The following is a 56747-nucleotide window of genomic DNA, read 5'->3' on the forward strand; positions in this document are numbered from 1 at the left end:
GGCGGCGCGCGGAGTCGCCGCGGCGCTGCTGCGCCAGGGCGACCTGCCCGACGAACTGCGCGAGGCGGCGCTGGCGCTCGGCCGCACCGATCCCGATCTGGCGACCCGCCTCTCCGCGACGCTGGCGGACGAGCTGCCGCTGCTGAAGCGAGACGGCCGTTTCGTACGTGAGGGCTTCGATCCGGCGCTCGACGAGCTCCGGCTCCTCCAGGTCGATTCCCGCAAGGTGATCGCGCAATTGCAGGCGCGCTATGCCGCCGAGACCGATTGCCGGACCCTGCGCATCAAGCACAATTCCATGCTCGGCTATTTCGTCGAGGTGCCGCAGGCGGTCGGCGAGACCTTCCTCCGGGAGCCCTGGCGCGCCGTCTTCGTGCATCGCCAGACCATGTCGGACGCGATGCGCTTCTCCTCGGTCGAGCTCGGCGAGCTCGAAGCCAAGATCGCCTCGGCCGCCGACCGGGCACTGAAGCTCGAACTTTCGATCTTCGCCGCCCTGACCGAAGCCGTCCTTGCGCAGGCCGAGCCGATCAAGGCGGCGGCGCAGGCGCTGGCGGTGATCGACGTTGCCGCGGCACTGGCCGAGCTTGCCATCGATGGCGGCTGGACCAGGCCCCAGGTCGATGACGGAGCCGCCTTCACCATCAAGGCCGGCCGCCATCCCGTGGTCGAGGCGGCGCTGAAGCGGCAGGGCCAGCCCTTCGTCGCCAATGACAGCGAGCTGTCCGCGTCAGGCAAAGACCGCGATGGCCGCATCTGCCTGATCACCGGCCCGAACATGGCGGGCAAGTCGACCTTCCTGCGCCAGAACGCGCTCATCGCAGTGCTCGCCCAGATGGGCTCTTTCGTGCCGGCGCAAAGTGCCCATATCGGTATTGTCGACCGGCTGTTCTCGCGCGTCGGCGCCGCTGACGATCTGGCGCGGGGCCGCTCGACCTTCATGGTCGAGATGGTCGAGACCGCGGCAATCCTCAACCAGGCCGGGCCGCGGGCGCTGGTGATCCTCGACGAGATCGGCCGAGGCACCGCGACCTTCGACGGTCTCTCGATCGCCTGGGCCGCGATCGAGCATCTGCACGAGGCCAATCGCTGCCGGGCGTTGTTCGCGACGCATTACCACGAGCTGACCGCGCTGGCCGAGCGGCTCGACCGGGTCGCCAACGCCACCGTGCGTGTCACCGAATGGAATGGCGAAGTCGTCTTCCTGCACGAGGTCGTGCCGGGCGCCGCCGATCGCTCATACGGCATTCAGGTCGCCAAGCTCGCCGGCCTGCCGCCGGCCGTGGTCGAGCGCGCCCGCGCCATCCTCTCCGAGCTGGAGAAGAGCGAGCGCGAAAAGCCGGTCGCGGCTTTGGTCGACGATCTCCCGCTCTTCGCGGTGCAGATGCGCAAACCCGCGCCGGCAGCTGTCCCGGTCGCCGGCCCCGACGAACTGCGCGAGGCGCTCGCCGGGCTCGACCCCGACGAGATGACGCCGCGCGAGGCGCTGGAGGCGCTCTACAGGCTCAAGCGGCTGAATTGAGCCTGCGCCCGATCCCTTCGGCCGCTGCGACGCCCGTGGCGAAGCAGGCCTGCAGCAGATAGCCGCCGGTCGGCGCCTCCCAGTCGAGCATCTCCCCGGCGACGAAAATCCCAGGCAGGCGCTTCAGCATGAAATATTGGTCGATCTCTTCGGCCCGGATGCCGCCGGCGGTCGAGATGGCGCGGGCGAGCGAGGCCATGCCGGTGAGGCGCAAGGGCGCAGCCTTGATAAGCCCCGCGAGCGCGTCGGGCTCGGCCGTCAGCGGTCCGCTCGTAGCCTCCCGCAGCACGGCCGCCGCAACCGGCGAAAGCCCCGCCGCCTTGCGGAGATGGTTGCTCAGCGTCTCGCCCGCACGGCGCTTCGCCAGCCGGTTGGCCAGCTCCAGCTCGGTCAGGTCCGGTCGCAGGTCGATCGTCAGGGCCGCTTCGCCATCGCGGGCGATGGTCTCCCGCAGCGGGCCCGACAGCGCATAGATCGCTCCGCCCTCGATACCTCCTGCGTCGATCATCGCCTCGCCCATCACGCGCTGTCCGGCGAAGCTCAGCGCGATCCGCTTCAGCGGCTGACCGGCGAAGCGCTCGCGCATCAAGGGCGACCAGTCGACCGAGAAACCGGCATTGGCGGGGCGCAGTGGCGCGATCACAGCGCCCTTGCCAGCAAGCAATTCGACCCAGGAGCCGTCCGCGCCGAGCCGCGGCCAGCTCGCGCCGCCGAGCGCCAGCAGGGTCGCGCGGGGTTTCACGATCTCCTCGCCGCCATCGCGAACCGCAAAGCGCAGCGCGCCGCTCTCATCCCATCCCGACCAGTGCCGCCCCGAATGCAGCGCGACGCCGAGCCCGTCGAGCCGGGCCAGCCAGGCCCGCAGCAGCGGCGAGGCCTTCATCGCCCTGGGGAAGACGCGCCCGCTCGACCCGGTGAAGCTCTCCGCCCCGAGCCCATCGGCCCAGTCGCGCAGCGCCTGCGGCGGGAAGGCGCGGATCACCGGCTCCAGCCAGGCGCGCGCGGTGCCATAGCGCTCAAGAAGAGCGTCGAGCGGCTCGGAATGCGTCAGGTTGAGCCCGCCGCGCCCGGCGAGCAGGAATTTGCGCGCCGGCGAGGCCATCCGCTCGTAGAGCGCGACCTTGTGGCCGGCCTGCGCCAGCCGCTCGGCCGCGATCAGCCCGGCCGGGCCGGCGCCGACGACGGCGACGTCGATGTCTCTAGTATGAACCATCCGGCCTTTTCTCGCGGGTCATCCCGGACGCAGCGAACCGGAGATCTGGGATCCATTCCGGAGCCTTTCCGAAGGAGGTTCCGGAATGGGTCCCTGGTCTCCCTCCGGTCGCCCGGGACGACAGCGTTCTTTTTTGCTCGGGACTATGCTGCCGGCAGTCTCAATTGCCGAACACGGTGTTGAGCTGGCTGCCGACCATGATGAAGGTGGTACGCTTCGGCATCTCCTTGAGCCGGACGGCGCCGATGTAGGTCATCGCCGAGCGCACCCCGCCCATGATCTCCTGCATCGTGCCCTCGACCGGGCCACGATAGGGCACCTCGACGGTCTTGCCCTCGGAGGCCCGGTATTTGGCGACGCCGCCGGAATATTTCTTCATCGCCGTGTCCGAGGACATACCGTAGAATACCATCGCGACCGGCACTTTCTCGCCGTCGTGGGTCTCGTAGCGGATCTCGCCCTCGCATTCGTCATGGCCGGCGAGCATGCCGCCCATCATCACGAAGTCGGAGCCGCCGCCATAAGCCTTGGCGACGTCGCCCGGCACGGTCAGCCCGCCATCGCCGCAGACCAGCCCTTTCAGGCCATGGGCCGCGTCGGCGCATTCGATGATCGCGGAGAGCTGCGGATAGCCGACGCCGGTCATCTTGCGGGTGGTGCAGACCGAGCCCGGGCCGATGCCGACCTTGACGATATCCGCGCCGGCCAGGATCAGCGCCTCGGTCATGTCGCCTGTGACGACGTTGCCGGCCATGATCGCCGCGTTCGGGAAGGCGTCGCGGGTCGCCTTGACGGTGTCGACGAATTTTTCGGTGTAGCCATTGGCGACGTCGAGGCAGATCTTGTCGATCGGCGCCTTGGCATGCACCGCCTTGAGCTTGTCATGGTCGGAATCGGTGGTGCCCAGCGAATAGAAGGCATTGGCCGATCCCTCCTCCTTGAAGAAGGCGATCAGCTCGTCGGCGTCATAGTGCTTGTGCAGGGCGACCATGGCGCCGTGCTTCAAGAGCGCGCGTGCCATCGCCATGGTGCCGACCACGTCCATGTTCGCGGCGATCAGCGGGAAGCCGCTCCATTCGCGGCCGGTATGCGCGAAGCGGAAGCTCCGGTTGACGTCGACCTCGGCGCGGCTGCCGAGCGTCGAGCGCTTCGGCCTGATCAGCACGTCGCGGAAGTCGAGTTTCGGATCGTTCTCGATGCGCATGATCAAAGCTCCGGCGACTGGCGCAGGTCAAAAAAAGGCGCACGCGGCGTGAGGGAGCGTGCCGGGATTCATAGCCGCTCGAACCTTACGGAGCAATGCGCCGGGAGTGGGTGGGGTTCCAGCGGAAGGAAACTTTAGTGATCTCTAAAGTTTCTCTGGACAGGCTGCTAGCAGCACGATACTTAAGCATATGCTTCACCAACCTGACCAACTCGATCTCATGTTCCAGGCGCTGGCGGACCCGAACCGCCGGCAGATGGTGCAGCGGCTCTGCGAGGGGCCGGCGAGCGTCAGCGAGCTCGCGGCTCCGCTGGAGATGACGCTGTCGGCGGTGGTGCAGCATCTTTCGGTTCTCGAGGGAGCTGGGCTGGTGCGGACGCAGAAGATCGGGCGGGTCCGCACCTGCCAGCTCGACACGCAGGCCCTGCGCGCGGCGGAGCGCTGGATCAGCGAGCGCCGCGCCCTCTGGGAGCGACGCTTCGACCGGCTCGGCGCCTTCCTTGCCGAGCAGGACCAGGACGCGAATCAAGGAGACGAGCCATGAGCGAACGGACCGTCGTCCACGCCGATTTCACCATCGAGCGCCATTACGATGCGAGCCCTGCCCGCGTCTTCGCCGCCTTTGCCGATCCCGCCGCCAAAAGGCGCTGGTCGGCCTGCCATGACGAGGGCGGACTCGGCGAGCATGTGCTGGATTTCCGTGAAGGCGGCCGCGAGACCATGCGTGGCGCCCCGGCCGAAGGCGGCGTCTACGCGATGAACGCGACCTTCCACGAGATCGTGCCGGAGCAGCGCATTATCTATAGCTACGAATTGCTGCGCGACGATATCCGACTGTCGATCTCGCTGGCGACGATCGAGTTCCATCGCGACGGCGCCGGCACCAGGCTTCGCTTCACCGAGCAGGCCGCCTTCCTCGACGGGCACGACCGGCCTGACTGGCGCGAGCAGGGCTCGCGCATCGGCTTCGACCGGCTGGCGGACTATCTCGCGCAGGAGCAGGCACCAGCCTGAACCACAGCCATCGTCGACCAATCCCGTTTCAGCCCGCTCCTTTCCAGAAGCAGGAATGCACACTCATGTCCCTGACGCTCTATTTCCATCCGCTTTCGGGCTTCTGCCAGAAGGTGCTGGTTGCGCTCTACGAGAACGAGACACGGTTCACGCCGCATCTCGTCAATTTCGGCGATGCCACCGAGCGCGCCGATTTCCTGAAGCTCTGGCCGATCGGCAAGTTCCCGCTGCTGCGCGACGAGAGCAATGGCAGGCTGGTGCCGGAGACCAGCCTGATCATCGAGTATCTCGCCCTGCACTATCCCGGCCCGATGGCGCTGCTGCCGGAGAACCCGGTCGCGGCGCTCGAAGTCCGGCGGCTCGACCGGATTTTCGATCTCTATGTCGCCATCCCCATGCAAAAGGTGGTGCTCGACCGGCTGCGCCCGGAGGGAAGCAATGACCCGGTCGGTGTCGCCGAGGCCAAGGCGACCCTCGCTTGCGCCTATGACGTGCTCGAAGCGGAGATCGGCGAGCGGCAATGGGCGCTCGGCGACGCGTTCAGCCTGGCGGACTGCTCGGCCGCACCGGCGCTGTTCTATGCCGAGCGGGCGCTGTCCTTCCGCGACAACCATCCGCGGCTCTGGGCCTATTTCGAGCGTCTGCGCACGCGGCCGTCCTATGCCCGCGCTCTGGCCGAGGCCGAGCCCTATTTCGAGTACTTCCCACGCAATCCAGGCGATGCCGGGCTCTCCCGCTAGCACGGCTTCGCGAACCCACACCGCCACTATCGAAAGGACAAGACCATGACCGCCAATCCCGTCGTCCATGCCAGCTTCACCATCGAGCGCAGCTATGCCGCCTCGCCCGCCCGCGTCTTCGCAGCCTTCGCCGATCCCGCGCAGAAGCGCCGCTGGTTTGCCGAGGGCGAGGGCTGGGAGGTCGAGCAGTTCGATGTCGATTTCCGCGTCGGCGGCCATGAGCGGAGCCGCTTTCGCTTCCAGGGCGGCCCGCCGATCACCAATGACACCGTCTACCAGGTGATCCAGCCGAACGAGCGCATCATCCTCGCCTATGCCATGGCGATCGATGGCGCGCCGCTGTCGGGCTCGCTGCTGACCATGGAGTTCGTGCCCGAGGGAACCGGCACCAGGTTCGTCTTCACCGAGCAGGGTGCCTATCTCGACGGCAAGGACGGCCCGATCCATCGCGAGGAAGGCTCGCGTGAATTGCTGGAGGCGCTTGCCAGGATACTCGGCGAGCCCGCCAACCCGGCCGCCTGACGCCTCGATCAGGCTGAATGGAGCCTAACTCCATTCAGCCGCAGTTCATCCCCGGCCGGCTAACCGGCATGTTGGCGGCATCCGAACCGGGAAGACCCGGCGGGCGCCGCCTCCGATTTTGCGATCCGGGGGGATCACTCGACTGTGCTGAAGGCCGTCGATCCGAACACCGTGCCGGCCGGCCCGCCATCCGACTGGCAGGTCACCAAGAGCTTCGCCCGTCTCACCAGCGGCTTCTGGCGCGGCGGCACCGCCGGCCGGGCCTGGCTCTGGTCGCTGACGCTGGCGAGCGCGATCATCCTCTCCGTCTTTGCCAACGTCACCGTCAACCGCTGGAACGGCTGGTTCTTCGATGCGCTCGAGAAGAAGGATGGCGAGAGCGCGCTGATTGCCATGGCCGTCTTCCCGGTGCTGGTGCTGATCGCGGCAGGCCTCGGCGTCATCATCCTGATCTCGCGCGAGACCTTCCAGGTCCATTGGCGCGCCTGGGTCACCGCCAAGCTCGCCGATGGCTGGATCGGCGAGCGAAGGTTCTACCGGCTCGGCCTCTCCGGCTACGAGCCGGCCAATCCCGAATACCGCATCGCCGACGATGTCCGCTGGGCCACGGAGCCGGTGGTCGATTTCGCCATCGGCCTGCTCTCGGCCGTCATCACCGCGATCACCTTCATCGGCATCCTCTGGTCGATCGGCGGCTCGCTCAGCGTCGAGGCGCACGGCGTCCCCTTCGAGATCCCTGCCTATATGGTCCTGGCGGCGATCATCTACGCCGTGCTGGTCTCCGGCCTCATCACCTGGGTCGGCCGGCCGCTGCCCCGCCTGATCGCCGCCCGCAATGAGGGCGAGGCGCGCCTGCGCTTCTCGCTGATGCGCATCCGCGACCATGGCGAGACGATCGCGCTCTCTCGCGCCGAGACCGGTGAGCGCCGCGCGGTCGCCGCGACCTATGACACGCTGGTGGCGCGCTGGCTCGCGATGATCCGCCAGCGTGGCCGCCTGACCTGGATCACCAATGGCAGCGGCGCGCTGGTGCCGGTGGTGCCGCTGCTGCTGGCGGCGCCGAAATACCTGTCCGGCGAGATGTCGCTCGGCGATGTCGTCCAGGTCGCCGCCGCCTTCGTCGCCGTGCAGAACGCCTTCAACTGGGTGCTCGACAACTTCATGCGTATCGCCGAATGGCTGGCTTCGGCGCGGCGGGTCAACGAGCTTGCCGTCGCGCTCGGCGCGATCGAAGCCGGTGTGGCCGAGAGCGACATCGCCGTCCTCGCCAGCGAAGACGCGGGCCTGCGGCTGGACGAGCTGACGCTGACCGATCGCGACGGCCGCACCTTCCTCGCGGATGTCTCGACGGCTCTGCCCGCCGGCGCGACATTGCACGTCGCCGGCGAGCTCGGCCATGGCAAGGCCGCGCTGATCCAGGCGGTGGCGGGCCTCTGGCCGTGGGGGCGCGGCGCGGTGGCCCTGCCGGACGGGGCGCGCATCGCCGTGCTGCCGCAGCATCTGCATCTCTCGGAAGGCAGCCTGCGCGCCGCGCTCGACCCGATCGGCGGCCACAGCGACGCAGAGGCCGCCGCCGCATTGCGGCATTACGGCCTCTCAAGCCTGGTGTCGCAGATCGATCTCGCGCACGACTGGGACAAGGCGCTGACCACCGGCGATCGCCAGCGCCTCGCTTTGGCACGCGCCGAATTGGCGAAGCCGGATATCCTCGTGCTCGACGAGGCGACGAGCGGGCTCGAGACCGAGGCGGCGCTCGAACTGCTCTCGCGGCTCAGGGCGGCGCGGCCGGATGCGGTGATGCTGCTGATCGGCCAAAGTCCCGGTTTCGCCGAGGCTGCCGATCATCACCTCACCATGCGGCGCGCCGGCGGCGTCGCCCGCATCGCCTCGTTCGACATGCCGCGCCCGGCCACACGGGTCGAAGCCGGCAGCGGCTGAGTTTGCAAGCAACTTACCTATCCAGCGCCGGTTGACCGGCCTCTTTCCGAAACGGAGTCAAACGCATGTTGAACATCTGGGACGTCTATTGGGGCCTGCGGGTCGAGCAGTGCCCCTGCGACGTGCATTTCGTCGAATGGCTGGAAGAGCAGGGCCTGACCGGCAAGCGCATCTACCATTTCGGCACCGGCGGCCACCATTATGTCGGCATCCGCTGCGCCGAGCCGGAGTTCGACAACACCGTGCTCGGGATCACCGCCTCGCCCAAGGAATACGAGGCCTTCGTCAAGCTCGCGATCGACAATCCGACGATCACCAAGACCTATTCCGCCTATTTCGGCGACATCTACACCAGCAATAGCCGGCTGCTGCCGCGCTTCGACATCGTCACGCTGTTCCACTCCTGCGAGTTCCGCAGCGAGAAGAACGACTCCTATGGCGCGCTGACCGATCTTCAGGTGATGCAGCTCTTCACCGACCAGACCGATGCCGGCGGCCATATCCTGTTCTACACCGGCTCCTTTGCCTATGAGGCGGCTAAGCCGATCATCGCGGAGTGGGCGAAGTCGCGCCAGGTCGAGGAGATCGGCGAGTTCAAGACGCTCCGCGTCTTCCGCAAGACCGCCTGAGCCGGTTGCGCCGGGGCGTGAACGGCGTTAATTCCGTCCCGTCGATCCACTCGAAACCGGGGAGGGCTGCGTGATCACGTTCTTTCGTCACCATCGTCAGCGCGGCCCCGTTCAGGCCCTGCAAGCCGGCTTGCAGGGCTGACCGCACAGGCGATCGTTTCAGGTCTCTTCTAGGTCTGCCCTTCGTGAGGGCGTAGCGTCTTCGAGCCCAAAGCTCGGCCAGCTGCGTCCATCCCTCATCGAGCCAGGCGTTCCGCATTCGTGATGCTCGGGGCAAGGACCCCGGCCGAATGACGGCGCGCGGCTCGGGCAGTTCCGAGACCGACCATGACCTTGATTACCCTTCGCAATCTCGGCGTCACGCTGGGCGCGCCCCTGTTTTCCGACCTCTCGTTCTCCATCGTGGCGGGCGACCGCCTCGGCCTCGTCGCCGCCAATGGCCGCGGCAAGTCGACCCTGCTCCGCTGCCTCACTGGTTCGCTCGAACCATCCGCCGGCGAGATCACCCGCTCGCGCGGCCTGCGCATCGGCCATGTCGAGCAGGACGCCCCGCCGCAATTGCTGGAGCAGTCTGTCGACCGGTTGCTGCTCGACATGCTGCCGGCCGACCAGCGCGAGAGCGAGCATTGGCGCGTCGAGGTCGCACTCGATACGCTGTCCGTCCCGGCGGAGTTGCGCCGGCGCCCGCTCGGGCAATTGAGCGGCGGCTGGCAAAGGCTCGTCCTTATCGCACGCGCCGGCATCGTCGAGCCGGATCTGCTGCTGCTCGACGAACCCACCAACCATCTCGATCTCGCGCGCATCGGCGTGCTGGAGAGCTGGCTCGCCGCCCTGCCGCGCGACGTCGCGGTGATCCTGTCGAGCCATGACCGCGCCTTCCTCGACGCGACGACCAATCGGACGCTGTTCCTGCGCCAGGAGGGCTCGCAACTGTTCGCGCTGCCTTATTCGCGCGCGCGTGCAGCGCTTGACCAGACCGATGCGGCGCAGGCGCGCCGGCACGAGCGCGACCTCAAGTCCGTCCAGCAGATGCGGCGGCAGGCGGCGAAGCTGAACAATATCGGCATCAACTCCGGCAGCGATCTCCTGCTCAGCAAGACCAGGCAGCTCAAGCGTCGCGCCGACGAGCTCGAAGCGACGGTCCGCCCGGCCCATCGCGAGTGCTCTGCCGGGGCGATCAGGCTTGCCAGCAGCGCGACGCATGTGCGGGCGCTGGTCGAGCTCGACGACGTCGCGGTCGCGGCCCCGGACGGTCGGCTGCTGTTCAGGGCTGGCAGACGCTGGATCAGTCCGGGCGATCGTGTCGTACTGCTCGGCCTCAACGGCGCCGGCAAGTCGCTGTTCGTCGCCATGCTCCACGCTGCCATTCGTGGTGAGGAGCAGGCAGGTATCAGGGCGACCCCCTCGTTGGCACTCGGTTACGCCAGCCAGAGCCTCGCCGAATTGCCTGATGGTGATACCCCGCACGGGCTGATCAGCCGGCGCTTCGATGTCGGCGACCAGCCGGCCCGTGGCCTGCTCGCCGGCGCCGGTATCGCCATCGATCGCCAGACCGGGCCGATCGGCGCGCTCTCCGGTGGGCAGCGGGCGCGGCTCGCCATGCTGGTGCTGCGCCTCGCCAGGCCGAATTTGTACCTGCTGGACGAGCCCACCAACCATCTCGACATCGAGGGGCAGGAGGCGCTGGAGGTCGAGCTCACCGCGGGCGCGACCAGCTGCCTGCTGGTCTCGCATGACCGCAGCTTCGTCCGCGCCGTCGGCAACCGCTTCTGGCGGATCGACAAGCGGCGGCTGGTCGAGGTTGATGATCCCGAAGCCTTCTTCGAGGAGGCGATGGAAGCGGAGGGTTGACCGCCGCGGCCATCGCTACCGCCATGAGGCTGGCGCGTCCTGCGTAGGCCTCATGGCGCGCATTCGTCGCGCTGTCCTGTCTTGTGCATCGCGGCGAAGGCGCTATCTCTCGGGTCCGGCCGCCAGGCCAGCCGCCAGCAACCCGCCTTGCTCGCCGCGTTCTGCGTGCGTGCGCAACCCGACAAGAGCACTGATGTCGTTCGGCCCGCACGAGCCCGGAATGCCGTTGCGCAAGCGCAGCCGCTGGTGGTGGCTCGGCCCGCTCGCCTCGTCGGTGATCTTCGCGGCATCGCTGGTGGTGCTCTATTACATCGTCCGCGAGATCGAGCCCGGCGAGCTTGCCCGCGCCTTCGCCAACGCCAGCCAGCGCCAGCTCCTGCTGGCGCTCGGCTTCACCGCGCTGAGCTATCTGCTGCTGACCGGCTACGACGCGGTCGCGTTGCGCCGGCTCGGCCTGTCGATCCCCTATCGAACCACGGCGCTCGCCTCCTTCACCAGCTATTCCGTCGCCTTTACCCTGGGCTTCCCGATCGTGACCGGCGGGACCGTGCGCTACTGGGTCTATTCGGCCAAGGGCGTGCGCGCCTCTGAGGTTGCGAGCCTCACCGTGATCGCCGGCCTGACCTTCTGGCTCGGACTCGGCATGATCCTCTGCGCCAGCCTGTTCTATGCGACGGAATCGGTCGCCGTGCTGGCGCGGACCTCGCCGCTGGTGATCCAGGTTGTCGGCGCCGCCGTAGCGCTCGGCACGGCAGGCTACCTCTTCTGGGTCGCGACCGGCGAGCGCACCTTGCGGGTCAGCGGCTGGAACCTGCCGCTGCCTGGGCTGGGCATTACCCTCGCGCAGATGCTGCTGGGCGCAGCCGAGGTCTGCGCCGCCGCCGCCGTGCTCTATGTGCTGCTGCCGGGCGGGCACAACCTGCCCTATGAAAGCTTCCTGGCCGCCTACATCTTCGCATGCCTGGTCGGCATCGCCAGCCATGCGCCGGGTGGGCTCGGCGTCTTCGAGGCGACCATGCTGGTCGCGCTCAGCCGCCTGCCTTTCGAGCAGGTGCTGGGCGCGCTGCTGCTCTTCCGCATCATCTACTACATCCTCCCCTTCATCCTGGCGCTGGTGCTGCTGGCGCTGAACGAGATGATCCGGCGCATCCGGCGGCACGAGATCTGACGCCGCCGCGTCTGATCGGGCAAGCATCCTTGACGGATCGGCACGGCGACGCCACCTCGATTCTGCCGGGCCTGTCGCAAGGAAGCAGCCGGCCCGGGGAGAGCAGTGGACGCGGCGCACCTCATCGACGAGATCTACGAGGCCGCCGTCGTGCCGGAGCGATGGGTTGATGTGCTCGACCGGCTGGCGGCCAGGGCTGGCGCCGTCGGCACCATCCTGTTCGCGGCATCGCCGAGCCGGTTCCAGTGGACCTCCTCGCAGGCCATCCAAGGCGTCGCGGCCGAATGGGTCGCTTCGCCCTTCGTCGCGGACAATCTGCGGGGCAAGCGCCTGGTCCCGCTCTACGAACCGCGTTTCCTGACGGATCTCGATGCGATCGCGCCGCAGGAGCTTGAGCAGGACCCGTTCTATCGCGATTTCCTCAGGCCGCGTGGCTTGGGCTGGTGCGTCGGCACCTCGATCCGTGCGACCAGTGGCGACAGCATCGTCTTCTCGATCGAGCGCCTCTACGCCGACGGCCCGGTTCCGCGCGAGACGGCCGCCGCGCTCGACCAGTTCCGGCCGCATCTGGCGCGGGCCTCGATCATCGCGGCGCGTCTCGGCCTCGAGCGGGCGCGTGCCAGCGTCGCGGCGCTGGAGTTGATCGGCCTGCCGGCTACGATCATCACTGGCCGCCATAGCGTGCTTGCGGCCAATGAGCTGATCATCGCGTGCGGGGCGTTCGAGATCGGCGCCTTCGACCGCGTGCGTCTCTCCGATCCGGCCGCGAATGAGCGCCTGCAGCTGCATCTCGACGTGGCGGGGGACGCCGGGCTGTCGTTCCCGATCCGCGCCACCGGCGACCGGCCCGCCTTCGTCGCGCATCTGGTTCCGCTCAGGCGCGCCGGGCTCGACGTCTTCTCCGGCGCGGCCCAGCTGTTCTACCTCACCGAGGTCGGCCGTGGTGCGGCGCCGTCCGCGGCCATCCTCGAAGCGCTGTTCGATCTCAGCCCGGCGGAGGCGAAGGTGACCCGGCTTCTCCTGTCGGGCGGCACGGTTTCCGGTATCGCGAACAACCATGGCATCCGGCCTGAAACCGTGCGGGGCCAGCTCAAATCCGTCTTCGCCAAGACGGGCGTGCGCCGCCAGGCCGAGCTGATCCAGCTGCTGGGCGGCATTCAGTCTCCGGGTGCCCCGGACCTGCTGTCGCGGCCGATCGCAAGCGAATAGCGCCCGGTCTCGCGCGGGGGAATTGCGCTGCACCACCGCTCCGGCCTATGACGCCTCGCCGCAGGCCACGCATCGGAAGGCAGGAACCGCATGCACGCTTTGGTCGACCCGAAGGCGCCTGTCACGGCGGCGCTGATCGAGGCCATCGGCGTTCCCGCCGTATTGCTCGACCCGCAGGGTGTGATCCAGGCGCTGAGCCCGACGGCTCCAGCGCTGGTCACGGCGCTCGCCAAGGGCAAGCCGCTCGCCCTCGTGATGCGCGATCCCGATCTGATCGACGCGATCGAGCAGGTCTCACGCCATGGCGGCCGCCGCGCCATCGAGCTGATCGAGCGCGTGCCGGTCGAGCGCACCTTCCGCATCCATATCGCCGCGCTCGCCGGCAGCGGCTGGCGCCGCGCCGTGCTCCTCACCTTCGAGGATCTCAGCGAGCAGCGCATGACCGAGCGCATGCGCGTCGATTTCGTCGCGAATGCCAGCCACGAGCTGCGCACGCCGCTCGCGTCCGTGCTCGGCTTCGTCGAGACCTTGCAGGGCCCGGCCCGCAACGATGCCGCCGCCCGCGACCGCTTCCTGGCGATCATGCGCGAGCAGGGCCTGCGCATGGCGCGTCTCGTCGACGACCTGCTCTCGCTGTCGCGTATCGAACTGCGCGCCCATCTCGCGCCGGAGACGCCGGTCGATCTCGCCAGCATCGCCCGCGAAATTCTCGACTCCCTTGTCCTTATGGCGCGCGAGCGCGATGTGACGCTGAAGCTCGACGTGCCGCCGCAGCCCGTCACCGTCGCCGGCGACCGCGACGAATTGCTGCGGCTGATGGAGAACCTGGTTGAGAACGCGATCAAATACGGCCAGCGCGGCGGCGAGGTCGGCATCACCGTCGCGATATCCGGCGAGGAGGCCAGCCTCAGCGTGCGCGATGACGGTCCCGGCATCGCCCCGGAGCACCTGCCGCGCCTGACCGAGCGCTTCTACCGGGTCGACACCGCCGCGAGCCGCGAGGCCGGGGGCACCGGCCTCGGCCTCGCCATCGTCAAGCACATCGTCCTGCGCCATCGCGGCCGCCTGACGATCGAGAGCGTGGTCGGCCAGGGCGCGACCTTCCGGGCGATCCTGCCGCGCCTGCTGGAGCCGACCCGTTAACGATTTGTGACGGCGGCAAGCGCGCGTTCATGACTGTGTGTCATGTGGCTGTCATATAGCCGGTGTTCTAGCAGGGCCGCTGCACTTGCGATCCAGAGAGGACATCTGATGCGCAAACTTCTCATTCTCACAGCCGCCGCCATCGGCCTGACGGGCGCTGCCCAGGCTGCCGACATCACCGGCGCCGGCGCGACCTTCCCCTTCCCGATCTACGCCAAATGGGCCGAAGCTTATAAGAAGGATACCGGCATCGGTCTGAATTACCAGTCGATCGGCTCGGGCGGCGGCATCCGCCAGATCAAGTCGAAGACCGTCGATTTCGGCGCCTCCGACATGCCGCTGAAGGGCGAGGACCTGGACAAGGACGGCCTGCTGCAGTTCCCGGCCGTGATGGGTGCGCTCGTCCCGGCGATCAACATCGCCGGCGTCGAGGCTCGCCAGATCAAGTTCTCGGGTCCGATCCTGTCGGACATCTACCAGGGCAACATCAAGAAGTGGAACGACCCCAAGCTCACCGCCCTGAACCCGGATGTGAAGCTGCCCGACGCCAACATCACGGTGGTCTATCGTTCCGACGGTTCGGGCACGACCTTCGTCTGGACCGATTATCTCTCGCGCGTCTCGCCCGAGTGGAAGTCGAAGATTGGCGCCAACACCTCGGTGCAGTTCCCGGTCGGCATCGGCGGCAAGGGCAATGAGGGCGTCTCGGCCTCGGTCAAGCAGATCGCCAACTCGATCGGCTATGTCGAATACGCCTACGCCAAGCAGAACAAGCTCGCCTACGGCCTCGTCCAGAACCGTGACGGCAAGTTCCCGGTGCCGGAGACCGAGTCCTTCCAGGCCGCGGCGGCCAACGCCAACTGGAATGAAGCGCCCGGTTTCGGCATCATCATCAACAACCAGCCCGGCGAGAAGGCGTGGCCGATCACCTCGGCGACCTTCATCCTGATGCACAAGAAAGCCGAGAAGCCCGAGCAGTCCAAGGCTGCGCTGGCCTTCTTCGACTGGGCCTACAAGAACGGCGACAAGCTCGCGGTCGATCTCGAATACGTGCCGATGCCCGCGAACGTGAAGGACCAGATCCGCGCCAGCTGGAAGGGTATCACCGACGCCTCCAGCAAGCCGGTCTTCTGAGCGATTACAACGACATGGCGGAGCGGGGAGCATCCCCCGCTTCGCCTCTCACTCGACCTTCATCCCGAGCAGCGGTGCTCATTGTCCGCTGCTCGGGATGAAGGTTCGATCCAGAGAAACGATCGTTCTTAATCTTGTTGCCTGCGATTGCTGGCTTAGACCGGAGTTCCACGGATGACAGCCGTGACAGACCCTATGAGCCTTCCGGCCGCTGGCGCTCAGCGCAAGACTCCGAAGGGCACCTTCGATATCGTCTTCCGCAACGCCAGCCTACTGTCGGCCTTGTTCGTGCTTGTGCTGCTCGCCGGCATCATGCTTTCGATGATCATCGGCGGCTGGCCGGCCTTTCGCGAGATGGGCCTGGGCTTCATCACCTCCAGCGTCTGGGACACGCAGAACGATCAGTACGGCGCCTGGCCAGCCATTGTCGGTACGCTCTCGACAGCATTTCTCGCATTGCTGATCGGCGTCCCCTTGTCGCTTGGCATCGCAGTCTTCCTGACGCAGCTCGCTCCGCCCTGGTTCAAGCGGCCGGTCTCGACCGCGATCGAGCTGCTCGCCGCCGTGCCATCGATCATCTATGGCATGTGGGGCTTGTTTGTCTTCGTGCCGCTGTTCGCGGCCTATGTGCAGCAGCCGGTCTCACGCATCGTCGAGGGCATGCCGATCGTCGGCACGATCCTCTACGCCGCGTCGCCCTCGGGCCTCGGTATCCTGTCGGCGGGCATCATTCTGGCGTTCATGATCATCCCCTTCATCGCCTCGATCGTGCGCGACATGCTCGACCAGATCCCTTCGGTGCTGCGCGAGAGCGCCTATGGCATCGGGGCCACCACCTGGGAGGTGGTGCGGCATGTTCTCGTCCCGCAGGCCGGCGTCTCGATCATCGGCGCGATCATGCTTGGCCTCGGCCGCGCGCTCGGCGAGACCATGGCGGTGACCTTTGTCGTCGGCAACGCCAACCGGCTCTCGGCCTCGATCATGGATCCCGGCTCGACCATCGCCTCGCGTATCGCCAACGAGTTCAACGAGGCGATTGGCCTGCAGCTCAATGCGCTGATCGCGCTCGGCTGCATCCTGTTCTTCGTTACCTTCGTCGTCCTGGTGATCGCGCGCATCCTGGTCGCGCGGGTCAAATCCTTCTGAGCGAACGGAAAGACCATGAGCCTCGCCACGCCCTCAACCGCTCGCGCGCTGCCCCCTGCAACCTGGGGCCGGGTACGCCAGTCGCGCCGGGTCGCCGACCGCGCGATGAAGATCATCGCGACAGGCTTCACATTGCTTGCGATCTCGGTGCTGTTCTGGATCCTCGGCATGCTGGTCGTGAAGGGCCTTGGCGGGCTCTCCGCCGCGACCTTCACCGAGACCATGCCAGGCCCGGGTTCAGAGGGCGGCGGCCTCGCCAACGCCATCGTCGGCTCGCTGGTGCTGACCTTCCTCGGCATCGCAGTGGCGACGCCGATCGGCGTGCTCGCCGGCACCTATCTGGCCGAATACGGCAAAGGCTCGAAGCTCGCCGACCTGATCCGCTTCATCAACGACATCCTGCTCTCGGCGCCGTCGATCCTGATCGGCCTGTTCGTCTACGTCATCCTGGTCGAGCCGCTCGGGGGCTATTCCGGCTGGGCCGGCGGCGTCGCGCTCGGCATCATCGCGATCCCGGTGATCGTGCGCACCACCGAGGACATGCTGCGCCTGGTGCCCGGCCCGTTGCGCGAGGCCGGCTCGGCGCTTGGCGCGCCGCCCTCGGTCGTGATCACCTCGATCACTTGGCGTGCCGCCAAGTCCGGCATGGTCACCGGCATCCTCCTGGCCCTCGCCCGTATCGCCGGCGAGACCGCGCCGCTGATCTTCACCGCGCTCAACAACAGCTTCTGGTTCTCGCCGACGCTGCTCGGCGGCGTCTCCAACCTGCCGGTGACGATCTACCAGTTCGCGTCGGCCCCTTACGAGAACTGGCAGCAGCTCGCCTGGGCGGGATCGCTGATCATCACCGTCTCAATCCTCGTGCTTTCCCTCATCGCCCGGCGCATCGTGCGCGGCGGCAAGTGAATAGCGTCCGATCGGAAGGACCATGCAGATGCTTTCGACCCTCGAACTGAGCCCGCAGACGCTGGATGCCGAAGCGCCCGTCCGCATCGCCGTCAAGAACCTCGATTTCTACTACGGCGAGCACAAGGCGCTGAAGAACATCAACCTCGACTTCCGCGACCGGCACGTCACGGCGCTGATCGGCCCGTCGGGCTGCGGCAAGTCGACCCTGCTCCGCATCTTCAACCGGATCTACTCGCTCTATCCCGAGCAGAAGGCGACCGGCGAGATCCTGCTCGACGGCCGCAACATCATCTCGAACGACATCGACGTGAACGAATTGCGCTCGCGCATCGGCATGGTCTTCCAGAAGCCGACGCCGTTCCCGATGTCGATCTACGACAATGTCGCCTTTGGCATCCGTCTCTACGAGAAGCCGCCGAAGTCGGAGCTCGATGACCGTGTCGAGGGCGCCTTGCGCCGCGCCGCGCTTTGGGACGAGGTCAAGGACAAGCTGAAGAGCTCCGGCATGGGCCTTTCGGGCGGCCAGCAGCAGCGCCTGTGCATCGCCCGCACCATCGCCCAGAAGCCCGAGGTCATCCTGTTCGACGAGCCGACCTCGGCGCTCGACCCGATCTCGACCGGCAAGATCGAGGACCTGCTCGAGCAGCTCAAGACCGACTTCACCATCGTCATCGTCACCCACAACATGCAGCAGGCGGCGCGCATCTCGCAGTACACCGCCTTCATGTATCTGGGCGAGGTGATCGAGTTCGACGCGACCAACACGATCTTCATGAACCCGCACAAGAAGCAGACGCAGGACTACGTCACCGGCCGCTTCGGCTGACGTTCTGAAAGCGCCGGCCAGACTCGAAGGATACGCCCGATGTCGGATCAACATATCGTCCGCTCCTACGATGCCGATCTCGAGGGCCTGCGCCGCAGCCTCGCCGAGATGGGCGGCATGTCCGAGCGCATGCTCGGCGACTCCACCGTGGCTCTGGTGCGCCGCGACACCGCGCTCGCCCAGAAAATCATCAGCGCCGACCAGCGCCTCGACAATCTCCAGCGCGAGGTCGAGGAAAAGGCGGTGCTGACCATCGCTCGCCGCCAGCCGCTGGCGAACGACCTGCGCGAGCTGATCTCGGCAATCCGCATCGCCGCCGACATCGAGCGCGTCGGCGACCTCGCCAAGAACATCGCCAAGCGCGCCGTCGCGATCTCCGGCCAGTTCTCGCCGCCGCATCGCGCCGTCGTCGGCCTCGAGCATATGAGCCGCCTGGTCCAGGCCCAGCTCAAGGACGTGCTCGACGCCTATGCCGCCAGCAACGAGCAGAAGGCGATGGATGTCTGGCGCCGCGACGACGAGATCGACGCGCTCTACACCTCGCTGTTCCGCGAGCTCCTGACCTATATGATGGAGGACCCGCGCAACATCACCTTCTGCACGCATCTGCTGTTCTGCGCCAAGAACGTCGAGCGCATCGGCGACCACACCACCAACATCGCCGAGACCATCCACTATCTCGTCACCGGCCAGTCGATCGACGAGACCCGGCCGAAGCTCGACACCACCAACATCCTCGTCGACCTGCCGGCGGCCAATGGCTGAACCGGCGGGCGCTTGAACGGACGCTGACATGCCCGCACGCATCCTGATCGTCGAGGACGAGGAGCCGCTCACCTTGCTGCTGCGCTACAATCTCGAGGCCGAGGGCTTCGAGGTCGACAGCGTGGCGCGCGGCGACGACGCCGAACTGCACCTGCGCGACCATACGCCCGACCTCGTCCTGCTCGACTGGATGCTGCCCGGCCTCTCCGGCATCGAGCTCTGCCGGCGCCTGCGCACGCGGCGCGACACCGAGCGCGTGCCGATCATCATGCTGACAGCCCGCGGCGAGGAGACAGAGCGCGTCCGCGGCCTTGCCACCGGTGCCGACGACTATGTCGTCAAGCCGTTCTCGCTGCCCGAATTGATCGCCCGCATCCAGGCGCTGCTGCGCCGCGCCAAGCCCGGCCATGTCGCCGGTCTGCTCGCTGCCGGCGATCTCGAGCTCGACCGCACCACCCGGCGCGTCCGCCGCGCCGGCGCCGAATTGCATCTCGGCCCGACCGAGTTCCGCCTGCTCGAATTCCTGATGCAGGCCCCGGGCCGGGTCTATTCCCGGGCGCAACTGCTCGACGCCGTCTGGGGCCGCGACGTCTATATCGACGAACGCACCGTCGACGTTCATGTCGGGCGCCTGCGCAAGGCGATCACGCCGGCCAATGCCAAGGACCCGCTGCGCACGGTGCGCGGCGCCGGCTACGCCTTCGACGAGACGTTTGCCCGCAGCTGAGCGCTTCTGTCAGCGCGGCGCGGCGATGATCACCGCTGCGCCGGCAAGGCAGAGCGCGGCGCCTGCCAGGTCGTAGCGATCTGGTAGCACCTTCTCGACCAGCGCCATCCAGGCCAGCGACGCCACGATATAGACGCCGCCATAGGCGGCGAAGGTGCGCCCGGCGGCTGGACTGTCGAGCAGGGCCAGCAACCAGGCGAAAGCCGCAAGCGATACCAGGCCCGGCAGCAGCCACCAGGCCGACTTCCCGAGCTTGAGCCAGGCCCAGAAGGCGAAGCAGCCGGCGATCTCCGCCAGCGCCGCGGCGGCATAGGTCGCAAAGGTCGCCATGGCGCTCTCCCGTGGTCCTGCCCATAAAAAAGCCGGCCACGAGGGCCGGCTTTTCCGATTTTGGATGGTTACGCCGCCTCAGGCGCGGACGGGCTTGCGCTCGCGGCGCCGGTCGGCCGCCGGCTGGTAGGCGATCCGGGCGTGATAGGCGCAATAGGGCATGCCGGTCGCGCTGCGGCCGCCGCAGAAGCGGAACTCCGGCGTAGTCGGGTCGCCCATCGGCCACCGGCACATATATTCGCGCAGATCCATGATCGTGACCCGCTCGGAGAACGGCACGACCACGTCCTCGGCCGGCGCCGGAGCGCGCTCGACCTGTGCTTCGGTCGCGATTTCGGGTGCGAACTGCGGTGCCAGCGCGGTGTTGCCGCGAGTCAGCCCGGCGCCACCGTTCTGATGGCCGGCGGGATGGCTCGGCGGGCGGGCCGCCGGCTTGCGCGGGCGCGGCGTGGCCGAACCGGGGCTCTTGGCCCGGCCGGACAGGCCGAGACGGTGAACCTTCCCGATGACGGCGTTGCGCGTGACGCTGCCGAGCTCGGCGGCGATCTGGCTCGCGCTCAGGCCGTCATTCCAGAGCTTCTTGAGCAGTTCGACGCGTTCGTCGGTCCAGGCTCCGGCTTCGGTCATGGGGTTGCACCTGTCTTCGTAATGCTTCGCCAGCGGGCCGGCGAGGCATAGGGAGAGATCATGGCGGAATCCGATACCGGCAGCGTCCGTCACAAAACGGAAGCCGTTACGCCCGGAACTGACGATACAGGAGACGCCGCACGAGATGTCGTATCTGACGAAGAGGACCATACAAGATGGCCTGACTCGGCCACAAGAGTCGCCGAATCGTAATTCGGCTTTTCCCCAGCCAATCGCCGCAGACGGCCGGACAGTGAGTCTATTCGGCAACGCTGCCGCGAGGTCGGGGCAATTGCAGATGAAGCTCCAGCCCTCATCCTGAGGAGCGATCGCAGATCGCGTCTCGAAGGATGCTCCAGTTGGTTCCGGAGCCTCCTGGAGCATCCTTCGAGACGCCGCTCACGCGGCTCCTCAGGATGAGGGCTGATTTCGGCGGCGGCCGTCCTGCCGCGAGGTCAGCCGGAATTGACAGGGCCGGGCCGGTTTTGCATAGTCGTGCGACGCAGCCGCCCCCAAGGGCGGCGCTTATGTTTTTGAGCGATCGGGATTTTCCTTTGATGCGGCTTGACGCGCGACGAGACGGCGGGAGCGGCCAGCGACGATAATGTCGCCGGCGGGTCGCATCGTGCCGGCATCATGCCGCCTTGCGTCCCATCCTGCCGTTCCCGGCCCGAGATTCCGCGCTATTTTCCCGTCTCGCCGCAAGGATTTTGCTCCATGAGCACCGCTTCCGCTTCTTCCGTTCTCCTGCCGACCTATGCCCGGGCCCCGATCGCGCTCGAGCGTGGCGAGGGCGCCTGGGCGATCACCGCCGACGGCACCCGCTATCTCGATTTCGGCGCCGGCATCGCCGTCAATTCGCTGGGTCACGCCCATCCGCATCTGGTCGAGGCGCTGACCGCCCAGGCGCAGCGGATCTGGCACACCTCCAATCTCTACACGATGCCCGAGGGCGAGAAGCTCGCCCGCCGGCTCTGCGAGGCGACCTTCGCCGAACGCGTCTTCTTCACCAATTCGGGCGCCGAGGCGAACGAGTGCGCCATCAAGATGGCGCGCAAGTACCACGCCGCGAAAGGCCATCCGGAGCGCTTCCGGGTCGTCACCTTCGAGGGCGCCTTCCATGGCCGCACGCTCGCGACCATTGCCGCCGGCGGCCAGCAGAAATACATCGACGGCTTCGGCCCGAAGGTCGATGGCTTCGATCAGGTGCCGTTCGACGACGAGGCGGCGCTGAAGGCCGCGATCGGCCCGGAGACCGCCGCGCTCATGATCGAGCCGATCCAGGGCGAAGGTGGCCTGCGCTCGGTGCCGATGCGTGTCCTCAAGCAGCTGCGCGAGCTCTGTGACGAGCACGGGCTGATGCTGATCTTCGACGAGATCCAGACGGGCGTCGGCCGCACCGGCAAGTTCTTCGCCTATGAGCATTCCGGTGTCGCTCCAGACATCATGTCGATCGCCAAGGGCATCGGCGGTGGCTTCCCGATGGGTGCCTGCCTCGCCACCGAAGAGGCCGCCTCCGGCATGACGCTCGGCACCCACGGCACGACCTTCGGGGGCAATCCGCTGGCCATGGCGGTGGGCAACGCCGTGCTCGACGTCATCCTGGCGACGGGCTTCCTCGACCATGTCCAGAAGACGGCCTTGCGTCTGCGCCAGTCGCTGGCCCAGCTCAAGGATCAGCATCCCCAGGTGATCGAGGAGATCCGCGGCGAGGGGCTGATGCTCGGCCTCAAGCTCAAGACCCCGAACACCGATTTCGTCGCGCAGGCGCGGGCCGCCGGCCTGCTCGTGGTGGCGGCCGGCGACAATGTCGTGCGCCTGCTGCCGCCGCTGATCATCGGCGAGAGCGAGGTGGCCGAGGCGGTGGCGCGGCTGGACAAGGCGGCTGGCGCGGTCGAGGCGGAGCTCGCCCGGCCGGCAGCGGAGTGAGCATAATGTCTGCGACGCGTCACTTTCTCGATCTCTCGGATTTCTCGGCCGGAGAGCTCCGCGCCATCCTCAAGGCCGGCGAGGACATCAAGGCCCGCCGGCGCACGCCCGCGGCCGCGGCCGACCGCCTGCTCGAAGGCAAGGTCATCGCCATGATCTTCGAGCAGCCATCGCTGCGGACCCGCGTCTCCTTCGACGTCGGCATCCGCGAGCTCGGGGGCTCGCCGATGATGGTGACCGGCCAGGAGATCGAGCTCGGCGAGCGCGAGACCATCGCCGACACCGCCCGCGTGCTCTCGCGCTATGTCGATGCGATCATGATCCGCATGCTCGACCACGACGCCGTGGTCGAGATGGCGCAATACGCCACCGTGCCGGTGATCAACGGCCTGACCAAGCGCCAGCATCCCTGCCAGGTCATGGCCGATGTCATGACCTTCGAGGAGCGCAAAGGCTCGATCAAGGGCAAGCGCATCGCCTGGACCGGTGACACCAACAACGTCCTGACCTCCTGGGTCCATGCCGCCGGCCGGCTCGATTTCGAGCTCGCCATCGCGACGCCCGAAGAGCTCGCGCCTCCGCCGGCGCTGCTCGACTGGGCCCGCGACCAGGGCGCCAGGCTGCAGTTGACCCATCGTCCCGAGGCGGCGGTCGAGGGCGCCGACTGCGTCATCACCGATTGCTGGGTCTCGATGGGCGACCAGGAAGGCACGCGCCACAACCTGCTGCGGCCCTACCAGGTCGATGAGCGCCTGCTCGGCCGCGCCGAGAAGGATGCGATCTTCATGCATTGCCTGCCGGCCTCGCGCGGCGAGGAAGTGACCGACCAGGTCATGGACGGCCCGCAATCGGCTGTCTTCGACGAGGCCGAGAACCGGCTGCATGCCCAGAAGGGCATCCTGGCCTGGTGCTTCGGCGGAGTGGCGGCCTGATGGCGGAAGGCTCGCCCGCGGGCGCACCCGACGATCGGGTGCTGCCCTTCGCCGTGCCCGATCTCGACGTGCGCGGCCGGGTCGTCAGGCTCGGCCCTTCGCTCGACCAAATCCTAGCGCGGCATCATTACCCCGAACCCGTTGCGCGCGTCCTCGCCGAGGCCGCGGCGCTCGCCGTCATGCTCGGTACCACGCTCAAGGGCGAAGGCCGCTTCCAGCTGCAGACCAAGAGCGATGGGCCGGTCTCGATGCTGGTCGTCGACTTCAACGCGCCCGACTGCTACCGCGCCATGGCTCGCTACGATGCCGATCAGCTGGCGGCCGCGATCGATGCAAACGCGATCTCGACGGGCGATCTGCTTGGCAAGGGCCATCTGGCCATGACCGTCGACCAGGGCAGCGAGGCGACGCGCTATCAGGGCGTCGTCGCGCTTGACGGACAGAGTCTGGAAGAAGCTGGCCACCAGTATTTCCGCCAGTCCGAGCAGATTCCCAGCCGCATCCGGCTCGGCGTCGGCTCGGTCCTGACCGGCGCCGGCCTCGCCTGGCGTGCCGGCGGTCTGATCGTGCAGTTCATGCCGAACTCGCCCGAGCGCATGCGCGCTGCCGATCTCCACCCTGGCGATGCGCCCGAAGGCCATGAGATCCTTGCCGCCGGCGACGATGACGGTGTCAGCGACGACGCCTGGACCGAGGCGCGCTCGCTGGTCGAGACGATCGAGCATCACGAACTGCTCGATCCGCTGCTGGAGAGCGAGCGCCTGCTCTACCGGCTCTTCCATGAGCGCGGCGCCCATGTCTTCGAGCCCGTCGCGGTGCACGAGGCCTGCCGCTGCTCGCGCGAACGCGTGCTCGGCATGCTTAAGGGCTTTTCCGCCGACGACCGCAAGGCGATGATCGCCGATGACGGCACGCTCGGCGTCACCTGCGAGTTCTGCTCGCGCCGCTACGAGTTCGACCCGGCCGAGGTCGAGGCGGAGATCGCGGCGGGGGCGTGAACATGGCGCGTCATACCCGGGCTTGACCCGAGCATCTCAGGCCGGAGAAGACTCCGTCTAGTGCCTTCTCGTCAGGAGATTCTCGGGTCTGCGCTGCGCTTCGCCCGAGAATGACGGCGCTTTACCCCACCCGGCATTCCGCCAGCAGCCGGCGCATGAAGGCCTCGCCGGCGGCGAACTGCTCCAGCGTGATGTACTCGTCCGGCTGATGCGCCTGGTCGATCGAGCCGGGGCCGCAGACGATGGTCGGCAGGCCTGCGCGCTGGAAATGCCCGGCCTCGGTGGCATAGGCGACGGCGATGGTGCGGTTGCGGCCGGCGAGGCGCATCACCAGCGTCTCGGCCTCCGAGCCCGGATCGGGCGCGAGGCCCGGCACGTCCGAGCTCATCACCGTCTCGATCGCAGCCGACGGCGCGGTCCTTCGCATCCGCGCCAGCACCTCCTCCGACAGCCTGGCGAAACGGGCCGGCACCTCTTCGGGATCGGAGCCCGGCAGCGTGCGCACCTCCCAGGCGAGATCGCAGCGATCGGCCAGGATGTTGCGGGCGATCCCGCCATGGAACTTGCCGATATGGACGGTGTCATAGGGCGGATCGAAGCGCCCGCTCTCGTCGATCCGGCCTTCGCGCTCATCGGCCATGGCGACGAGGCCAGCGGCGAGGCGCGTGCCGGCATGGACGGCGCTGGCGCCGAGATGCGGCTTGGAGGAATGGGCGGCGAAGCCGGTGATCGCGGTGAAGAAGGTGCGGATGCCCTTATGCGCGTCGGCGAGTTCGAGCGAGGTCGGCTCGCCGACGATGACGGCGCGTGGCTTTGGCAGGCTCCTGCCCATCGCGGCGATGCCGTCGACGACGCCGAGGCAGGTCACCTCCTCGTCATAGGAGAAGAACAGGTGGATCGGTGTCTTGAGGTCGGCGGCGAGAAAGTCCGGCACGAGCGCCAGCGCCAGCGCGACGAAGCCCTTCATGTCGACCGAGCCGCGGCCATAGGCCTTGCCGTTCTCGACATGCAGTGTGAACGGATCGCGCGACCAGGCCTGGCCCTCGACCGGAACGACATCGGTATGGCCGGAGAGCACGATGCCGCCCTTGTCCTGCGGGCCGATCGTGGCGAACAGCGCCGCCTTGTCGCCGGTTGCGTTCGGGAAGCGCACGGACGGCACGCCCCAGCCGGCGAGGTAATCCTCGACGAAGGCGATCAGGTCGAGATTGGATTTGTGGCTCACCGTGTCGAAGGCGACGAGGCGGGCGAGCATGTCGAGCGGCTGGTAGCGCTGCCCGGTCGGTGTGGCGATCGTCAATGCAGGACCTTCTTCACATAGGGCGAGTCGAGCGGAAACAGCGGCACCTCGACATCGAACCGCGCGCCGTCTTCGCCGAGCATGGCATAGACGCCGCGCATGCTGCCATCGGGCGTCATCAGCGGGCATCCGGAGGTATAGCTGAAGCGCTCGCCCGGCTGCAGCACCGGCTGCTGGCCGATCACGCCGTCGCCGCGGACCTCGTGGACCTCGCCGCGTCCGTCGGTGATGACCCAGTGCCGCGCCATCAGCTGCATGGTGCGGGGCGACAGGTTCTCGATCTCGATCGTATAGGCCCAGAAATAGCGGCTCTGGTCCGGCGTGGATTCAGAGTCCATGAACTTGGGCGAGGCGGTGACGCGCACGCCATGGGTTTCGGCCTGGTAGATCATCGCGGCTCCGTGCCGTCTGCGCGCGGCTCTCGCCGGGGCGGCGGGAAGGCCTTGTTATGACCGGCAACGGCGCAGCGTCAATGCCGTCAACCGGATGTATACCCGATGATCCGCAGCGATGCCGGCATGTGGAAAACGTGGCGCCGGACTCGCCAGCGGCTCCCCGGTGCGGCAGGAAGAACGATCAATCTCGCGGCAGGCTGGCTTTGCGCCGCGCTTCACAAGGTGGTCTGATAGCGCCATGGCGACATCGCCCGACATGCTGGCCGAGATCGCGACCGCGCCGGCTTCGCTCGCCGGCCCCTCCGGCGTGCTGCCGCGCCAGGACATCCGCAAACTCGTGCATCGCGGCATGGTCCGCTCGACCTCCGGCGCCTTTTCCGAGAGCCAGTACCAGCCGGCGAGCATCGATCTTCGGCTCGGTCACAAGGCTTATCGCGTCCGCGCCAGCTTCCTGCCCGGGCCGAACAAGAGCGTCGCCCAGATGCTCGCCGACCTGACCCAGGACGAGGTCTCCCTCGAGGAGGGTGCGATCCTCGAGAAGAACTGCGTCTATGTCGTCGAGCTGATGGAGTCGCTGCACGATCTGCCGGCGACGATCTCGGCCTTCGCCAATCCGAAGAGCTCGACCGGCCGACTCGACGTCTTCACCCGCCTGATCGCCGACCGCAGCGAAGCCTTCGACAGCGTCGCCGGCGGCTATTCCGGCAAGCTCTACGCCGAGATCTCGCCATCGAGCTTCTCGATCAAGGTGCGCAAGGGCAGCCGCCTCAACCAGTTGCGCTTCCGCCGCCGCGGCTCCGGCCAGGAGGAGGCGGAGGGCTTTCGCGTCTCCGACCGCGAGCTGCGCGAAGTCCATCGCCAGACCGCTCTGGTCGACGGCCCCGCGACGATCCGCAACGGCCTCCTGTTCAGCATCCATCTCGGCGATGCCGAGGGCGAGATCATCGGCTACCAGGCCCAGCGCTTCACCGACGTCATCGATGTCGACCGTGTCGGCGGCTACGAGATCGACGATTTCTGGACGCCGATCCCGGCCAAGCGGGGACGGCTCATCCTCGACCCGCATCAATTCTACATCCTCGCCTCGAAGGAACGGATCTACATCCCGCCGGCCTTTGCCGCCGAGATGGCGCCGATCGACCCGGCCATGGGCGAGTTCCGCGTCCACTATGCCGGCTTCTTCGATCCCGGCTTCGGCGTCGGTGCCGGAGGCGTGCCTGGCAGCCGCGGCGTGCTCGAGGTCCGGAGCCACGAGGTGCCTTTCCTGCTCGAGGACGGGCAGGTGGTCGGGCGCCTCGCCTTCGAGCGGATGGCGGCCGAGCCCGACGCCCTCTATGGCGCGATCGGCACCTCCAATTACCAAGGCCAGGCGCTGAAGCTCTCCAAGCATTTCCGCTCGGCTTGAGCGACGAATTCGCGGCCGATTCAACCTTTCCTTAGCTGCGAATCCGCAACGCACGCAGGAAGATTGCCCGGACGGCGAGCTACGGGGCGACAAAACGGCGATTCCGTGTCAGATGGCTGCAAGCGCCGATGGCGTTGCCGGCCGCTGGCCAGCGGCGCGTTCATGCTTGTGTCACCGGCGGCAGGCTTCGACCGCCTTCCGCTTCATGGCTTTCGTGGCCAAATGTCTACAGGGAAAGGATTTCTCATGCGCGCCCTCATCATCGCCGGCGTCCTCGCCGCCGCCCTCGGCGGCTGCCAGAGCGTCGAGCAGTCGGCGGCCGAGTCCGACCAGGTCTGCCTCGATGCCGGCCACCGCCCCGGCACCCGCGCCTTCGAGCGCTGCCGCAGCGAGGTGTTCCAGAGCTTCCGCCGCTCCAACGCCCAGGCGAGCAACGCGGTTGCGGCCGGCGTCGTCGCCGGTGCGGTCGGCGGTGCGGTCATCGCCGCTTCGTCGCGCCGCCACTACGGCTATTATGGCTGCGGCTATTACGGCTGCTACTGAGGCGCTCGGCGTCTGAACCAGCCGCGCCGGGCGACAGGGGTCCGGCGCGGCTTTTTCGTTTATATCCGGAATGTTGGATCGACCGGCTTGCGGCGGGCAGTCCGGCCCGGCTATACGGACAGCACGCGGGCGTAGTTCAGTGGTAGAACGTCAGCTTCCCAAGCTGAATGTCGTCGGTTCGATCCCGATCGCCCGCTCCAAAATCTCCTTGAAGCTCAGTCGATTGCGGCGGCTCGTCGTTGGCGGCCGATCCTGCTGACGTAGCCGTCGCTTGCGCCGTTCCGCGTTCCCTCAACGCTCTACGCATCGACGATGCCTGAGGCGTCGCGGGTCCGCTGGACGACGTCGAGGAAGGCCTTGATGATCCGGCTGGTCTGCCGCTGCTTCAGCACGACCACATGCGCATAGGTGTAGACCTCGGCGCCCTCGATCGGGATCAGCCGCAGCGTCTCGTCCGGAACGAACTCGGCCTCCGAGACATAGCTGATGCCGAGCCCGCGGATCACAGCCTCGCGGATCGCCTCTCGGCTGCCGATCTCCATCACCAGACGCGGCTTCGTGCCCGTCTTGGCGAGCGCACTCTCGAAGGCACGCCGTGTCGTCGAGCCCTGTTCGCGTGCGATCATCGGCTCCCCCGCCAGCTCCGGCAGCCGGATGCTGCGCTGATCCGCCAGGCGATGATCGCGCCGCACGAAGACCGCGACGGGGTGGCGGCGATAGGGGATGGTCAGCAGCCGGTCGTCCTCGTCGATATAGGCGAGCACCGCGACGTCGCAGCGATAGCTTTCGAGGTCGCCGAGCACCTCGGCGGAGTTGCCGATCTTCACGGCCAGCTCGATCCCCGGATAGGCCTGGTTGAAGGCAGCGAGCATCTCGGTGACGTGGAACGGGCCGACGGCGCCGATCGAGAGCCGGCCCGTCCGGAGCTCGCGCGATTCCGTCAGGAAGGCGAGCGCCTCGGCCTCCTCGGCGAAGAGCCGGGTGGTGATGCCAAGCAGTTGGCGCCCGCTCTCGCTCAGCTCGCGCCGCCGGCCGCGCTTGACGAAGAGCTCGACCCCGAACTCCTCCTCCAGCGCCCCGACCTGCGCCGTCAGCGTCGGCTGGCTGATGTTGAAAGCCTCGGCGGCGGCGTTGAAGCCGCCGGCATTCGCGACGTTGTGGAAGGACCGGAGCTGAGTGTAACGCATAGAGAATTTCTATTCATTCAGATCGAAAAATCAATTTGTTATAAGAATGGAGCTCTGTGAGCATCCTGACAACGAGCCGGCAAGGCGCATTGCGAGGGATGGACCGCATGAACTGGGCGTACTGGAACCCCGTGAAGATCCGGTTCGGCAGCGGCCTCCTCGACGAGGTCGCCGGGCAGATCGGCGGGCGGCGCTGGGCCCTCGTCACCTATGACCAGCCGCTCTTCCGCGAATTCTCCGCCAGGCTGACCGCAGTGGTCGGCGCGCCGGTCGTCTCGATCACCAATATCGAGACCAATCCGGACTGCGCCGATCTCGCCGAATCCTGCCGCCAGTTCGGCGCGGCCGAGCCGGCCGAGGTCATCGTCGCGCTCGGCGGCGGCTCGATGATCGACGCCGCCAAGGTGCTGGCGGCCAGCGACGGCGACTTCGAGACAGTCCGCCGGCACCTGACCGAGAAGACGCCGCTCGACTGGGCCGCGATCATCCCGATCATCGCCGTGCCGACCACGGCCGGCACCGGCTCCGAGGTCACCTCCTGGGCGACGGTCTGGGATCAGGCCAATGGCAGCAAGTATTCGCTCGCACATCCCCGTCTCTATCCGGAGACGGCCGTGCTCGACCCCGCCTTGACGGTCGGCGCGCCGCGCGGCCTCACCCTGGCGACCGGGCTCGATGCCCTCTCCCACGCGCTGGAGAGCATCTGGAACGTCAACGGCAATCCGGTCTCGGCCAATTATGCGGTCGAGGCTGCCAGGGAGATCATCGAGACGCTGCCGCGCCTGCTGGAACGCCTTGGCGATGTCGAGCTCCGGACCCGGCAGATGCGCGCCAGCCTGCTGGCGGGCCTCGCCTTCTCCAACACCAGGACGGCACTCGCCCACAACATCTCCTACGACATCACCCTGAAGAGCGGCACGATCCACGGCATCGCCTGCTCCTTCTCGCTGCCCATGGTGATGCGCTGGGCGATGGGCGCGCAGCCGCAATGCGATGCCGCGCTGCGCCGTGTCTTCGGCCCCGATCTCGAGGCGGGGGCCGAGCGGCTCGGCGCCTTCCTGCGGGATCTCGGCGTTGCGACCGACCCTGCCGCCTATGGCGTCTCGGCCGGCGAATGGAACCGTCTCGTCGGCAAGGCGCTCGAAGGCGAGCGCGGCCGCAATTTCATCGGACGGCAGGCGGCCATGGCCGCCTGAGAGCACGCATCGGGCAACGACGCCCGCAACGGTTCGCCGGACGATCAGAAGATCGCCGGATCATCTCGGGAGGATGACATGACCACCACGCGTCGCACGATATTGAAGGGTTCGCTGGCTGCGGGATCGCTGCTGGCGGCACCGGCCCTGGTCCGAGCCCAGACCAAGCTGGTCCGGGTTGGGCTGATCCCGTCCGAGGATTCGCGAGCGATGCTGGAGTCGAGCGCCCAGCTCCTCGCCGCGCTCCAGAAGAATCTCGGGATCACCGTCCAGGGCTTCGTCGCCTCCGACTACAACGGCGTGATCGAGGCGATGCGCTCGAACCATGTCGACGTCGCCTATCTCGGCCCGTTCTCCTATGTGCTCGGCACCACCGTCGCGGCGATCGAGGCCTTCGCCACCGCCGAGACGGCCAAATCGAGCCGCAGCTTCTATCGCAGCCAGATCATTGCGCGGAAGGACAGCGGCATTAGCGACTGGAAGGGCCTGAAGGGGCGGACCTTTGCCTTCGTCGATCCGTCATCGACCTCGGGCCATCTCTTTCCCAAGGCTGGGCTGATGAAGCTCGGCTTCGATCCCGAGAAGGATTTCGGCCGGGTCCTCTTCACCGGCTCGCACGATGCCAATGCGCTCGCCGTCGCCAACAAGCGGGTCGATGCGGCGACGATCGCAGACCGCATCCTCGATGCTGCCGTCCAGAAGAAGCTGGTCGATCGCGCCGACCTCCAGGTCGTCTGGGAGTCGGACCCGATCCCGGAATCGCCGACCTGCTGGCGCAAGAACCTGCCGGAGGAGCTGAAGGCGAACATCAAGTCGGCCTTCCTGAACATTCGCGACATCACCTGGGCCGACCAGGGCAAGCTCAACCGCTTCGTCGAGACGAACGACCAAGCCTACGACATCATTCGCGAGACCGCGAAGGTGCTGAAGCTCGATCTCACCAAGATGAAGTAGTCGCGCAAACGCGACCGGCGGAGGAAGCGGCATGATCAAGATCGAAGGACTGAAGAAGTCCTATGCGGGCCGCCCGGTCCTGCAGGGCATCGACCTCAGCGTCAAAGCCGGCGAGTTCCTCGTCGTGCTTGGTCCCAGCGGCGCCGGCAAGTCGACGCTGTTGCGCTGCATCAACGGACTGGCGCAGCCCGATGCGGGCCGGACCGTCATCGCCGGCAAGGTGCTCGACCTCAGGCGCGGCGCCGCCGGCAAGCGGCCGGTGGCGATGATCTTCCAGCACCACAACCTCGTGAAGCGCCTGTCGGTGCTGAAGAACGTGCTGGTTGGCCGCATGGCGGGGCTGTCGTCCTTCCTCTCGATGCTGCAGCTCTTCCCGAAAGCCGATGTCGCGATCGCGATGGAGTGCCTGGCCCGGGTCGAGCTCGCCCAGAAGGCGAATTCGCGCGGCGACCAGCTCTCCGGCGGCGAGCAGCAGCGCGTCGGCATCGCCAGGGCTTTGGCCCAGCAGCCGGCGGTGATCCTCTGCGACGAGCCGGTGGCGAGCCTCGATCCCAAGACCTCGCGCGTCGTGCTCGGCTACCTCAAGGCGATCTGCAAGGAGGAGGGCATCGCGGTGATCTGCAACCTCCATCAGGTCGACTATGCCGTCGAGTTCGGCGAGCGCATCGTCGGCCTGAGCGGCGGCCGGGTGGTCTTCGACGACACGCCCGACCAGCTGACCTCGGAGATCGTCCACCAGATCTATCCCGGCCTTGAGGACCCCGGCATCGCCCGCGTGCTCAAGCCTCGCCCGGCGAGCCACCCTGTGCTGGCGCCGATGATCGCCACCGCAACCGCCTGACGGGGAAGCAAGCCATGTCGTTCGGAACGCTGCAGCTCGTCCTTCGTCCCCCGCAAGGCCGCTTCGGCTGGTGGGGCGTCGGCTTCGTCACGCTCTCTGCTTTGGTCTTCCTGTGGTGGGCCGCGCTCGGCTCGCAGATCAACGCCAATAATCTCTGGAACGGCATCCCCTACATGGTGGACTTCCTCGTCCGGATGATGCCGCCCAACCCGGAATTCCTGGAGCGGCTCTGGCAGCCGGCTCTGGAAAGCCTGCAGGTCGCGGTTTGGGGGACGCTGCTCGGCGTCGTCATCGCCCTGCCGGTCTGCTTCTTCGCGGCGCGAAACCTGAGCCCGAGCCCGGTCGTCTTTCATGCGACACGGCAGCTGCTCAACTGCATGCGCGGCATCAACGAGATCATCCTGGCGCTGATCTTCGTCGCCGCCATCGGTCTCGGCCCCTTCGCCGGCGTGCTGGCGCTCGCCATCCATGGCGCCGGCATGCTCGGCAAGTTCTTCGCCGAGGCGATGGAGGATATCGACGAGGGGCCGCTGGAGGCGTTCCGCTCGGCCGGGGTCGGCCCGTTCAAGACCTTCTTCTTCGGCGTGCTGCCGCAGGTCCTGCCGGCCTGGCTCGGGACGATCTTCTACCGGCTGGAGACCAATGTCCGCCAGTCGACCGTGCTGGGCATGGTCGGCGCCGGCGGCATCGGCTTCGAGCTCGTCTCCTCGATGAAGCTGTTCAAGTACCAGGACACCGCGACCTGCATCCTCGTCATCCTCGCCATGGTCCTGATCGCCGACCTCGTCTCATCCCGCGTCAGGGCCCTGATCCGCTGATCGTATCGTCGAAGCCACGACGTCCCGGGCCTTGGCGCGAGGCCCGGGACGCGTCATCACAGGATCGGCCGGTCCTGAACCGGCTCAGGATTCGGGATTTGCGACATGCGGCTAGGCGTCATCGCCGACATCCATGGCAATCTGCCGGCGCTCGAAGCCGTGCTTGCCCGGCTGTCCAGGCTCTCCGTCGATCGCGTCGTCAATCTCGGCGACTGTGCCTCGGGCCCGCTCTGGCCGGCGGAGACCGTGCGGCTCCTGCGGGCGACCCCGATGAGCCATGTTCGCGGCAACCACGACAGGGCGCTCGGCGCGGCCTCGCCCGATGGCCTCGGCGCCTCCGACAGCTTCGCCTGGCGCGATCTCGACGCCGATGCCCGCGATTGGCTGGCCGGCCTGCCCTTCGAGCTCGAGGTCGGCGGGGCGCGCTGCCTCCATGCCAGCCCGAAGGACGACGACACCTATCTGCTCGACGCGATCGAAGGCGGACGCCTGGTCGCCGCCGCCCCGGGCGCGGTCGAGACGTTGCTCGGACCGACTCGTCCCGCCGTGGTCCTGTGCGGGCACAGCCATCAACCGCGCCTGCTTCGGCTCGATGACGGCACCGTCGTGGTCAATCCAGGCAGCGTCGGCAATCCCGCCTACAACGCCGACGAGCCCTGCATCCATGTCTCGGAGAGCGGCGCGCCGCATGCCCGTTTCGCCGTGGTGACGATGGCGGATTTCGTCGAGATCGAGCACCACGCGGTCGCCTATGACTGGGAGCATGCGGCAAGGCGGGCTGAAGGCAATGGCCGCGCCGACTGGGCCCATGCCTTGCGGACGGGGCGGGTTCTGCCGACGTAAGTAGGGCCTGTGCCGCTGGTCACTGCGCCAGCTGGCTGCTGGAGCGTTCATAGACCGTTGCGCCTGTCTGCGCGTCGATGCCCTGCAGGCTGACCTCGTAGCCCCAGAGCCGCTGGACATGGCGCAGGGTCGCCTCGCAGCTGCCGCCATCCAGCACGATGCCGTCGCGGACCTTGTGCTGCAGGCGCAGGTGCCGCTGGCCGAGCAGGTCGACATCGACGACCTGGATGTCGGTGTTGTTCGTTCCGATGTCGTATCGCTGGGCCAAAGCGGCGCGGATCTTCCGATAGCCGCGCTCGTTGTGGATCGAAGCCACGCTGTAGAACGACTCGTTGGCCGCATCGGAGAGCAGGAACAGCCGCCATTTCCGGATCAGCGCCGGGCTAAGGAACTGGCGGATGAAGGATTCGTCGCGGTGGTTGGCCCAGGCGTCGAGCAGGATCGTGCGCCAGTCGCCGCTGCCCGCGATCTCGGGGAACCAGTCGCGATCCTCCGCGGTCGGCTCGGTCGCGATGCGCTTGATGTCCTGCATCATGTCGAGGCCGAGCGCATAGGGGTTGATGCCGGAAAAGCGGGGATCGTCGAAGCCGGGCTGGAAGATGACGTTCGAATGGTTGCGCAGGATCTCCAGCATCGCGCCTTCGCCGATCCGGCCTTGATCGAACAGCGCGTTCATCACGGTGTAGTGCACGAAGGTGGCGCAGCCCTCGTTCATCACCTGCGTCTGCCGCTGCGGATAGAAATACTGCGCGATGACGCGGACGATCCTGAGGACTTCGCGCTGCCAGGGCTCGAGGATCAGGCTGGTCTTCTCAAGGAAATAGAGCAGGTTCTCCTCGGGCAGGTTGAGCGCCTTCTTCCGCTCGGCGATCAGGTCCGCATTTTCCGCTGCCGCCGCCTTGCTGCCATCCGCCTGGCGCGGGAGCGTCCGCCAGAGGTCGTTATAGGAGCGTTCCTCATATTCCAGCCGTTCGCGCAGGCCCTCGCGCTGCTTCTCGGAGGAGAGTCTGGGCGGGCGGCGATAGCGGAACACGCCCTGGTCCATCAGCGCGTGGGCTGCGTCGAGAATGGCCTCCACGGCTGCGACGCCGTGCTTCTCCTCGCAGCGGGTGATGTAGCTCTTGGCGAAATCGAGATAGCCCAGGATCGCGTCGGCGTCGGTCCACTGCCGGAACAGATAGTTGTTCTTGAAGAAATGGTTGTGCCCGAGGGCCGCATGCGCCGTCACCAGCGCCTGCAGCGCCATGGTGTTCTCTTCCATCAGATAGACGATGCAGGGGTCGGAATTGATGACGATCTCATAGGCCAGGCCGCGGCCGCCCTTGCGGTAGTGCAGCTCGTGATGGAGGAAGTGCTTGCCGAACGACCAGTGGCGATACATCAGGGGCATGCCGATCGAGGAATAGGCGTCGAGCATCTGCTCGGAGGAGATCACCTCCATCTGCACCGGGTAGATGTCGAGCCGCAGCTCCTCCTTCGCCACCGCTTCGATGACGTCATAGGCATGCGACAAGGTTCCGAAACTCCAGTCCGAGCCGGTGAACAGCAGATCGGGTCGGTGCGCGTGCCTGGGCATCGGCGCGTCCTTCAGTTGCGCGGCCGCGCCGGCTGCCGGGTGAAGAGCTGGCGGAAGACCGGGTAGATGTCGGCAGCCTTGGCGATGCGGGTCGTGTCGAAATTCGGCCAGCGTTCCTTGACCTTGAGATAGGCGCGCCAGAGCGAGGTGCCGTTGTCGGTCGAACCGAAGATCTCGCTCTCGCGTTCGTCGATGATCTCGACATAGGCGAAATACTGGCACAGACGCATGATCTCGCCGTCGAGCAGGCGCAGGCATCGCTCGGAATCACTGGCGAAATTGTCGCCGTCCGAAGCCTGCGCGACGTAGATGTTCCAGTCCTTGCTGGGGTAGCGCTGCGCGATGACGCGCTGCATCTCCTCCAGCGCGGTCGAGACGACGGTGCCGCCGCTCTGCGTGCTCAGGAAGAAGGTGTCCTCGTCGACTTCCTGCGCCGTGTGGGTATGGCGGATGAAGACGATCTCGGTTCGGTCGTAGCGCCGCTTCAGGAACAGGTGGAGCAGCACGAAGAAGCGCTTGGCGAGGTCCTTCTCGCGCTCGCCCATCGAGCCGGAGACATCCATCAGGCAGAACATCACCGCGTTGGCGTTCGGCAGGGGCTGCGCCTCGAAGCGGTTGAAGCGGATGTCGACGGGGTCGATGAAGGCGATTACCCGGCGCCGGCGTTCCAGCCGGTCGATCTCGGCGCGCAGGGCCGCGGCCTTGGCGCCCACCGCATCCGTGCCCTCGGCCTCGATTCGCGCCAGTTCGGCGAGAATCGCCTCGACCTCTGCGCGCTTGGGCCTTTGCAGGGCGATGCGCCGGCCATGGCTGTTGCGCATGGTGCGGCCGACATTGATGTTGGTCGGCGAACCGCCGGTGGAGAAGCCGGCCCGCCGCGGCTTGGCGGCCATGATCTCCTTCAGGGCGAGCTTGACCATGTCGGGCAGCTCGAGATCCTCGAAGAACAGGTCGAGCACCTCCTCGCGCGACAGCACGAAGCGGAAGTCGTCCTCTGAATCCTGCAGGCCGGGCGACGAGCCCGCTCCGCTGCCTTGGCCCGGCTTCGGCATTCTGTCGCCTGGCGAGAACTGCTTGTTCCCGGGCAGGACATGCTGGCGCCGGCCGCTGTTCCTCGCGTCGCGGAAGCTTGGTTCGCTCGTGCCCTTCGCCGGGATCGAGACGGCATGCTCTCCGTCCGCATCGGCGATCTTGCCGGAGCGGATCTGCTCCTGGACGCTACGCTTCAGCTCCGCCCGCACGCGATGCAGAAAGCGCTGGCGGTTGCCCAGGCTTTTGTCCTTCGGATTCAGGCGGCGATCGATGAAGATCGGCATGGCAGGCTCCGGCCGGCATTCTGATTTTGCATCGGCTTTGTCCGAAAACCGCACCCCACTTTTCGGGCCGATGCTTTAGCCCGCCTTGTTGACGCGCATGTACCAGTCCACCAGGCGCCGGACCTGGCGTTCGGTATAACCACGCTCGACCATGCGCTGCACGAAGCCGTGATGGCGCTTTTCGGTCACGCTGTCCTGCTTGGAGCCGAAGCTGATCACCGGCAGCAGGTCCTCGACCTGGCCGAACATCCGCTTCTCGATCACCTCGCGCAGTTTCTCATAGCTCGTCCAGGACGGGTTGCGGCCGTTGTTCCTGGCCCTGGCGCGCAAGGTGAACTTCACGACTTCGTTGCGGAAGTCCTTGGGATTGGCGATGCCGGCTGGCTTCTCGATCTGCGACAATTCGTTGTCGAGGACCTGCCGGTTGAGGATCTGGCCGGTGTCGGGATCCTTGTAGTCCTGGTCCTCGACCCAGGCGTCAGCATAGGCGATGTAGCGGTCGAACAGGTTCTGGCCGTATTCGCCATAGGATTCGAGATAGGCCTTCTGGATTTCGTGGCCGATGAACTCGGCATAGCGCGTCGCCAGCTCCGACTTGATGAAGTCGAGATAGGCCGCTTCCGTCTCCTTCGGGAACTGCTCGCGCTTGATCGCCCCCTCGAGGATGTACATGAGGTGCACCGGGTCGGCGGCGAGCTCCTCGGTGTCGTAGTTGAAGGTCTGCGACAGGATCTTGAAGGCGAAGCGCGTGCTGACGCCGGTCATGCCCTCGTCGACCCCGGCGGCGTCGCGATACTCCTGGATCGCCTTGGCCTTGGGCTCGACCTCCTTCAGGTTCTCGCCGTCATAGACGCGCATCTTGGTGTAGAGCGGCGAATTCTCGAACTCGCTGAGCCGGGTCGAGACCGAGAAGCGGCTGAGCAGGTCGAGCACCTCCGGCGCGCAGGGGCTGCCGGCGAGCTCGCTCTCGCGCAGCAGCTTCTCGTAGATCTGCCGCTCCTCGGTGACGCGCAGGCAATAGGGCACCTTGACCACCAGGATGCGGTCGAGAAAGGCCTCGTTGTTCTTGTTGTTCTTGAATTGAAGCCATTCCGACTCGTTGGAATGGGCCAGCACGATGCCCTGATAGGGGAAGGCGCCGAAATTCTCGGTGCCGTTGTAGCTGCCCTCCTGCGTCGCGGTCAGCAGCGGGTGCAGGACCTTGATCGGCGCCTTGAACATCTCGACGAATTCGAGCAGGCCCTGCGTCGTCCGGTTCAGCCCGCCGCTATAGGAATAGGCGTCCGGGTCCGACTGGCTGAAGTTCTCGAGCTGGCGGATGTCCACCTTGCCGACGAGGGTCGAGACGTCCTGGTTGTTCTCGTCGCCCGGCTCGGTCTTGGCGATGCCGATCTGGCGCAGGCGCGAGGGCGTCAGCTTGACGACGCGGAACTTGGCGATATCGCCCGAGATCTCGTCGAGCCGCTTCGATGCCCAGGGTGAGATCAGGCCGGTCAGGCGCCGCCGGGCGATGCCGTATTTGTCTTCGAAGAGATCGCCCATGCGATCGGGCCGGAACAGGCCCAATGGCGATTCGAACACCGGGCTGATCTGGTCGCCGATCTTGAGCGTGTAGAAGGGACGCTCCTCCATCAGCTTTTTCAGCCGCTCGGCGAGCGAGGATTTGCCGCCCCCGACGGGGCCGAGCAAATAAAGGATCTGCTTGCGCTCCTCCAGGCCCTGCGAGGCGTAGCGGAAATAGCCGGCGATCCGCTCGATCGTATCCTCCATGCCGAAAAAATCGGCGAAGGAGGGGTAAATCTTGATCGTCCGGTTGGAGAAGATCCGACCCAGGCGCTCGTCCTGGCTGGTGTCGAACAGCTTCGGCTTGCCGATCGCTTCGAGCATGCGCTCGGCGGCGGACGCGTACATCGATTTGTCTTCGCGACAAGCGAGCAGATATTCCTGCAGGCTCATCTCTTCCTGAGAATAGCTTCGATAATCCTCGGAAAATAAGCGGAAGACCTCGCCGTCTCGTTCCATCGTGGTAGCCCTCCAGCGCAAGCCGGCTTTGCCGACAATGCCCCTGAACAATCAACCGCAGATAGACTTGCAAGTTCCTGGCCGATAAGGGGCGCCTTGACGGCCGCCGGGCATCTGGGCCCTGCCCCTAACGCTGACGCGACCCATCCTCAACTCACCTCTTCGCGTCCACGCCAGAGATGGGCGCCAGCCTGCGCGCCTATGATGTCATGTGGGGTGGCTGAGCGGGATCGCCAAGAGGGATCGCGCAGATGGGAAGTCGGAGTATCCCTGCGGCATGAACGCCGCTTCCGATCGACCATGCGTGGCGCTAGATTGCGGCGATGAGCGCAGCGCCGCAGACCGATACTCAGGACGCCGCTCCGGGCCACCGCCCGGGCCTCTGGCTGCTCGCCGGCGGTTTCGGGCTCCTGTTGGCGGCCGGCCTGCTGCTCTGGTGGCGTGAAGGCGATCGGCTGTTCACCGACGGGCTGATCGCCGCGCTCCTTGCCTGCTTCTGAGCGGCGTTCCACTCGCCTTCGAGGGTCTTCCCGTGAACCGCCGCCTGCTCCTGCCCCTGCTGGTCTTCCTGCTTGGCGCCGCCGCGCTCGCCGCTGCCGCCTTCGTCACCTTCGCTCCGGCCTCGCGCCAGAGCGGGCAGAGCCTGGCGTCCAGCGTCGGCGGGCCGTTCGCCCTCACCACCGCCGAAGGCAAGACCCTGACCGACAAGGACCTGCGCGGCGCGCCCTTCCTGGTCTTCTTCGGCTTCACCCATTGCCCCGATATCTGCCCGACCAAGCTGTTCGAGATCTCGGAGGTGCTGCGCGCCGCTGGGACCAAGGGCGAGAAGCTCAAGGCGCTCTTCGTCACCGTCGATCCCGAGCGCGACACCGCCGAGACGATGAAGAGCTATCTCGGCTCCTTCGACCCGCGCATCATCGGGCTGACCGGCGAGCGCGCCGCGATCGACGCCGCGGTCAAGGCCTATCGCGCCTATGCCCGCAAGGTGCCGCTCAAGGACGGCGACTACACCATGGACCACACCGCTCTGGTCTATCTGATGGATAAGAACGGCGGCTTCGTCGGCGCCTTCAATATCGAGCGCCCGCCGGCAGAGGCGGCGCAGGAGTGGCTGCGGCATCTGTGAGTTCGCCAGGCCTGGCTGCTCGGCCGCTCGACGCGGGACCACGATAGCGGGACGAGCGCGCCAGCCCATGCGCCGTCTTGTGCCAGCCGAAGCGGTCGTCGACATAGTCGTAGAGCGCCAGCCAGCCGGCGAGCGAGGTCACGAGATGGTAGAGCGGGAGAAGCCAGAGGCGGCGCCACAGATCGGGAGCGCCGCGCCGCTTGGCGCCGAGTGCCGGGACCAGGAACATCGTCAGGAGGCCGCAGCCGGCAAGGCCGAGCGATAGCGCCGAAAAGCACATGTCCAAAGGCGTGCTCGGCGACAGCAGCGAACCGCGCAGTATTGCGACCCCTGTCATCACGACGAGGAACGGCAGGAGCAGTGTTCCCAGCAGGGTACCCAGCGTGAGCACCAGGAACGTCAGGGTCGCGCCGACCCCGGCTTCGCGAACCAACCGGTCTGGCCGCTGCATGTGGCTGATCAGCGTCTGCAGATAGCCTTTCAGCCAGCGCCGGCGCTGTTTCAGCCAGGCCTGGAGATCGCGCGGCGCCTCTTCCAGCGTATGGCTGGGCAGGTCGGCCATGTAGCCGCCCGCGCGCACGAGCCGGAAGCCGATATCCGCGTCTTCCGTCACATTCCAGGGGTCCCAGCCGCCGACGCGCCGCAGTGCCTGCGTGCGGAAATGATTCGATGTGCCGCCGAGCATGATCGGCAGTCCGGCGGCGAGCAGGCCGGGATTCAGCACGTCGAAGAGCCCGGCATATTCCAGGGCGAAGCAGCCGCTGAGCCAGCTGTCTTCGGGATTGTCGATGACGAGATGGGCCTGCAGGCAGACGAGGTCGTCATCGGAGCGCAGGAAGCGCGCGGCGGCCAGGCGCAGCTGCCGCGGGTCGGGAATGTCCTCGGCGTCGAAGATGGCGAACAACTCGCCGCGCGCTTCGGCCAGGGCGATGTTGAGGGCGCGCGGCTTGGTCTGCGGCTGGCCGCGCGGCACGATCGTGACCTGCATGAAAGGCGGCAGCGTGCGGGTTGCGAGGGCGCGCCGCAGGTTCCAGTCGATCTCCTCGACCAGGATGTGAATGTCCAGCTTGGCGGCGGGGTAGTCGAGCGCCGCGAGCGCCTGGATGAGCTGGTCGAGAACCGCCTCCTCACCGAAGATGGGCACGGCGACGGTATAAACCGGCAGGCGGCTGTCATCGATCTGCCAGCGATGGTCGCGCCACAGATCGGCCGCCGGCTTCTCGGCCAGGGCCGCGAAGCGCAGGATCACGGCGCCGAAGAACAAGGGGCCGAGCATGAGGCCGAGGCCGGTCAAGGTCGCGAGAGGGGCCAGCGTGCCGAACCAGGACAGAAGCCCGACCATAAGGCAAGCAAAGCCCTTCTGCAGCCAGCTGCTTCCGGTGCGTGCGCTGAACCGCCTTAGCCCGGCCTCGTCCAGCCAGGCCGCCGCGCGCGTGATGGGTCCGGCGTTCGTTCGCCGCAGCTCGACTGCCAGCGCCGCGGGAGGCAGCACGACGATATCCTCGCGAGCCCGGGCGCCGGCCGACAAGAAGCGTCGCAAGGCCGGGCCCGGCGGGGGCGCGGCCGCGAAGCGCAGGGGACTTTCCGGGCGGACACGCGTGGCGGCCAGGCCTTCGCGCAGGATAGCCGCGACGTCGCCGCCCCGCTGCAAGGGCGGCGCATGCGGCTGGAAGCGCAGGTCGAGTTCGGCAGCCAGCGCCCGGTAGAACTCCTCTTCCTCGACGAGGCCGGAGGCGATGACCTGACGGCTCGGGGACACGCCGATCCGCTCCGCGAGCCGGGCGGCCTCCCGCAATTCTGCGGGCGGCACACCATGATCGGCGAGGAAGGCGATCTCGGCAGGCAGGCCGAGCATACGCACCGCGCTGGCGTCGGCGCGCGGCCAAGCTAAGGCTTCCATCCCCATCCCCCAGGGGTCGCAGTTGAGCGCTCCCGCAGGCGGCAGCAACTTATGGTTGCTTAACGGTGCGTCAGAGTCGAGTCGGGCGCGAGAGACCGTCGTATTGTCCGCTTCGACAAGGCGGCGCCGTCAGCGTCGGGGCGGGACGAAATAGCCACCCCAGATCATTTGCATACAAATGAGGCGAGCCTGCCGTTTCCCGCAGCAGTGATCGAACTGCCGCCGATCCGCGAGTCGGGAGCGGCCTGGCCTGTGCGCGATGCCGAGCCGCGATAGAACCTGTGGTCTATCCAACTCTTTCATTTCTCGGCGAATCTGCGCGGCGCGGCGGCGCTCGAGTGCCATTTCACTTCGCGGTTGCGAACGAGATCGGGCGCGATAGTCTCGCTCCGGGCTGCCGTCGGCAGTTTGCAAATGGTCGATCTCAAATCGCTTGACAAGCTTGAAATCCGTTGAGATCGTTGTTTGCATACAAATGAAATTTGGATGTGAATGTCCGGCTGCTGCAACGATAACGATCGGCGGCCAGCCATAATGGGAGAGTGACATGACCGCTTGGCTTGGCCTGACTCCGTTCAATCGTCTCGCGGCCATCGCCGCTGCGGCCGTGCTCTCCCTGCAGGCGCCGGCGCGCGCCGAGGAGATCTCGGTCACCCAATGGGGTGCGAGCCTCTATGGCGCGCCTTATGCGGTGGCGATGGAGAAGGGCCTGTTCAAGCAGGCCGGCATCGCCATCACCGGCATCATCGGCTCGGGCGGCGGCGGCACCACCGTGCGCAACATTCTTGCCAGCGCGACTCCCTATGGTGAGGTCGCCGTCTCCGCCGCGCTCGCCGCCAAGGCGCAGGGGCTCGACCTTATCATCGTCAACACCGGCACGCGCAGCGTTGCCGAGGCCTCGATGGTCGTGATGCCGAACTCCGAGCTCAAGGGCGTCGAGGACCTCGCGGGCAAGAAGGTCGCGATCACCTCGCCCAAATCCGTCTCCGAGATGCTGCTGCTGATGGTGCTGCGCGAGAAGGGCGTCGACCAGAGCAAGGTCCAGCGCGTCGCTGCCGGCGGCTATGTCCCGGCGCTGACCATGCTCGAGCAGAACGCCGTCGTCGGCTCGGTGCTGATCGAGCCGCTATCGATCATCCGCAAGGACAAGTACCGCACGCTCTACAAGGCCGGCGACGTCCTGAAGCCGATGACCACCTCGGTCGGCATCACCACGCGCAAATACGCGCAGGAAAACCCGGAGAAGCTCAAGGCGATCATCGCCGGCCGCCGCGCCGGCGTGCAGGCGATCTACAAGGACCCGGCCGAAACCGCCAAGATCATCGAGAAGCTCTATAAGCTCGACGCGCCGATTGCCAAGGAAGCCGTCGACAACATGATCCCGCCGAAGATGTGGAGCGAGGGCGAGTTCAACGTCGAGGAGCTCAACCGCATGGTCGAGGGCCTGAAGCTGATCGGCGAGGTCAAGAGCGACGTCGACTGGGCGACCGTGCTCGACAAGTCCTATCTGCCCGCCGACCTCCAGGCGAAGCAATGAGCGCGGCATCGGGGGCCAAGGTCGTGCCGCTCGCGCCCCATGCTGCCGCCGCCCCGGCCCATGCCAGGCTGCGCGGCGTCACCCGGGTCTTCGATCTCCCGAAATCGACCCTGCATGCGCTCGGCCCGGTCGATCTCGATCTGGCCAAGGGCGAGTTCTTCTCGGTGGTCGGCCCGTCCGGCTGCGGCAAGTCGACCCTGCTCGACATCCTCGCCGGCCTCAGCGCCCCGCAAGCCGGCACGGCCGAGTTCGAAGGCAAGCCGATCCAGGGCGTTCCCGACGGCGTCGGCGTCGTCTTCCAGGAGGACGCCTCCTTTCCCTGGCTCAATGTCCGCGACAATGTCGCCTTCGGCCTGCGCCGGGCCGGAGTCGATCCGGCCGAGATCAACCGCCGCGTCGACTACGCCGTCGGCTTCATGGGGTTGAAGGACTTTGCCGCCTCCTATCCGGCGCAGCTCTCCGGAGGTATGCGCCAGCGTGTCTGCATCGCCCGTACCTTGGTGCTGCAACCGCGCCTGATCCTGCTCGACGAGCCCTTCGGCGCGCTCGATCAGCAGACCCGCCTGCTGATGGGCGACGAATTGCTGCGGCTCTGGCGCGAGACCTCCGCCACTGTGCTGCTCATCACCCACGCGCTCGACGAGGCCGCGATGCTCTCCGACCGCGTCGGGGTGATGTCGACCAGGCCCGGCACCTTCATCGATTTCGTCGAGACCGGCTGGGAGCGGGACCGCGACAGCCGCGTCGTCTCGACCCCGCATTTCGGCGACATCACCGCCCGCCTCTGGGAAAAGCTCCGGATCGAGGCCTTGAAGATCATGTCGGCCGGAAAGGCCTGAGCCATGTCCGAGAAATGGCTGCGCGTTGCGGTCGTCACCGCGATGATCCTGCTGGTCGAGGCGCTCTGCCGCGTCGGCATCATCCCGCGCATGGTGATGATCGCCCCATCCGACATGGTGGTCGAGCTCGGCAGGATCCTCGCCTCCGGGCAGTTCTCGGCCGATATCCGCATCACCTTCACCAATATCGCGATCTCGACCGTGCTCTCGGTTCTGCTCGGCTTCGCCGCCGGCGTGGTGATCTATTCGCTGCCGGGCCTGCGCAATGCGATCGAGCCGCTGCTGGCGAGCTATTACGCCGTCCCGACCTTCGTCTTCTATCCGATCTTCATCACCCTGTTCGGCGTCGGCTCCGCCTCGATCATCGCGATCGCGGTGCTGCTCGCGGTCGTCTCGATGGTCACGGCGACGCTGAACGGGCTCGACCGCATCCCGCGCGTGCTGCGCAAGACCGGCCAGATCTACCGGATGTCGCGGGTCAAGACCGCGCTCCTGATCGAATTGCCGGCTGCGACGCCCTATCTCTTCACCGGGGTCAAGCTCTCGGTCGCCTATTCCTTCATCGGCGTGATCGCCTCGGAGTTCATCCTGTCGGGCGCCGGTGTGGGCTATGCCATCGCCTATGCCTACAACCTGTTCGAGAACGGGCACATGTACGCGCTGATGCTGCTCGTCCTCATCGTCGTCACCGTGGTCAACACCTTCCTCAATGTGATCGACCGGCGCCTCCAGGCGCGCAGGCAGAGGTGATGCCGATGCCAAGCCTCGCGACTGCTCTCATGCCACGCTCCGCCGGCACGCTCCTCGTCCTCCTCGCTCTTCTTGTCCTCTGGCAGGGCCTGCATCTCCTGGTCGGCGCCTCCTCGCTGGCCTCGCCGGCGGCGACGGTCGCGAAGCTCGCGTCCCTGCTCGTGACCGGCGAGTTCTGGCTCAACATCTCCGAGACCATGCGGGCCTTCGTCGCCGCCTTCGCGATCTCGCTCTTCGGCGGCATCGCGCTCGGCATCGTGCTCGGGGTGCGCAAGCTCGCCGGCAATGTCGCCGAGCCGATCCTGACGACGCTCTACTCGATCCCCAAGGTCGTCCTATACCCGCTGGTGCTGCTCTGCTTCGGCCTCGGCATCTCCGCCAAGATCGCCTTCGGCGTGATGCATGGGCTGATTCCGATCACGCTGTTCTCGATGAATGCGATTCGCCAGATGAAGCCGGTCTATCGCCGGACCTCGCAGGTGATGCGGCTCTCGCCCGTGCAGAACGCCTTCACCGTGATCATGCCGGCGATCCTGCCCGAGATCATCTCGGGCGTTCGGCTCGGCTTCTCGCTGACGCTGCTCGGCGTGCTGATCGGCGAGATGTTCGCCTCGCAGCGCGGCCTCGGCTTCCTGCTGACCAGCGCGATCAATCTCGGCCAGATCGACACGATCATGGCGATCGCCCTGCTGCTGACCGTCTTCGCGGTGACCTGCAATGCGCTGATGATGCGCTTCGACCGGCGGCTGACGCACCGCTAGGGCCCGTTTGGGCGCTTGCGTGGACTGCGTGGGTCATGCAGGTTGCGCCGGACTGACTCGGCTGCGGTCGCCCGCGCCTCCCGCATTGGAAAAACCATGAACCGCTATCATTTGGGCGCGGCTGCCGTCCTCGTCACCCTGCTCGGCGGCTGCGTCGCGCGCGAGGAGCCGATCTCCGTCTCGGAGCCTGCTCCGGTGATGCGCACGCGGGTGGTGCGGACCGCGCCGCCGCCGGATAGCGGCGATCTCCAGCTTGGCCTGCCGCCGGCACGCGAGGGCGGCCCTGCCTATGTCCGCTCCGGCCTCGGCAGCGGGGCCGGGCAGGGCGAGCTTTATGGCCGCGGCACGCTTCCGCAAGGCTTCTGAGGCCTCGCTCCGCCAGGTTTCCCGGGCGGTAACGGCACTCTTCCCGTCATGGCCCGGCCATCCCACGCCTTTGCAGGATAGCGGTCAGCCACGACGCCCGCAGCGAAGGCATGCCGTCAGCGCCGCAGGACGCGGATGCTCGGCACAAGGCCGAGCGTGACGGTGGGAGACATTGGAAACCTGACCCTTCCTTCTCCCGGATGGGAGAGGGGTTCCCTGCGCCTCCCGCGCCCAAGCTTTTCCCCGCCCGCAGGCTCAGCCTGCGGGCGTTGTCGCATGTGAGGGGCAGCGGAGCGCCGCGAGGCGCTGGTTTGGTATCCGCTTCCGTGAGCTACGGACGCGGCGCGGATGGATTGAGCCACCATCCGCACGCCCCGTGGCGCTCCGCCAGGCGGCGATTTTAGAGCTCCGGGCCGCGCTTCTGTCGCGCCGGCGTCAGCCGGCGTGGTCTAGCGAGCTCCTCGCGCAGGGATCGTAGTGTCCCCAGGTCGGTTCCCGAAGCCTCCCGGGAGCGAGGCGCAACCCTCGCCCGCAGGCGCCGCATCCACCCCGCCAAACGACATGCCTCCGGTCGGCCGCCCCTCGGGGATGGGATGGCCGGCATTATACGGGAGGTTCGGAGGGCGGGGATTGTTCTCGCGTCTATCCCCGCGTTCACCCTCCCCGTCATGGTCGGGCTTGTCCCGACCATCCACGTCTTTGCACCCGAGCGACGGGGCGCAGCGCCGGCCAGCATGTCATCAGCGCCGCAAAGACGTGGATGGTCGCCACAAGGGCGACCATGACGGGCGAGGCGTCGGCGCTCTTGCCGCTGGCCAGGCCGCCCGCCATCCTGCCGGCATGAGGCGCAAGGGTGGCTGGGTCTACATCATGACCAACCGGCCGAACGGCACGCTCTATCTCGGCGTGACCAGCGATCTGGCGCGCCGCGTCCACGAGCATCGCAAAGGGCTGCTCGCCGGCTTCACCAGGACGCACGGCCTCAAGCGGCTCGTCTGTACGAATGGCATGACGAGATCGCGGCCGCGATCCAGCGCGAGACTTCGATGAAGCGCTGGTACCGTGCCTGGAAGACCCGCACGATCATGGCGCGCAATCCAGACTGGAACGACCTTTACAACGAACTGGCGTGACCGCGCCGGACGCGATCCCGCGCTCGCCTGTCATGGTCGGGCCTGTCCCGACCATCCACGTCTTGCACCAGTTGCTAGGCCGCCGCCAGAACCGCGTCATGGTCGGGCCTGTCCTTACCAGCCACGTCTTTGCTTGATAGCGACGAGCCGAAATGCCCGCATCGAAGAGCCCGTCATCAGGGCCGCAAGACGTGGATGCTCGGCACAAGGCCGAGCATGACGAACTGACAATTCGATCTGTAAGCGCCACGCCCGCTTTGGGCATTCCTCCGGCTGATTGCCCTTTGGACACCGCGGAGAGGCGAGAGACAATAAAGCGAGCGATCCTAGCTATTGCTTGAACTGTAACGCGCTCCATTCACGAACAAGAGATCACTTACTTGTGGATACGCAACTGCCCTTGCATCGAAATGTTTGGCGGGCCACCGCAGCGGACGCTACCCAGAGTAGAAGAAAACTCTGATATTTTTGGGGGGATCATGCCGCAAGCAATTGACGAGGCGACGCCAACGGCGGGTTTGCAGCTTCATATCGAGCCAGCGCGCTTTGTTGAAGCCGGCGATTTGGCTAAGGCACTCCGCGCAATGGAACGGCAGTATGAAGCTTTTGCACTGCGCGAGGGCTTGGTCACCCGTACGTCTCAAGCGACCCTACGGATATCCAGTTTCAAGCCGGGAAGCCTGGACATTCTTTTCAGTCCGGAGATCATTGGAGCTATCACCGCGTTCACTCCTGCGGTCGCCGGCTTAGAAACAATTGCCAAATTTTCTGAGCACTTAAAGAAGATATTTGACCTCTTCAAAAGCAATCCCGAAACTCCATCGAAAGAGCTTTCCGGTATTTCGGCCAAAGATTGTGACGACGTCATGAACATCGCTGCACCGATTGCTAAACACGGTGGCTCTCAAACGTTTAATCAAATAAATGGCGGTGTAACGGTTAATTTCTACGGAATGAGCCAGTCCGAAGCATCAGATATCATGAGCGGCGCAGGCGCAGCTAAAGCAGCCATTAAAGAGCCTGAAGCAAAGCGTAGGCAAAGAGTCGCTCTTATATGGAGCCAAATTGATAGAAACCAAGCAAAAACTAATGGAACAAGAAGTCCAGACCAAGGCATAATTCAGGAGATCGACCCAAGGCCACACTCAATCTTATTTATTGATGAACTATCTTCACTCAAGAACGAGATTGTCGTCGGTGAAAACCCTCTCACCAAGATTTATTTTGTCGATATCGACATTGTTGAGGTTGAGGATTCTATCGTCGCGTATCGTGTAGTTGGATTCCATGGTGCGCAGGATATAGCTCGCTCCGCCTAGTTGTGTCTTACGATCCTCACCTCCGCCTGCCCCTTCTCTCCCCCGCCCCCTTCGGCCGCGCCTCCGGCACCGGGCCCATCTCGTCGAGCGTCGGCTTCCTCGGCCGCGCCACGCTCGCCTTCGGCCGCCCCTCGCCGCCGCCCCAGTTGTGCGGGCCCATGTCCGCGTCGGTCGGCTTGCGGGCTCTCGTCGGCAGGTTGGCCGAGGCGCCGTAGGACCGCTCGCCCTGGTATTTGCCGGCGCTGCCTTCGACATCGCTCTGGCGGGCGAGCGGGTCGTCGGCGATGGCGAGCTCGGTCGCCTGCAGGCGCTTGATCTCGTCGCGCAGGCGGGCGGCGGTCTCGAATTCGAGGTCGGCGGCGGCCTCGCGCATGCGCTTTTCGAGATCGGCGATCGCAGCCTTGAGGTTGTGGCCGGCGACCGGCCCCTCGACCAGCCCCTTGTCGACGGTGACATGGTCGCGCTCATAGACCGAGCCGAGGATGTCGCCGATGGCGCGCTTGATCGTCTGCGGCGTGATGCCGTGGGCGGCGTTGTAGGCCTCCTGCTTCTCGCGCCGGCGATTGGTCTCGGCCATCGCCCGCTCCATCGAGCCGGTGACATGGTCGGCATAGAGCACAACCTTGCCGTCGACATTGCGAGCGGCGCGGCCGATGGTCTGGATCAGCGAGGTCTCGGAGCGCAAAAAGCCCTCCTTGTCGGCGTCGAGGATGGCGACGAAGCCGCATTCGGGGATGTCGAGGCCCTCGCGCAGCAGGTTGATGCCGACCAGCACGTCGAAGGCGCCGAGGCGCAAGTCGCGCAGGATCTCGATGCGCTCGATCGTGTCGATGTCGGAGTGCATGTAGCGCACGCGCACCCCGTTCTCGTGCAGGTATTCGGTCAGGTCCTCGGCCATGCGCTTGGTCAGCACGGTGACGAGGGTGCGGTAGCCCTTCTCGGTGACCTCCTTGACCTCGTCCAAGAGGTCGGCGACCTGGTGCTTGGCCGGGCGGATCTCGACCGGCGGGTCGATCAGCCCGGTCGGGCGGATGACCTGCTCGGTGAAGACGCCGCCGGTCTGGTCCATCTCCCAGCCGCCGGGCGTGGCCGAGACATGGATCGAGGACGGCCGCATCGCGTCCCATTCCTCGAAGCGCAGCGGCCGGTTGTCCATGCAGGAGGGCAGGCGGAAGCCGTATTCGGCCAGCGTCGCCTTGCGGCGGAAGTCGCCTTTGTACATGGCGCCGATCTGCGGCACGGTGACATGGCTTTCGTCGGTGAAGACGAGGGCGTTGTCGGGCAGGTATTCGAACAGGGTCGGCGGCGGCTCGCCCGGCTTGCGGCCGGTGAGATAGCGCGAATAGTTCTCGATGCCGTTGCAGGAGCCGGTCGCCTCGATCATCTCGATGTCGAAGGTACAGCGCTGGTCGAGCCGCTGCGCCTCCAAATAGCGGCCCATGCGGTTGAGCTCGTCGAGGCGGCCCTTGAGCTCCTCCTTGATCGACTTGACCGCCTGGTTCAGCGTCGGGCGCGGCGTGGTGTAGTGCGAATTGCCGTAGACCTTGATGAATTCGAGCTCGCCGGTCTTCTGGCCGGTGAGCGGGTCGAACTCGGAGATCGATTCGACCTCGTCGCCGAACAGGCCGATGCGCCAGGCCCGGTCCTCATAGTGGGCCGGGAAGAGCTCGACCGTGTCGCCGCGGACCCGGAAGGAGCCGCGTGAAAAATCGTGCTGGGTGCGCTTGTACTGCAGCGCGACGAGGTCGGCGATCAGCTGGCGCTGCTCGATGCGCTCGCCGAGCTTCAGCGAGAAGGTCATCGCCGTGTAGGTCTCGACCGAGCCGATACCGTAGATGCAGGAGACCGAGGCGACGATGATGACGTCGTCGCGCTCCAGCAGCGAGCGCGTCGCCGAATGGCGCATGCGGTCGATCTGCTCGTTGATCGAGGATTCCTTCTCGATATAGGTGTCCGAGCGCGGGACGTAGGCCTCCGGCTGGTAATAGTCGTAATAGGAGACGAAGTACTCGACCGCGTTGTCGGGGAAGAAGCTCTTGAATTCCCCGTACAACTGCGCGGCCAATGTCTTGTTCGGAGCGAGGATCAGCGCCGGGCGCTGCGTCTCCTCGATCACCTTGGCCATGGTGAAGGTCTTGCCCGAGCCGGTGACGCCGAGCAGCACCTGGTCGCGCTCCTGCCGGCGGACACCGTCGACGAGATCGGCGATCGCGGTCGGCTGGTCGCCGGCCGGCTCGAAATCCGACTTCATCCTGAAGCGGATGCCGCCTTCCGATTTCTCGGGGCGCTCCGGCCGGTGCGGCGTCCAGGGCTTACCGGGGGAGATGAAGGGGCTGCCGGTCTCGAGCAGCGCCTGCAGCGATTTCGCCGTCAGCGAGGCCGCGCTGTCGCTGTCGGGATCGAAGGCCGAATCCGCCTTCTTCGAAAGCTTGCGCGGCTTCGCCTCGCCGGCATCGCTCGGCCGCGCCTCGTAGCCGGCCTGCGGCGCATCGCTGAAGCCGGCCGCGCCGCCCGGCACCGCCTTGCCGCGGTTGATCGCCGGGTTGAGCAGGTCGGCGAGATAGCCGTCCAGCGGCTTGAGCTCGGGCTTGCTCGCCTTGGAATTGGGCGTGCGGGTCGCAGCGGATTTCTTCGCAGCCGGCCTGGTCGCGACTTCGGGCTTGGCGGCGGTCGTATCGGTGCTCTTTGGCATGAGCGCAATATGGGAGCGATTTGCTGCGGATGCGAGGGGGTGCAGCGCGCAAGGCGACGTGTTGGTGACAGGAGTTGACAGGAAGGAAGATGCAACCTTAGCTTGCTTTAACTATAAATTACACTCGGAAGAAGTGAAGATGGTAGGGGATGGGTGCGCGCCCGGTGCGACGGAGGTCGAAGCCTTCATCGCGCGCTGGCGCATGTCGGAAGGCGCGGAACGGGCGTCATTCCCGTCCTTCATCGGCGAGTTCTGCGAGCTGCTGCGGATGGAGCGCCCGCAGCCGCCGACCAGCGACGCCGAGGCGGTGGCTTACCGCTTCGAATACCCGGTGAGGCTGTCAGGACCGGACGGCTCAGGAACGACTGGACGGATCGACCTCTATCGGAAGCGCTGCTTCGTCATGGAGGCCAAGCAGAGTCGGCTGAGGGGCCAGCCCAAGGAAATCCTGCCCGCCGGCGATACCGACGACGAGCCGGCCGGCGCGCCGCGAGGGCGCCGCGGCGCCGATCGCGGCCTCGACGTGATGATGCTGAACGCCAAGCGCCAGGCGGAGCAGTATTGCCGCGCCTTGCCCGCCTCGCATGGCTGGCCGCCCTTCGTCATCCTCTGCGATGTCGGCCACTGTTTCGAGTTCTACGCGGACTTCTCCGGGCAGGGGAAGAACTATGCCCAGTTCCCGGACCGGCACCGCTTCCGGGTCTATCTCGAGGACCTGCGCGATCCCGCCATCCGGGCCGGGATCGCGCGCATCTGGAGCGATCCCGTCTCGCTCGATCCGTCCCGCCAGGCCGCCCTGGCGACGCGCCAGATCGCCCAGCGCCTCGCTTTGGTCTCCAAGGCGCTGGAGCGCCGTCACGATCCGGAGGACGTCGCGCTGTTCCTGATGCGCTGCGTCTTCACCATGTTCGCCGAGGATGTCCGCCTGATCCCGGCCGACAGCTTCAAGCGGCTGCTGCGCGAGTGCCTGGAGGCGCCGAAGAGCTTCAAGCCGCTGGTGGAGGATCTCTGGCGCGCCATGGATCTCGGCCGCTACTCCTCCGCCGTCCGCGCCGAGCTGAAGCGCTTCAACGGCCGCATGTTCGCCGAGCCGCAGGTGTTCGCGCTGGGCCGGGACGGCATCGCCGAGCTTCTCGCGGCCGCCGAGCATGACTGGAGCCTGGTCGATCCTGCCATCTTCGGAACCTTGCTCGAACAGGCGCTGGAGCCGGCCGAGCGGGCCAGGCTGGGCGCGCATTACACGCCGCGCGCCTATGTCGAGCGCCTGGTCGTCGAGACGGTGATCGCTCCGCTGCGCGACGACTGGCGCAACGTGCTGACTGCGGCGCAGCAGGCCCGTGACGCCGGCAGTCTGAGGAGCGCGCTCGCGCTTGTCGAGGATTTCAACAGCCAGCTCCGCAACACACGCGTGCTCGACCCGGCCTGCGGAACCGGCAACTTCCTGCATGTCGCCCAGGACCTGATGAAGCGGCTCGAAGGCGAAGTCCTGGAAGTCGCCGCCGAGCTCGGGGCGACGGAACAGCTCGGCGGCTTCGGCGCGCGCGGCGTCGGGCCCTGGCAATTCTTCGGTATCGACGCCAATCGCCGCGCCGTCGCGATCGCCGACCTGATGCTCTGGATCGGCTATCTGCAATGGCATCTGCGCACCCGTGCCTTCGCGCCGACAGAGCCGATCCTGGAAGAGCTGACCCAGATCGTCCCGGGCGATGCCCTGCTCGCCTGGGACGACTGGCCGGTGCCGCTCGTCGAAGGCGGGCGTGAGGTCACGCCACGCAATCCGCGCCGCCCGGACTGGCCGGAGGTTGAGTTCATCGTCGGCAATCCCCCCTTCATCGGTGGCAAGGATCTGCGCGGGCGACTGGGCGAGAGCTATGTGGGCGCTTTGCGCGCCGCCTATCCGCAGATGAACGAGAGTGCCGACCTCGTCATGTACTGGTGGGACCGGGCGGCCGAGCTGCTGGTCATGCCCGAGACGAAGCTCCGGCGCTTTGGCTTCGTCACCACCAACTCGATCACCCAGCTGTTCCAGCGCCGCGTGGTCGAGCGGCACCTTGGCGCGAAGAAGCCCATCTCGCTGCTGCTCGCCATCGCCGACCACGCCTGGACCAAGGCGGACAAGGATGCGGCAGCCGTCAGGATCGCGATGACCGTCGCGGAGACCGGTCGGCGGGAAGGGCGGCTGCTCGAGGTGATCGCGGAATCCGGGCTCGATACCGACCAGCCGCGCGTGGATGTGCGCGAGCGGCTGGGGGTGATCAACTCCGATCTCAGCATCGGTACCGACGTCACCCGGACCACGCGTCTGCTCGCGAACGAGGGCCTGTGCTCGCCGGGCGTGAAGCTGCACGGAGCCGGCTTCATCGTCACGCCTGCCGAGGCCGAAGCGCTCGGACTCGGCAGACGGCCGGGCCTCGACGATCATATCCGCCATTATCGCAATGGACGCGACCTGACGGCGCATTCGCGCGACGTCATGGCGATCGACCTGTTCGGGCTGACCGCGACCGAAGTACGCGAGCGCTTTCCAGAGGTCTATCAGCACGTCAAGCTGAGGGTGAAGGAAGAGAAGGACGCGAGCGGGCAACTCATCGGGCGCGACGCCAACAACCGGGCGAGCTATCGCGAGCTATGGTGGCTGTTCGGCGAGCCCCGCAAGGAACTACGGCCGGCTCTTGCGGGGCTGCAGCGCTACATCGCTACCGTCGAAACGGCCAAGCACCGCGTCTTCCAGTTCCTCGACGCAAGCATCCTGCCCGACAACATGCTGGTCGCTGTCTCATTGTCGGACGCCTTCCATCTCGGCGTGCTGTCCTCGCGTGTCCATTGCGTCTGGGCGTTGCAAGCCGGCGGCTGGCTCGGCATCGGCAACGATCCGCGTTATTCCAAATCGCTTTGCTTCGATCCCTTCCCGTTCCCCGAGATCGCTGAGACACAAAAGCAGGTGATCCGCGCATCGGCCGAGGCGCTCGACGCGCTTCGCAAGGACGTGCTGGAGCGGTATCCGGACCTGACGCTGACCCGGCTCTACAATGTCCGCGAGGCGATCCTCGCCGGCAGGCCGCTCTCCAGCACCGAGGCCGATATCCGCGATCGCGGGCTGGTGCTGATCCTGAACGAGCATCACGAGGCGATCGACGCGGCGGTCGCTTCCGCCTACGGGCTGCCGGCGGACGCCGAGGAAGAGACGATCCTGGCGATGCTGGTCGCGCTCAACCGGGACCGGGGCCGCGAGGAGGAACGCGGAACGACGCGTTGGCTGCGGCCTGACTATCAGCGCCCGCGCTTCGGGCGGGAGGCTGCGGTCGACGAGCAGATCGAGGTGGCCGAGTTGCTGTCGTTGCCGGCGCCCCGCAGCGCCAAGCCGGTCTTCCCGACCCAGCCGGTCGAGCGGGTGGCGGCCGTCCTGGCCGTGCTGGCGACCGCGACCATGCCGCTCGACGCCGCCGCGATCGCGCAGCGCTTCCGGCAGGGGCTCAAGGTCCGCGGGACCATCGCGGCGATCCTGATATCGCTCGCGCGCGTCGGCGAGGCCTCGACCATCGACGGAGGAGGAAGCTTCATGCGCCGCTTCCTCGCGACCGGCTGACGATCGCGCTGGCAGCGCGAACGCCACCAAGCGATGCGACCCCGGCCGCCGGCAGATGCTCAGCCGTCCTTCTCAAGCTCGCTGTGAGATTTCAACGCGTAGCCGCCGCGCGGCTGCGTCACGAGATAGGCCGGGTTCTCCGGCGAGGCGTTGCGGCGGACCTCGGTGCCCTTGATCGTGCGGGTCACCGGCTCGGTGAAGACCTGCTCGATGCGCCCCCTGGCGGTGTTAGCGCCCCAGCGCCAGGTCACGTCGGTGCCAGCCTTGTATGCAGTGGTCACGTCGCAGCTCTCCTTCGGTGCGTGCGAAACGCTGGAACGGCGCTTTCGTTCAGGCGCCCCGTCACGCGAGCGTCACGGCGCTGTCGCGCGACTGCAAACTCCGGACGCGAAGCGGGGCCGTCCCGCTTTTCCCGAAACCGGAGCTTCACGCCATGCGCCTGCGCCTCGCCGCCGCCCTCCTGCTCTCCTCGACCATGCTCGCCGGCGCACAGGATGCGCCAAAGGAGTTCCCGGCCAAGCTGGTCGGCCATGCCCTGCTGCCGGCCAACACCATCATCCCGGCCCCGGCCGATGCCCCGGGCGACCTCAAGGTCTCCGGCAAGTTCACAACGCCGGGCAAGCGCATCGAGCAGGTCGGCACGGTGATGGGCACCTCGGGCGGCCGCCCGACCGGGCTCTCCACCCCCTTCGCCGGCCAGCCGGTGCAGGGCTTCTCCGGCATCCGCTCGCTGGGCAATGGCGAGTTCCTGGTGCTGACCGACAACGGCTTCGGCGCCAAGGCGAATTCGCCGGACGCGATGCTGTTCTTCCATAAGCTCAAGGCCGATTTCGAGGGCGGCAAGATCGAGCGCCTGTCGACCACCTTCCTGCACGACCCCGACAAGAAGGTGCCGTTCCGCATCGTCCATGAAGGCACCGAGAAGCGCTACCTGACCGGCGCCGACTTCGATCCCGAGTCGATCCAGCCGATCGGCGGCAAGTTCTGGATCGGCGACGAGTTCGGCCCCTATCTGATCCGCGTCGACGCCACCGGCAAGGTCGAGGCCGTGTTCGAGACCACCGTCGACGGCAAGCCGGCCCGTTCGCCCGACCATTACGCCGTGACGACGCCGGGCGCGCCGAACTTGGCCGTAGAGTTCAACGTCCGCCGCTCCAAGGGCTATGAGGGCATGGCGCAGTCGCCGGACGGCCGCTTCCTCTACCCGCTGCTGGAGGGCCCGCTCTGGAATGCCGAGACCAAGGGCAATGAGGAGGTCGACGGCAAGGAGGTGCTGCGCATCCTCGAATTCGACGTGCAGAACGAGAGGTGGACCGGCCGCTCCTGGTTCTTCCCGCTCGAGCAGAAGGGCCTCGCCATCGGCGACTTCAACATGATCGACAGCACCACAGCGCTGATCATCGAGCGCGACAATGGTGAAGGCACCGCCGACAAGGCCTGCGCCGCCGGCCAGAAGGGCCCTGACTGTTTCCACGACCTCGCCAGGTTCAAGCGCATCGTGAAGATCGAGATGACCGACGCCAATGTCGGCAAGCCCGTGCGCAAGATCGGCTATATCGACCTGATGAAGATCGCCGATCCCGACAAGAAGGCGAAGCAGGGCGCGATCGACGGCGTGCTGCCCTTCCCGTTCTTCACCATCGAGAACGTCGACGTGGTCGATCTCGCGGGCGGCATCATCGTCGTCGGCAACGACAACAACCTGCCGTTCTCCTCGTCGCGCGATCCGAAGAAGGCTGACGACAACGAGCTGGTGCTGCTCTCGGTCAAGGAACTGCTCGCGGCCAAGTGAGCGGCGAGCCCAGGCAGACCTTCTGGCGACAATTCGAGCCCCTCTCCTCGCAGGAGAGGGGCTTTCGTTGCAGT

The 56747-nt window shown here is 66.6% G+C and carries 50 protein-coding genes, 1 tRNA gene and 1 pseudogene; 39 read left to right on the plus strand and 13 right to left on the minus strand.

Features of this window, described 5'->3' with window-relative positions; translation table 11 throughout:
* Positions 1-1522: DNA mismatch repair protein MutS (gene mutS / locus CXY91_RS06280; protein WP_100959765.1), on the plus strand; the 1522-nt coding region annotated here is incomplete at its 5' end.
* On the opposite strand, the gene CXY91_RS06285 is transcribed toward mutS, so the two are convergent.
* Positions 1506-2735 carry a TIGR03862 family flavoprotein gene (locus CXY91_RS06285; protein ID WP_100959767.1) on the minus strand — a complete coding sequence of 410 codons (1230 nt, stop codon included), beginning with the start codon at positions 2733-2735 and terminating at the stop codon, positions 1506-1508. The two genes, mutS and CXY91_RS06285, sit on opposite strands and share 17 nt — an antisense overlap.
* 160 nt (positions 2736-2895) lie before the next feature.
* Entirely contained in the window at positions 2896-3939 is a 1044-nt protein-coding gene (locus tag CXY91_RS06290) for a GMP reductase (RefSeq protein ID WP_092160010.1), read from the minus strand.
* A 190-nt stretch (positions 3940-4129) separates the two neighbouring features.
* Between CXY91_RS06290 and CXY91_RS06295 the strand changes: the two genes are divergently transcribed.
* From CXY91_RS06295 to phoB, 16 genes are all read left to right on the plus strand, one after another.
* Entirely contained in the window at positions 4130-4483 is a 354-nt protein-coding gene (locus tag CXY91_RS06295) for an ArsR/SmtB family transcription factor (protein WP_100959769.1), read from the plus strand.
* Entirely contained in the window at positions 4480-4953 is a 474-nt protein-coding gene (locus CXY91_RS06300; RefSeq protein ID WP_091835480.1) for an SRPBCC family protein, read from the plus strand. Before CXY91_RS06295 ends, CXY91_RS06300 begins: the two co-directional genes overlap by 4 nt.
* A gap of 65 nt (positions 4954-5018) precedes the next feature.
* On the plus strand, positions 5019-5693 hold the full coding sequence (locus CXY91_RS06305; protein WP_100959771.1) for a glutathione S-transferase family protein: 675 nt from the start codon (positions 5019-5021) through the stop codon (positions 5691-5693).
* 45 nt (positions 5694-5738) lie between these two features.
* Positions 5739-6215, plus strand: coding sequence for an SRPBCC family protein (locus CXY91_RS06310; RefSeq protein ID WP_091835474.1), 477 nt, complete (start codon positions 5739-5741; stop codon positions 6213-6215).
* Positions 6216-6359: 144 nt separating this feature from the next.
* Entirely contained in the window at positions 6360-8153 is a 1794-nt protein-coding gene (locus CXY91_RS06315) for an ABC transporter ATP-binding protein/permease (RefSeq protein WP_100959773.1), read from the plus strand.
* Positions 8154-8218: 65 nt separating this feature from the next.
* Positions 8219-8782, plus strand: coding sequence for a hypothetical protein (locus tag CXY91_RS06320; RefSeq protein WP_199777372.1), 564 nt, complete (start codon positions 8219-8221; stop codon positions 8780-8782).
* Between the two features lie 327 nt (positions 8783-9109).
* Positions 9110-10633, plus strand: a complete 1524-nt coding sequence (locus CXY91_RS06325; RefSeq protein ID WP_100959775.1) for an ABC-F family ATP-binding cassette domain-containing protein — start codon at positions 9110-9112, stop codon at positions 10631-10633.
* A gap of 220 nt (positions 10634-10853) precedes the next feature.
* Positions 10854-11801, plus strand: coding sequence for a lysylphosphatidylglycerol synthase domain-containing protein (locus tag CXY91_RS06330; protein ID WP_248307383.1), 948 nt, complete (start codon positions 10854-10856; stop codon positions 11799-11801).
* Positions 11802-11906: 105 nt separating this feature from the next.
* Positions 11907-13010, plus strand: coding sequence for a helix-turn-helix transcriptional regulator (locus CXY91_RS06335; RefSeq protein WP_158673286.1), 1104 nt, complete (start codon positions 11907-11909; stop codon positions 13008-13010).
* Positions 13011-13100: 90 nt separating this feature from the next.
* The gene (locus CXY91_RS06340) at positions 13101-14153 is read left to right on the plus strand and encodes an ATP-binding protein (protein WP_100959781.1); all 1053 of its coding nucleotides are present in this window, start codon (positions 13101-13103) and stop codon (positions 14151-14153) included.
* 108 nt (positions 14154-14261) lie between these two features.
* Positions 14262-15287 (plus strand): phosphate ABC transporter substrate-binding protein PstS, encoded by a 1026-nt coding sequence (gene pstS / locus CXY91_RS06345; RefSeq protein WP_091835456.1) that lies wholly within the window; start codon positions 14262-14264, stop codon positions 15285-15287.
* Between the two features lie 174 nt (positions 15288-15461).
* Positions 15462-16433, plus strand: a complete 972-nt coding sequence (gene pstC, locus CXY91_RS06350) for a phosphate ABC transporter permease subunit PstC (RefSeq protein ID WP_091835453.1) — start codon at positions 15462-15464, stop codon at positions 16431-16433.
* A 15-nt stretch (positions 16434-16448) separates the two neighbouring features.
* Positions 16449-17339 carry a phosphate ABC transporter permease PstA gene (gene pstA, locus CXY91_RS06355; RefSeq protein ID WP_091835450.1) on the plus strand — a complete coding sequence of 297 codons (891 nt, stop codon included), beginning with the start codon at positions 16449-16451 and terminating at the stop codon, positions 17337-17339.
* A gap of 22 nt (positions 17340-17361) precedes the next feature.
* Positions 17362-18168: a phosphate ABC transporter ATP-binding protein PstB gene (gene pstB, locus CXY91_RS06360; RefSeq protein WP_091835447.1), complete on the plus strand. Its 807-nt coding sequence runs from the start codon at positions 17362-17364 to the stop codon at positions 18166-18168.
* A gap of 39 nt (positions 18169-18207) precedes the next feature.
* Positions 18208-18933 carry a phosphate signaling complex protein PhoU gene (gene phoU, locus CXY91_RS06365; RefSeq protein ID WP_091835444.1) on the plus strand — a complete coding sequence of 242 codons (726 nt, stop codon included), beginning with the start codon at positions 18208-18210 and terminating at the stop codon, positions 18931-18933.
* A 28-nt stretch (positions 18934-18961) separates the two neighbouring features.
* Positions 18962-19660, plus strand: coding sequence for a phosphate regulon transcriptional regulator PhoB (gene phoB / locus CXY91_RS06370; protein WP_091835441.1), 699 nt, complete (start codon positions 18962-18964; stop codon positions 19658-19660).
* Between the two features lie 9 nt (positions 19661-19669).
* Here the strand turns inward: phoB and CXY91_RS06375 are convergent, their stop codons facing one another.
* Both CXY91_RS06375 and CXY91_RS06380 read right to left on the minus strand, forming a co-directional pair.
* A complete protein-coding gene (locus CXY91_RS06375) occupies positions 19670-19990 on the minus strand; it encodes a YnfA family protein (protein WP_100959783.1) in 321 nt (106 codons plus the stop codon).
* 78 nt (positions 19991-20068) lie between these two features.
* On the minus strand, positions 20069-20617 hold the full coding sequence (locus CXY91_RS06380; protein ID WP_091835435.1) for a GcrA family cell cycle regulator: 549 nt from the start codon (positions 20615-20617) through the stop codon (positions 20069-20071).
* Positions 20618-21334: 717 nt separating this feature from the next.
* On the opposite strand from CXY91_RS06380, the gene CXY91_RS06385 reads away from it, so the two are divergent.
* Genes CXY91_RS06385 through CXY91_RS06395 form a run of 3 tightly spaced genes read left to right on the plus strand, consistent with a single transcriptional unit; the run spans position 21335 to position 24476 of the window.
* Positions 21335-22546, plus strand: a complete 1212-nt coding sequence (locus CXY91_RS06385) for an aspartate aminotransferase family protein (protein ID WP_100959786.1) — start codon at positions 21335-21337, stop codon at positions 22544-22546.
* 5 nt (positions 22547-22551) lie between these two features.
* Positions 22552-23478 (plus strand): ornithine carbamoyltransferase, encoded by a 927-nt coding sequence (gene argF, locus CXY91_RS06390; RefSeq protein WP_100959788.1) that lies wholly within the window; start codon positions 22552-22554, stop codon positions 23476-23478.
* Positions 23478-24476: an Hsp33 family molecular chaperone gene (locus tag CXY91_RS06395; RefSeq protein ID WP_100959790.1), complete on the plus strand. Its 999-nt coding sequence runs from the start codon at positions 23478-23480 to the stop codon at positions 24474-24476. Before argF ends, CXY91_RS06395 begins: the two co-directional genes overlap by 1 nt.
* 121 nt (positions 24477-24597) lie before the next feature.
* On the opposite strand, the gene argE is transcribed toward CXY91_RS06395, so the two are convergent.
* Together argE and apaG are read right to left on the minus strand one after the other, a co-directional pair.
* Positions 24598-25776 (minus strand): acetylornithine deacetylase, encoded by a 1179-nt coding sequence (gene argE / locus CXY91_RS06400; RefSeq protein ID WP_282569364.1) that lies wholly within the window; start codon positions 25774-25776, stop codon positions 24598-24600.
* Positions 25773-26165, minus strand: coding sequence for a Co2+/Mg2+ efflux protein ApaG (apaG, locus tag CXY91_RS06405; protein WP_100960770.1), 393 nt, complete (start codon positions 26163-26165; stop codon positions 25773-25775). The genes argE and apaG overlap by 4 nt, the downstream gene beginning before the upstream one ends.
* Positions 26166-26409: 244 nt before the next feature.
* Between apaG and CXY91_RS06410 the strand changes: the two genes are divergently transcribed.
* The 3 genes from CXY91_RS06410 to CXY91_RS06420 all read left to right on the plus strand — a co-directional run bounded on the left by CXY91_RS06410 (position 26410) and on the right by CXY91_RS06420 (position 28319).
* A complete protein-coding gene (locus tag CXY91_RS06410) occupies positions 26410-27576 on the plus strand; it encodes a 2'-deoxycytidine 5'-triphosphate deaminase (RefSeq protein ID WP_282569365.1) in 1167 nt (388 codons plus the stop codon).
* Positions 27577-27822: 246 nt separating this feature from the next.
* A complete protein-coding gene (locus CXY91_RS06415) occupies positions 27823-28119 on the plus strand; it encodes a hypothetical protein (protein WP_091835422.1) in 297 nt (98 codons plus the stop codon).
* A 125-nt stretch (positions 28120-28244) separates the two neighbouring features.
* A tRNA-Gly gene (locus CXY91_RS06420) sits at positions 28245-28319 on the plus strand.
* A 99-nt stretch (positions 28320-28418) separates the two neighbouring features.
* Here CXY91_RS06420 and CXY91_RS06425 read toward each other — a convergent pair.
* Positions 28419-29306 (minus strand): LysR substrate-binding domain-containing protein, encoded by an 888-nt coding sequence (locus CXY91_RS06425; protein ID WP_091835419.1) that lies wholly within the window; start codon positions 29304-29306, stop codon positions 28419-28421.
* Positions 29307-29413: 107 nt separating this feature from the next.
* Between CXY91_RS06425 and psrA the strand changes: the two genes are divergently transcribed.
* From psrA to CXY91_RS06450, 5 genes are all read left to right on the plus strand, one after another.
* Positions 29414-30502: an iron-containing alcohol dehydrogenase PsrA gene (gene psrA, locus CXY91_RS06430; RefSeq protein WP_100960774.1), complete on the plus strand. Its 1089-nt coding sequence runs from the start codon at positions 29414-29416 to the stop codon at positions 30500-30502.
* 78 nt (positions 30503-30580) lie between these two features.
* Positions 30581-31456, plus strand: coding sequence for a phosphate/phosphite/phosphonate ABC transporter substrate-binding protein (locus tag CXY91_RS06435; protein WP_100959792.1), 876 nt, complete (start codon positions 30581-30583; stop codon positions 31454-31456).
* Between the two features lie 31 nt (positions 31457-31487).
* Positions 31488-32297, plus strand: a complete 810-nt coding sequence (gene phnC, locus CXY91_RS06440) for a phosphonate ABC transporter ATP-binding protein (protein ID WP_100959794.1) — start codon at positions 31488-31490, stop codon at positions 32295-32297.
* Between the two features lie 14 nt (positions 32298-32311).
* On the plus strand, positions 32312-33115 hold the full coding sequence (gene phnE, locus CXY91_RS06445; protein ID WP_100959796.1) for a phosphonate ABC transporter, permease protein PhnE: 804 nt from the start codon (positions 32312-32314) through the stop codon (positions 33113-33115).
* 105 nt (positions 33116-33220) lie between these two features.
* On the plus strand, positions 33221-33958 hold the full coding sequence (locus CXY91_RS06450) for a metallophosphoesterase family protein (protein WP_100959798.1): 738 nt from the start codon (positions 33221-33223) through the stop codon (positions 33956-33958).
* A gap of 19 nt (positions 33959-33977) precedes the next feature.
* Here CXY91_RS06450 and CXY91_RS06455 read toward each other — a convergent pair whose 3' ends face one another.
* From CXY91_RS06455 to CXY91_RS06465, 3 genes are all read right to left on the minus strand, one after another.
* Positions 33978-35534 (minus strand): SpoVR family protein, encoded by a 1557-nt coding sequence (locus tag CXY91_RS06455; protein ID WP_100959800.1) that lies wholly within the window; start codon positions 35532-35534, stop codon positions 33978-33980.
* An 11-nt stretch (positions 35535-35545) separates the two neighbouring features.
* Complete coding sequence (locus CXY91_RS06460) at positions 35546-36850, minus strand: YeaH/YhbH family protein (protein ID WP_100959802.1); 1305 nt, start codon at positions 36848-36850, stop codon at positions 35546-35548.
* Positions 36851-36925: 75 nt separating this feature from the next.
* A complete protein-coding gene (locus tag CXY91_RS06465) occupies positions 36926-38872 on the minus strand; it encodes a PrkA family serine protein kinase (RefSeq protein ID WP_100959804.1) in 1947 nt (648 codons plus the stop codon).
* Positions 38873-39195: 323 nt separating this feature from the next.
* Between CXY91_RS06465 and CXY91_RS30055 the strand changes: the two genes are divergently transcribed.
* Together CXY91_RS30055 and CXY91_RS06470 are read left to right on the plus strand one after the other, a co-directional pair.
* Positions 39196-39372: a hypothetical protein gene (locus tag CXY91_RS30055; RefSeq protein WP_158673287.1), complete on the plus strand. Its 177-nt coding sequence runs from the start codon at positions 39196-39198 to the stop codon at positions 39370-39372.
* Between the two features lie 32 nt (positions 39373-39404).
* Positions 39405-39998 (plus strand): SCO family protein, encoded by a 594-nt coding sequence (locus CXY91_RS06470; protein WP_100959806.1) that lies wholly within the window; start codon positions 39405-39407, stop codon positions 39996-39998.
* Here the strand turns inward: CXY91_RS06470 and CXY91_RS06475 are convergent.
* The gene (locus CXY91_RS06475; protein ID WP_158673288.1) at positions 39943-41898 is read right to left on the minus strand and encodes a glycosyltransferase; all 1956 of its coding nucleotides are present in this window, start codon (positions 41896-41898) and stop codon (positions 39943-39945) included. The two genes, CXY91_RS06470 and CXY91_RS06475, sit on opposite strands and share 56 nt — an antisense overlap.
* A 547-nt stretch (positions 41899-42445) precedes the next feature.
* On the opposite strand from CXY91_RS06475, the gene CXY91_RS06480 reads away from it, so the two are divergent.
* From CXY91_RS06480 to CXY91_RS30060, 7 genes and pseudogenes are all read left to right on the plus strand, one after another.
* The gene (locus tag CXY91_RS06480; protein ID WP_100959810.1) at positions 42446-43435 is read left to right on the plus strand and encodes an ABC transporter substrate-binding protein; all 990 of its coding nucleotides are present in this window, start codon (positions 42446-42448) and stop codon (positions 43433-43435) included.
* Positions 43432-44274, plus strand: coding sequence for an ABC transporter ATP-binding protein (locus CXY91_RS06485; protein ID WP_091835387.1), 843 nt, complete (start codon positions 43432-43434; stop codon positions 44272-44274). Before CXY91_RS06480 ends, CXY91_RS06485 begins: the two co-directional genes overlap by 4 nt.
* 3 nt (positions 44275-44277) lie before the next feature.
* On the plus strand, positions 44278-45024 hold the full coding sequence (locus tag CXY91_RS06490) for an ABC transporter permease (protein WP_100959812.1): 747 nt from the start codon (positions 44278-44280) through the stop codon (positions 45022-45024).
* A gap of 29 nt (positions 45025-45053) precedes the next feature.
* Positions 45054-45785, plus strand: coding sequence for an ABC transporter permease (locus CXY91_RS06495; protein ID WP_100960776.1), 732 nt, complete (start codon positions 45054-45056; stop codon positions 45783-45785).
* 96 nt (positions 45786-45881) lie between these two features.
* A complete protein-coding gene (locus tag CXY91_RS06500) occupies positions 45882-46151 on the plus strand; it encodes a hypothetical protein (RefSeq protein ID WP_100959814.1) in 270 nt (89 codons plus the stop codon).
* Positions 46152-46991: 840 nt separating this feature from the next.
* Positions 46992-47284 (plus strand): annotated as a pseudogene (locus tag CXY91_RS06505) (GIY-YIG nuclease family protein).
* 380 nt (positions 47285-47664) lie between these two features.
* Positions 47665-48603, plus strand: a complete 939-nt coding sequence (locus CXY91_RS30060; protein ID WP_158673289.1) for a hypothetical protein — start codon at positions 47665-47667, stop codon at positions 48601-48603.
* Between the two features lie 16 nt (positions 48604-48619).
* Here the strand turns inward: CXY91_RS30060 and uvrB are convergent, their stop codons facing one another.
* Entirely contained in the window at positions 48620-51295 is a 2676-nt protein-coding gene (uvrB, locus tag CXY91_RS06510) for an excinuclease ABC subunit UvrB (protein WP_100959817.1), read from the minus strand.
* A gap of 139 nt (positions 51296-51434) precedes the next feature.
* Between uvrB and CXY91_RS06515 the strand changes: the two genes are divergently transcribed.
* Positions 51435-54881, plus strand: a complete 3447-nt coding sequence (locus tag CXY91_RS06515) for a class I SAM-dependent DNA methyltransferase (RefSeq protein ID WP_100959820.1) — start codon at positions 51435-51437, stop codon at positions 54879-54881.
* A 59-nt stretch (positions 54882-54940) separates the two neighbouring features.
* Here CXY91_RS06515 and CXY91_RS06520 read toward each other — a convergent pair whose 3' ends face one another.
* Entirely contained in the window at positions 54941-55162 is a 222-nt protein-coding gene (locus CXY91_RS06520) for a hypervirulence associated TUDOR domain-containing protein (RefSeq protein ID WP_100959822.1), read from the minus strand.
* A 152-nt stretch (positions 55163-55314) separates the two neighbouring features.
* On the opposite strand from CXY91_RS06520, the gene CXY91_RS06525 reads away from it, so the two are divergent.
* Positions 55315-56673: an esterase-like activity of phytase family protein gene (locus CXY91_RS06525; RefSeq protein ID WP_100959824.1), complete on the plus strand. Its 1359-nt coding sequence runs from the start codon at positions 55315-55317 to the stop codon at positions 56671-56673.
* Positions 56674-56747: the final 74 nt, after the last annotated feature.

The sequence above is a fragment of the Allobosea sp. FBZP-16 genome (genome assembly GCF_002831785.1).
GTDB lineage: Bacteria > Pseudomonadota > Alphaproteobacteria > Rhizobiales > Beijerinckiaceae > Allobosea > Allobosea lupini.

Bases quoted from the DNA above. Each gene is read 5' to 3' on its own strand.
- CXY91_RS06285 (WP_100959767.1), bottom strand. From the start codon at position 2,735: ATGGTTCATACTAGAGACATCGACGTCGCCGTCGTCGGCGCCGGCCCG.
- CXY91_RS06290 (WP_092160010.1), bottom strand. From the start codon at position 3,939: ATGCGCATCGAGAACGATCCGAAACTCGACTTCCGCGACGTGCTGATC.
- CXY91_RS06295 (WP_100959769.1), top strand. From the start codon at position 4,130: ATGCTTCACCAACCTGACCAACTCGATCTCATGTTCCAGGCGCTGGCG.
- CXY91_RS06300 (WP_091835480.1), top strand. From the start codon at position 4,480: ATGAGCGAACGGACCGTCGTCCACGCCGATTTCACCATCGAGCGCCAT.
- CXY91_RS06305 (WP_100959771.1), top strand. From the start codon at position 5,019: ATGTCCCTGACGCTCTATTTCCATCCGCTTTCGGGCTTCTGCCAGAAG.
- CXY91_RS06310 (WP_091835474.1), top strand. From the start codon at position 5,739: ATGACCGCCAATCCCGTCGTCCATGCCAGCTTCACCATCGAGCGCAGC.
- CXY91_RS06320 (WP_199777372.1), top strand. From the start codon at position 8,219: ATGTTGAACATCTGGGACGTCTATTGGGGCCTGCGGGTCGAGCAGTGC.
- CXY91_RS06325 (WP_100959775.1), top strand. From the start codon at position 9,110: ATGACCTTGATTACCCTTCGCAATCTCGGCGTCACGCTGGGCGCGCCC.
- CXY91_RS06330 (WP_248307383.1), top strand. From the start codon at position 10,854: ATGCCGTTGCGCAAGCGCAGCCGCTGGTGGTGGCTCGGCCCGCTCGCC.
- CXY91_RS06340 (WP_100959781.1), top strand. From the start codon at position 13,101: ATGCACGCTTTGGTCGACCCGAAGGCGCCTGTCACGGCGGCGCTGATC.
- pstS (WP_091835456.1), top strand. From the start codon at position 14,262: ATGCGCAAACTTCTCATTCTCACAGCCGCCGCCATCGGCCTGACGGGC.
- pstC (WP_091835453.1), top strand. From the start codon at position 15,462: ATGACAGCCGTGACAGACCCTATGAGCCTTCCGGCCGCTGGCGCTCAG.
- pstA (WP_091835450.1), top strand. From the start codon at position 16,449: ATGAGCCTCGCCACGCCCTCAACCGCTCGCGCGCTGCCCCCTGCAACC.
- pstB (WP_091835447.1), top strand. From the start codon at position 17,362: ATGCAGATGCTTTCGACCCTCGAACTGAGCCCGCAGACGCTGGATGCC.
- phoU (WP_091835444.1), top strand. From the start codon at position 18,208: ATGTCGGATCAACATATCGTCCGCTCCTACGATGCCGATCTCGAGGGC.
- phoB (WP_091835441.1), top strand. From the start codon at position 18,962: ATGCCCGCACGCATCCTGATCGTCGAGGACGAGGAGCCGCTCACCTTG.
- CXY91_RS06375 (WP_100959783.1), bottom strand. From the start codon at position 19,990: ATGGCGACCTTTGCGACCTATGCCGCCGCGGCGCTGGCGGAGATCGCC.
- CXY91_RS06380 (WP_091835435.1), bottom strand. From the start codon at position 20,617: ATGACCGAAGCCGGAGCCTGGACCGACGAACGCGTCGAACTGCTCAAG.
- CXY91_RS06385 (WP_100959786.1), top strand. From the start codon at position 21,335: ATGAGCACCGCTTCCGCTTCTTCCGTTCTCCTGCCGACCTATGCCCGG.
- argF (WP_100959788.1), top strand. From the start codon at position 22,552: ATGTCTGCGACGCGTCACTTTCTCGATCTCTCGGATTTCTCGGCCGGA.
- CXY91_RS06395 (WP_100959790.1), top strand. From the start codon at position 23,478: ATGGCGGAAGGCTCGCCCGCGGGCGCACCCGACGATCGGGTGCTGCCC.
- CXY91_RS06410 (WP_282569365.1), top strand. From the start codon at position 26,410: ATGGCGACATCGCCCGACATGCTGGCCGAGATCGCGACCGCGCCGGCT.
- CXY91_RS06415 (WP_091835422.1), top strand. From the start codon at position 27,823: ATGCGCGCCCTCATCATCGCCGGCGTCCTCGCCGCCGCCCTCGGCGGC.
- CXY91_RS06425 (WP_091835419.1), bottom strand. From the start codon at position 29,306: ATGCGTTACACTCAGCTCCGGTCCTTCCACAACGTCGCGAATGCCGGC.
- psrA (WP_100960774.1), top strand. From the start codon at position 29,414: ATGAACTGGGCGTACTGGAACCCCGTGAAGATCCGGTTCGGCAGCGGC.
- CXY91_RS06435 (WP_100959792.1), top strand. From the start codon at position 30,581: ATGACCACCACGCGTCGCACGATATTGAAGGGTTCGCTGGCTGCGGGA.
- phnC (WP_100959794.1), top strand. From the start codon at position 31,488: ATGATCAAGATCGAAGGACTGAAGAAGTCCTATGCGGGCCGCCCGGTC.
- phnE (WP_100959796.1), top strand. From the start codon at position 32,312: ATGTCGTTCGGAACGCTGCAGCTCGTCCTTCGTCCCCCGCAAGGCCGC.
- CXY91_RS06450 (WP_100959798.1), top strand. From the start codon at position 33,221: ATGCGGCTAGGCGTCATCGCCGACATCCATGGCAATCTGCCGGCGCTC.
- CXY91_RS06455 (WP_100959800.1), bottom strand. From the start codon at position 35,534: ATGCCCAGGCACGCGCACCGACCCGATCTGCTGTTCACCGGCTCGGAC.
- CXY91_RS06460 (WP_100959802.1), bottom strand. From the start codon at position 36,850: ATGCCGATCTTCATCGATCGCCGCCTGAATCCGAAGGACAAAAGCCTG.
- CXY91_RS06465 (WP_100959804.1), bottom strand. From the start codon at position 38,872: ATGGAACGAGACGGCGAGGTCTTCCGCTTATTTTCCGAGGATTATCGA.
- CXY91_RS30055 (WP_158673287.1), top strand. From the start codon at position 39,196: ATGAGCGCAGCGCCGCAGACCGATACTCAGGACGCCGCTCCGGGCCAC.
- CXY91_RS06475 (WP_158673288.1), bottom strand. From the start codon at position 41,898: ATGGAAGCCTTAGCTTGGCCGCGCGCCGACGCCAGCGCGGTGCGTATG.
- CXY91_RS06480 (WP_100959810.1), top strand. From the start codon at position 42,446: ATGACCGCTTGGCTTGGCCTGACTCCGTTCAATCGTCTCGCGGCCATC.
- CXY91_RS06485 (WP_091835387.1), top strand. From the start codon at position 43,432: ATGAGCGCGGCATCGGGGGCCAAGGTCGTGCCGCTCGCGCCCCATGCT.
- CXY91_RS06490 (WP_100959812.1), top strand. From the start codon at position 44,278: ATGTCCGAGAAATGGCTGCGCGTTGCGGTCGTCACCGCGATGATCCTG.
- CXY91_RS06495 (WP_100960776.1), top strand. From the start codon at position 45,054: ATGCCACGCTCCGCCGGCACGCTCCTCGTCCTCCTCGCTCTTCTTGTC.
- CXY91_RS06500 (WP_100959814.1), top strand. From the start codon at position 45,882: ATGAACCGCTATCATTTGGGCGCGGCTGCCGTCCTCGTCACCCTGCTC.
- uvrB (WP_100959817.1), bottom strand. From the start codon at position 51,295: ATGCCAAAGAGCACCGATACGACCGCCGCCAAGCCCGAAGTCGCGACC.
- CXY91_RS06515 (WP_100959820.1), top strand. From the start codon at position 51,435: ATGGTAGGGGATGGGTGCGCGCCCGGTGCGACGGAGGTCGAAGCCTTC.
- CXY91_RS06525 (WP_100959824.1), top strand. From the start codon at position 55,315: ATGCGCCTGCGCCTCGCCGCCGCCCTCCTGCTCTCCTCGACCATGCTC.